This is a genomic window from Nocardia sp. NPDC051833, assembly GCF_040681225.1.
Lineage (GTDB): Bacteria > Actinomycetota > Actinomycetes > Mycobacteriales > Mycobacteriaceae > Nocardia.
Map to the genome: position 1 here is coordinate 2,981,642 of NZ_JBFAYK010000001.1, position 50,403 is coordinate 3,032,044.

Below are 50,403 nucleotides of genomic sequence, written 5' to 3' on the forward strand. Positions count from 1 at the left end.
CAGCCAGGACAGCAAGGACGTCACCACGCTGGGCCGCGGTGGTTCCGACACCACCGCCGTCGCCCTGGCCGCGGCGCTGAAAGCCGATGTCTGCGAGATCTACACCGACGTGGACGGCATCTTCAGCGCCGACCCGCGCATCGTCGGCGACGCGCAGAAGCTCGACAAGATCTCCTACGAGGAGATGCTCGAGATGGCCGCCTGCGGCTCGAAGGTGCTCATGCTGCGCTGCGTGGAGTACGCGCGCCGCTACAACGTTCCCGTTCATGTCCGGTCGTCCTACACCGACAAGATCGGCACCACTGTTTTCGGATCGATGGAGGACATTCCCGTGGAGCAGGCAATCCTGACCGGCGTCGCGCACGACCGCAGCGAGGCCAAGGTGACCGTCGTCGCCCTGCCGGACGAGCCGGGCTACGCGGCCAAGGTGTTCCGCGCGGTCGCCGACGCCGAGATCAACATCGACATGGTGCTGCAGAACATCTCCAAGGTCGACACGGGCAAGACCGACATCACCTTCACCCTGCCCAAGACCGACGGCGCCCGCGCGGTCGAGATGCTCACCAAGCGGCAGGACGAGATCGGCTTCGCGCAGGTCCTCTACGACGACCACATCGGCAAGGTCTCGCTGGTCGGCGCCGGCATGAAGTCGCACCCGGGCGTCACCGCCACCTTCTGTGAGGCGCTGGCCAACGCGGGCGTGAACATCGATCTGATCTCCACCTCGGAGATCCGGATCTCGGTGCTCGTGCGCGACACCGAACTCGACGAGGCCGTGCAGGTCCTGCACAAGGCCTTCGATCTCGGCGGCGAAGAGGCCGCCGTCGTCCACGGCGGAACGGGGCGTTAAGCGATGGGTGTACGGGTAGGAGTCGTCGGCGCGACCGGTCAGGTCGGCGCCGTCATGCGCAAGCTGCTGGAAGAGCGCAACTTCCCGGCCGACGAGGTGCGGTTCTTCGCGTCCGCGCGCTCGGCCGGTAAGACGCTGCCGTGGCGCGGCGGTGAGATCGTCGTCGAGGACACCGAGACCGCCGATCCGTCGGGTCTCGACATCGCGCTGTTCTCGGCCGGTGCCACCATGTCCCGCGTGCAGGCCCCGCGCTTCGCCGCGGCGGGTGTCACCGTGATCGACAACTCCTCGGCCTGGCGCAAGGATCCCGATGTGCCGCTGGTGGTCTCGGAGGTCAACCCCGAGGCCACGCGCAACCTGCCCAAGGGCATCATCGCGAACCCGAACTGCACCACCATGGCCGCGATGCCGGTGCTCAAGCCGCTGCACGACGTGGCGGGCCTGCAGCGCCTGATCGTGTCGAGCTACCAGGCCGTGTCCGGGAGCGGCCTGGCCGGTGTCGAGGAGCTCGCCACGCAGATCCGCGCGGTGGCCGACGACGCCGAGAAGCTGGTGCACGACGGCAGCGCCGTGGAGTTCCCCGCGCCGAACAAGTACGTCGCCCCGATCGCGTTCGACGTGATCCCGCTGGCCGGCGCGCTGGTCGACGACGGCTCCGGCGAGACCGACGAGGACCAGAAGCTGCGCAACGAGAGCCGCAAGATTCTCGGCCTGCCCGACCTGCTGGTCAGCGGCACCTGCGTGCGCGTGCCGGTCTTCACCGGTCACTCGCTGTCGATCAATGCCGAGTTCGCCGAACCGCTTTCGGTGCTGCGGGCGCAGGAATTGCTGGCCAAGGCGCCGGGCGTGCGCCTGGTCGACGTGCCGACCCCGCTGGCCGCCGCGGGCCAGGACGACTCGCTGGTCGGCCGCATCCGCCAGGATCCGGGCGTCCCGAACGGCCGCGGCCTCGCGCTGTTCATCTCCGGCGACAACCTGCGTAAGGGCGCCGCGCTCAACACCATTCAGATCGCGGAAGTCCTGCTGAACAACCGCTGAGCGCCGTCGTCGAACGGGCTGGTCCACCGATACCGGTGGGTCGGCCCGTTTTTCGTGCTCAGGACTCGGTCCGGCGCAGTCCATCCAGGATGACCGCGAAGGTCAGCTGCCGCTGGCGCTCGTCGGCTTCGCGAGTGGCGCCGAATCCGGCCTTCAGGATGAGCATCAGGTCGTCGACATCGATATCGGACCTGATCGCGCCGTGCCGCTGCGCGCGCCGCAGCAGTGTGCCGATGGCGCCGGGCAGGTCGGCCGACGCGCCGACCGTGGCCAGCCGATCCGAGCCGACCGCATCGGCGAGATCGCGCTTCACGCCGTTCTCCCGGCCGAGAAATGCCAGGAATTCGAAGAACGCCGCCCCGGCATCGTCGGCCTCGGACAGTTCCCGCGCATAGGCCGCGGCGCGCTCGACCCGGTCGATGATCGCCGCCGTGAACAGCGCTTCCTTGGTCGGAAAGTGCCGGTACACGGTGCCCGCGCCGACGCCGGCGCGTCGCGCGATCTCGTCGATCGGCACCGAAAGGCCTTCGGCGGCAAAGGCTTCCTGTGCCGCGGTGAGGACCAGCGCGCGATTGCGGCGGGCGTCGGCGCGCAGCGGGCGTGGTTCGTCGGGCACGGTGGCGATTCTAGCGAGGACCGTTGACAACCGGGGCGATGGTTCCGGATGATAAACGGGTCCATCGTTCCGGTTATGAAGGATGCTCCGATGACCGAAAGCCCGGTCCAGCTCGTCGAGCGGTTGATGGCCGTTCTCCCCGCCCGCGATGCGACGGCCTTCACCGCCGAATTCGCCGACGACGCCGTCTTCGAGATGCCGTTCGCGCCGCCCGGCGTGCCCGGCCGCATCGTCGGTCGCACGGCGATCCGCGACGCCCTCCGGCAGGGGTGGGCGGCCACCTCGGCGGTCCAGGTGCACGCCGTCCATCCACGGATCTACGCCACCGACGACCCCGAGGTCGTGGTGGTGGAGACCGAGGTGGAGGTGACCCGCCCCGGTGCAGAACGCGTCCGGGTCCGCTCCGCGATCAACGTGATCCGGGTGCGCGCGGGCGAGGTGGTGCTGTACCGCGACTACCTGGACTCGGCCCGTTTCCGGCATCCCGGCAACAGCGGCGTCGAGGGGGACTCGCGATCCTGACCGGTGCGGCCTAGCGCCGGATCCCGGGGGTGCGCGGATCGTCGCCGAGGCAGACCAGCACCGCGCATCCCGGCGGAATGCTCGCGAACGGCGCGGCCAGCGGCTGGTTCAGGCACTCGAAGACGGTGCAGCCCGGATAGGCGCCGGGACCGATGCCGAAGACCGCGAGCAGGATGTTGGCATCGATCAGCCGCGCCGGATCGAACTCCACCGGCGGCTCGACGTACGGTTCGGCGACCGGCGTCGGCACATCGGTGAACGCCGCGAACAGCCGGCGGAAGAACTCGTGCGGCAGTTCCTCGGGATGCGCGATCACCCCGCTCGCGCCGTAGGCGGTCTCGTTGCCGAACGCGCCGGTCCACATGACCATCAGGTCGAGACCGGGCAGGAAGAAGACGTTCTGCAGTGCGAGCCCCGACATGAAGAAGCCGTCGGCGGGGAGGAAGTCGGGGGACTCGGCACAATTGGCGCCCACCCAGAACAGGTAGCCGTAGCAGTGGTTCCGGGGCGATGGGGTGCGGGCTTTGCGCAGGTAGTCGGCCGAGATCACCCGGTGCGCGCCCCAGCTCCCGTCGTTGGCGACGAGCAGGCCGATCTTGGCGAGGTTGTTGGGCGGCAGCAGCAGGTGGGCGTAGCCGTACGTATGCCCGGAGCGGTCCCGCGCCCAGTAGTAGTCCGAGCGGGCGATGCCGAGCGGGTCGAACAGCTCGCGCTGCGCGAACTGTTGCAGCGGTTCGCCGACGGCCAGCTCGATCACCCACGACAGCAGGTCGACATTGCGCTGGCTGTAGCTGAACGTGGTGCCCGGCGGGTTGGCCAGCTCCACCGCCAGCGCCTGGACCGCGCTGTTCGGGTCGACCGGGATCACCGCGGTGATGCCCTCGGTGAGCACGCCGACCGTCATGCCCGAGGTCTCGGTGAGCAGGTTCTCCACCGTGATCGACCGGTGCAGCGCGTCGCCGAGGCCGGCCGGCAGATAGCGGTCGATCGGAGCGCCGATCTCGAGTTTGCCCTGGTCGGAAGCGATTCCGGCGAGCAGCGACACCACCGACTTGGTGACGCTCCAGATGTTCCACGCCACGTCGCCGGTCTCGTCGTTGCGCGGACCCTCCCCGACGAGGCAATTGTGCCGGAACACCTGGACATTGAGCCGGTTGCGGGTGTCGGCGAACCGCAGGGCCTCGTCGAGCTTGGCCGGGTCGAGTCCGACCTGTTCCGGACGGGCGCGTTCGAGGTCGCGTTCGGAGGTCACCGCGCACGTCTTCGCGGTGGTGGGGGCGGCCACCGCGGGTGGGGCGACCAGTGTCGCCGAAGCCAGTGCAGCCACGATCGTTCCCGCGAAAAATCCCCTGATCAGCCCCATACGGCCGAGACTAGCCCGCGCCGTCGTCCGTAACCTGTATAGCGGGGCCGCCCGATCCCCTAATCACGGGCATGTTCATCTACCCGTAAAGCCCCGAACCAGATAGATCGTCGCGCCGACAGCCAGCACCCCGAGGCCGGCGAGCACCGATCCGATCGGCAGCGCGAACCCGACGACGACGCAGCCCAGCGCCCCGAGCACCGGCACCCAGCGCGGCGGCCTGCCCTCGGCCGTGGTCAGCGTGGCCGCCGACAGATTGGCGACCAGGTAGTAGGTGAGGACCGCGAACGAGGAGAACCCGATCGCCGCCCGCAGGTCCACCGTCGCCGCCAGCACCGCGACGACGGCGCCCACCGCCAGCTCGGCCCGATGCGGCACCGCGTAGCGCGGATGCACCGCGGCGAGCGGGCGCGGCAGATGCCCGTCGCGCGCCATCGCCAGCGTGGTCCGTGAGACACCGAGGATCAGAGCCATCAGCGACCCCGCCGCCGCGAGCACCGCCCCGGCCCGCACCACCGGCACCAGCCACCCCGCCCCAGCCGCCTCGACGACCCGCGCCAGCGGATCACCCGCCGCCGCGAGCCCACCGGACCCGAGGGTGAGCAGCGCGGCCACCGCGACCAGCGCGTACACCACCAGCGCCCCCGCCAGCGCGAGCATGATCGCCCGCGGAATCGTGCGCGCCGGGTCGCGCACCTCCTCGCCGAGCGTGGCGATCCGCGCGTAGCCGGCGAACGCGAAGAACAGCAGACCCGCCGCCTGCAACACGCCGTACGGCCCGATCTCCGCGTCGAGAACCGTTGCCGCCGAATGATCCCCACCGATCCCCACCACGACCACCGCCGCCAGCACCGCCAGCACCAGCCCCACGATCACCCGCGTCGCCAGCGCCGACTTCTGCACGCCCACATAGTTGATCGCGGTCACCACGATCACCACCCCCACCGCCACCCCGTGCGCCTGCGCGGGCCACGCGTAACTCCCCACGGTCAACGCCATCGCCGCGCACGACGCCGTCTTCCCGACCACGAACCCCCACCCCGCCAGATATCCCCAGAACTCGCCGAGCCGCTCCCGCCCGTACACATACGTCCCGCCCGACACCGGATACACCGCAGCCAGCCGCGCAGACGACATCGCATTGCAATACGCCACCACCGCCGCCACCCCCAACGCCACCAGCAACCACGACCCGGCCACCCCCGCCGCGGGCCCCAACGCCGCGAACACCCCGGCCCCCACCATCGCCCCCAGCCCGATCACCACCGAGTCCCGCACACCCAGCTCACGTCGCAACGGCAGATCGGAAGTCATGCGCTCATCGTCGAACATCCCCCGGCATCCCGCGACCGGACGCGGCCGGAGACGACAAACGCCGCCAGGTCGATGAGGGAGACCTGGCGGCGTTCGAGTCGAAGGGCCGCCGCGTGGACGGCCCGTCAAGGTGCCGACGCCCCACAAGCGCCTCTCGGCGGGTGGTCGCTCGTAGCGACAAAGGGGTGAGGCCCGGGGCTGTTCGGGCGCCGACAGTGAGGTCCAACGCGGCGCACCCCGCGCGCATTCCACACCCGTGGTGTGACGGCGGTGACAGTGGATGTCAGCCGTCGCAGAACATGTAGCAGCCCGGCTGATCGGGCTGCGCGGTGGTGGTCGTGACCGGGACGACGGTGGTCGCCGGCGGCCGGTGACTCGGCTGGTCGACGCCGGTGACCTCGATCCCGGTCATCACCGCGAGGGCCAGCCCGATCATCGTGACCAGCCCGTACGCGGCATGGGCCACGCTCGGTGCGCGGCCACGCGGCAGCGCGAACAGCAGCAGGTAGGGATCGATCATCAGTGCGCTCCGTCCAGATCGGTGACCGCGGGCAGGGCCGCGGCCGTGGGGTTGCCGCCTGTGGCGCGCGCGGCCAGCAGCGCCATGACGGTGGTGAGAGTCAGACCGAACTCGGCCGCCCGCAGCTCGGCGATTTCCCGGTCCAGGCCGGTGGTCCGGAAGTCGGTGTCGAGCAGGATCATCTCGGCCAGTACCAGACCCGAGATCGCCTGCGCCTCGGTCAGCGCGACGCCGGGCAGGTACGACAGCGTCCACCGGCCGCGATCCGGGCCGGGCAGGTCGATCCGGAATGCCGCTTCCTGCGCGACACTGCTGGTGACGAGCCATTCCGCCGTCTGGATGATTGCCATCGCAGGCCCCCTTGTCGGGTCGTCGAGCACATCGCTCGAGGTGATGTATCCATGCTGTTCCGGGGCACCGGCGCGGCGGCATCCGTGCGGTCCGGCTACTTTCTCGGCAACCGACAACGCCTTGACCTGCATGAATGTGCCTGGTACCCAGGAAATATCGCGGTGGCGTCCCGAAGTTCTCCGGCACAGGGCTCGTCAGCAGCCGTCGATGGCGCTGTCGATGCCGGGGGAGCACTGTCGGAGGGCGGGGATGGTGGCTGTCGGCGACGGAGAATTCGGTGCGGACGCGGAGGGGCGGCGTCGGCTACGTCAGGTCTATCGCGGTCTCGGCCTGTCGGATCGGGAGCTGGTCGCGCCGATGGCCGCCGAGATGCTCCGGCACGGTCGCAGGCCACGGCAGGCGTGGCGGCTGGCCAACGACCTGACTCAGGAAGCGGTCGCGCACCGCTTCAACGAGCGGGTGCGCGAGCGCGACGCGCCGATGGTCAATTCGCGGATCGCCGCCTACGAATCCTGGCCGAACGGTCGCAGCTCCGCCCGGCCGACGGTGGAGGTACTCGAGATCCTGGCCGAGATCTACGGCACGACCTGGGATCAGCTGGTCGACGCCGAGGACATCGTCCGCCTGTCACCGCACGTGCTGAGCAAGCTGGCCGACGCCGTGTCCGCCCGCGTCGCGGCCGCCGACCCGGCGGGCCGGAGCTCCGGACGCGCGATGCCGAGCGATGTCTCCGATTTCGTCGGCCGGTCGGGCCAGCTGGACGAGATCCATCGCCGCATAGTCGACCATCTCCAGCAGCGCAAGCCCGCCGTGCACGTGATCGCCGGGCCGATGGGCGTCGGCAAGACGGCGCTGGCGCGCCAGGCCAGAACGGCGTTCGCGCGCCGCTACCCGGATCGCAGTTTCTGGGAGGACCTGCACGGACACACGCCCGGCACCGAGCCGCGCGATCCGGCCGACGTGCTGGAGCAGCTCCTGCTGCAGGTCGGCGTCTCGCCCGAATCGATCGAGAGCGATCTGGCCGGGAGAGCGCATCAGTGGCAGGAGGTGATGCGCAACCGGCGCTCGTTCATCGTCTTCGACAACGCGCTGGACAGCAAACAGGTTCGCTACCTACAGCCGCAGTCGCCCGGTTGCTTCGTGCTGATCACCAGCCGCGCCAAACTGACCGGGCTGGCGGGCGCTGTGCCGCTCCCGCTGGAAGTGATGGGTGACGACGAGGCCCGCGAACTCCTGGTGCGGCTGGCCTGCCTCGGACCCGACCACGACGAGGCGGCGGTGTCCCAGATCCTGCGCACCGCGGGCAGATTGCCGTTGGCCATCAAGCTGATCGCCGGGCAGATCGCCAACTACGGTCCCGAGATGCTCGCCGAGTGCGCGGCGGAGTTCGCCGACCACACCGCCGCGCTGCGGTCCGCACCGCCGGACCATCCCGGCGGCGAGTCGGCCGCCGAGCACATTCTCGGCTGGTTCACCGCCGAGGACCAGTCGCTCTACGCGGCGTTCGAACTGTCCTACGACCGGCTCAGCGATCCGTTGCAGCGCCGGGTGCTGCGGCTGATCGGGTGGTTCCCCGGCCCGGAGATCACCGCGGAGGCGGTGGCGTTGATGGCGCGGATCAGTCTCGCGCAGTCGAAGTCGTTGCTGCGCAGTCTGTCCGAGGCCGGCTTCATCGATCGGTCGGTGCGCGTCGGGCACTGCTATCGCGCGCACGACGTGGTGCAGCTGTGTGCCCGCAGACACGCCGAACAGGAAGACCCGCCGAGCGATCACGCCGCGACGATGACCCGGCTGATCGATGGCTACCTGGAGCAGGCGCACGAGCACGGCGTCCCCGCCGGGCGGGCCGAGCACATCCGTCGCCGCACCCGGCTGCCCGAGGTCTTCGAGGCCGCGGAGCCGGACACCAAGGCCGCCTACGAATGGCTGACGGTGGAGCGGGCGAATCTGCTGGCCTGCATCGCCGCGGCGCGGCCGACACCGCGGACCGCCGAGCTGGCAATGCTGCTGACCCAGCCGCTGTGGTACCTGGGGTGCTGGACCGATGCCCGGCGGCTGTGCGGCACCCTGCACCACATCGCCGTGACCGCCGCGGACCGCTCGGCGGAGGTCGGGGCGTTGTTGCAGCTCGGCCGGATCGACCAGCTCGGTGGCTGCTACGACGACTCCGACACCAGTCTGCGCCACGCGCTGGCGATCGCGAACGAGACCGGCGATCGGCAGCGGCGCGCGGAGATCCTGTGCGAATTGGGCCAGACCGCATGGCTCGACGGCGCGCACGCGGAGGCCGAGGAGTACTACACCGAGGCACTGGAGCTCGCTCGCGAGCACGGCTACCGCCCGGCCGAATGCGACGCGCACCGCGGACTCGGCCATGTGCGCAGGCTCGAATGCCGCTACGGCGAGGCGACCGCGCACCTGGTGACCGCGGCCCGGATCGCGACAGCCCTCGACGACCCGTGGCGAATGGCCTCGGTCCGCTGGGGACACGGTGAGGTGGCGCGCAGGCTCGGTGACAATGCCACCGCGACCGCCGACTACACCGCCGCGTTGCGCACCGCCAGGCCACTCGGCGACGAGATCACCGTCGGCGACGCGCTGCGCGGGCTCGGGCATCTCACCCGGCTGGTCGGTGATCCGATCGCGGCGACGTATTTCGCCGAATCACTGGAGATCTCGACCCGCCTCTACGACCGGTACGGCAAGACCTGGTCGCTGTGGGGCCTGGGCAATCTCGACCGGGACGCGGGCCGATGGGAGGCGGCGCGCCGCTGCTACGCGGAGGGCCTCGAGATCGCCGAGGCGATCAAGGTGTCGCTGGCCCGGGTCGACCACCATCGTGGACTCGGTCATATCGAACGCGAATGCGGTGATCACGCCGCCGCCAACGCGCACTACCGAGCGTCGCTGCGGATCGCCGAACAGGTCAACGACCCCAACGGTCAAGGCGACGCCCTACGGGCGCTCGGCAGCGTGATGCGGCTGCAGGGCCGCACCGCCGAGGCCTGCGAACTGCTGCGCGCCGCACTGCGCTGTTACGAACCCCTCGGCGTCCCGGCCGCGGAACGCACCAGAAAGGTGCTGCGGGACTACGGATGTGAATAACCCTCAGGCGCACCGCTGCCATGCCAGGACCGCCAGCGTGCGCGCGCACGCCCGCATCTCGCTCACGAGCACGTGGTGTTCGGTATCGCCCGCCGCGCCACGCGGCCCGAACAGGCAGCAGTCGATCCCGGCCCGGCTCAGATGGGTCGTGTCGTTCCCGCAGTACGAGAAAGGCAGGGCCAGACCGGTTTCGGTGACGGCGAACTCGCTCACCAGGGGGAGCAGCGACACGATGTCGGTCACGATGGGAGAGTCGGGAGGCACGTCCATCGGCGGCATGGCGCTGCCACCGATGCGGAATCCCGGCTCGGGCGGACTGTCGATGGTGATCCGGGCCGCCGGGAACAGCGCGCGGATATCCGCGACCGCGCTGTCGATCGCGGCGACGACATCGGCGGGTTCGTACGGTGGCGGGTAGCGGATGTCGATCAGCGCGGTGGCCTTGTCGGCCAGGTAGCTGATGCCGGAGAGCTCGTGATTCTCCCCGCGCCCCGCGATGATCCCGCTGACCTGCAGTCGCGGCAACGGCGGGAAATCGGGATTGCGCAGCCCGAGGTCGGCGTCGTCGAGGTGATCGAGGGCCCGGCGGAGAATCGCGACGGCGTCGACGCCCTCGGTATGCCTGCTGGTGTGCGCGGTGCGCCCACGCACGACGAGCCCGAACTTGTGCACGCCCGCCGTTCTGGTGATCACCCGGCGGACCGAATACGGTTCGGGCACGACCGCCGCGTCGGCGGTGAGACCGGACCGCAGGGCGAACCTGGTGCCGACCCCGCCCTGGAGTTCCCCGGCGACGAACTCGAGCAGCAACGGGCGGACCAGCGGTAAACCGCTGCGCCGCACGGCGAGTGCCGCGCCGAGGATCGCGGCCAGGCCGCTCTTCATGTTGTGCAGGCCTGCCCCGTAGAGCTTGTCGCCGTCTCGGCAGGCGACGAACGGGTCGGCGGGATGGTCACGGCCGAGTGGGTCCATATCGAGATGACCGTTGTACAACAGCGCGGGGCGGGCTCCGGCGGGACCGAGCAGCCCGATCGCCTGCTCCCGGCCGGGCGAAACCTCCTGGGTGTAGGCGTCGAACCCGTTGCGCAGCAGCAAGTCCCGGATGAACTGTGCCAGCTCGGTTTCCTCGCCGGTGAACGACGGGATGGCGGTCAGGTCTGTCGCGAGGCGAATCAGTTCGTCGTCGGGCAGCAGGTCGTCGAGCCGGTCGACGAACTGATTCGTCGTCGGTGTCACGCGGTGCGGAATCCGATCAGCAGAGCGTCACGGAAGCCCGGCACGCCCGCGTCCTCGGCCGCGATCGGTTCGGTGAAATGCAGGACCTCGCTGTCGTGGAAGACGAACGAGTCCATCGGTTCGGCCAGCACGCACCGGCCTGCTTCCCGGCCGGTGGTGTCGTAGAGGATGGACTCGCCACCGGTGATGTTGTTGCGCCGCACCAGATGTGCCGATCCGGCGAGCAGGCCGTCGCGGTGGGGGCCCTCCGGGCACGGGTCGCCCGGCGCGTCGATCCGGATGTAGTGGGCGTCCACCCAGCACCGCGGATGCGCTGACGGGTCGAGAATGTCCGCGTCGATCAGGAGGCGGGCGAGGCGCGAAGCCACGCGGACGGTGATCGACGTGGCCGGGTGCTCGACCGGAATCGCCGCGAACCGGCGTTCGATGCCGCCCGCCAGCGGGTTGACATCCGCGGACTGCAGGTAGGGCGGGGGCGCGGCGATCGGCGTGCACCGCAGTTCGGGCAGCGACAGGTCGAAGCACTGGTAGGCCCTGGACCGGTAGCGCTGGCCCGCCGGTAGCCATCGGTCGGGTTCGAGGTCGCGCTGGAAGAGGTTCGATAGCACATCGATGTCGGCCTCGGTGAGGTCGAAATCGTCCCGAGTCATGATGGCGAACGCGGACTTCCGCAGGCTGCGCTGGAGGTGATCCGCGCTGGTCGGGGTGCTGTCATGAACGAGAATGGTGAACTCCTTCCCGATGGAATGCAGAGCACAGATTGGCTCACATTACCGCCGGGGAGCCGGGCGCGACGGGTGGGCGGCGCCCGCCGCCGGACGGTCCGCGCCCCGGCCGGTGACCCCCGTCATATGGAATTAATCGTTTTCTTGACTTATTCCAGAAACCGGGCAGAGTGGATGCTGTGCACACCGAGGAGATGGACGCTTGCCGACTGTTGCGCGAGGCCGGGTTGCGGGTGACCGCGCCCCGGATCGCGGTGCTGGACGCTGTTGCCGCGCTGCCGCATTCGGACGCGGAGACGATCGCGACGGCCGCCAGGGCGCGGCTGGGCGCGGTGTCTACGCAGGCCGTGTACGACGTGCTCAGCGCCTGCGTGCGAGTGGGAATCCTGCGGCGGATCGAGCCGGCGGGCTCGCCTGCCCGGTTCGAGACCAGGACCGGGGATAATCATCATCACCTGGTGTGCCGAAGTTGTGGGCTGGTCGTCGACACCGATTGTGTGACCGGCGCCCCGCCCTGTCTGCAGCCCGCGGACGATCACGGTTTCGCGATCGATGAGGCCGAGGTCGTCTTCTGGGGGTTGTGCCCCGACTGTCGAAACCAGGAGGCCGCGAAATGACCAAGCCGACCACGACGAACACCGGCAGTGCCGTCGAGAGCGACGACGAATCGCTGACCGCCGGAACCCAGGGACCGGTGCTGCTGCACGACCACTACCTGATCGAGAAGCTGGCCCAGTTCAACCGCGAGCGGGTGCCGGAGCGCATCGTGCACGCGAAGGGGTCCGGTGCCTACGGTGAGCTGGTGGTGACCGGCGATGTCAGCCGCTACACCAAGGCCAAGTTGTTCCAGCCGGGCGCGCGCACCGAATCGCTGGTGCGGTTCTCGACCGTGGCCGGTGAGCAGGGCAGCCCGGACACCTGGCGCGACCCGCGCGGGTTCGCGGTGAAGTTCTACACCGAGGACGGCAACTACGACCTCGTCGGCAACAACACCCCGATCTTCTTCATCAAGGACGCGATGAAGTTCCCCGACTTCATCCGCTCGCAGAAGCGGCTGCCGGGCAGTGGCCTGCGCGACCACAACATGCAGTGGGACTTCTGGACGCTGCGCCCGGAGTCGGCGCACCAGGTGACCTGGCTGATGGGTGACCGCGGCCTGCCCAAGACCTATCGCCACATGGACGGCTTCGGCTCGCACACCTACCAGTGGATCAACGCCGAGGGTGAGCGGTTCTGGGTGAAGTACCACTTCAAGACCGATCAGGGCATCGAGTTCCTCACCCAGGCCGAGGCCGACACCCTCGCCGGTTCCGATCCGGACTACCACCGCCAGGACCTCTGGGAGGCGATCGAGCGCGGCGAGTTCCCGAGCTGGACGCTGAAGGTGCAGATCATGCCGGTCGCCGAGGCCGAGGGCTACCGGTTCAACCCGTTCGACCTGACCAAGGTGTGGTCGCAGCGGGACTACCCGCTGATCGAGGTCGGCACCTGGACGCTGAACCGCAATCCGGGCAACTTCTTCGTCGACATCGAGCAGGCCGCCTTCGAGCCGTCCAACATCGTCCCCGGCATCGGTTTCTCGCCGGACAAGATGCTGCTCGGCCGGGTCTTCGCCTACGCCGACGCGCACCGCTACCGCATCGGCACCAACTACGCGCAGCTGCCGCCGAACCAGGCCAAGGCCGCCGAGGTGAACTCCTACTCGAAGGAGGGCGCCATGCGGTACCAGTACAACCCGGCCGACGTGCCGGTCTACGCGCCGAACTCGTTCGGCGGGCCGCACGCCGACCCGGCCGCGGCGGGCGACGGCGGGCTGTGGGAATTCGATCCGTCGATGGTGCGGGCAGGCTATGTCGAGCACGCCGAGGACGGCGACTTCACCCAGGCGGGCACGCTGGTGCGCGAGGTCCTCGACGAGGCGGCGCGTGAGCGCTTGGCCGACAATATCGTCGGGCACGTGCTGGCCGGCGTCAGCGAACCGGTACTGAGTCGAGTATTCGAGTACTGGCGCAATGTCGACGCCGATCTGGGCAAGCGCGTCGAGGAAGGGGTGCGGGCAGGCCGGGAGGGCTGATCCACCACATCGAAGCTGACGCGGGGCAGGTACGCCGAAAGGCTGCCTGCCTCGCGTCGTGTCCGCAGGAAATGGGTTGGCGCGGAGCGGATTTCGTTCCGCGCCGTCGATGTTTTTTCGGTCAGAAGTTGCTGAACCAGTACAGCAGGCTCGCCAGCAACCAGACGATCACGGTCTCCATCGTCGCTCTCCATCTTGTCGGTACTTCCATCATCGCCGAAGAATCGGCCGATGCTGACAAGTTGTTCTTAAGAACCTCTCGAGACGGGCATCGCATCCTTTCTCCAGACACCGGAACAACCGGGTCCGACCGGTCTCGAGGGGTGATCAGTCGGACCCGGCGGTGCAGACCAGAAGGTGGCTCTTCCAGACGCTGAAGACGCACTGCCGACGGTAACCACACCGAAGGACTGGGCCGGAGCTGTTCCGCGGGTGTCGCGGGGTACGCCGACCGGGCCGGTCTGTTCGCGGGGTGACCGGCCCGGTCGTTTGCGTTCGACGGCATTCGCCGTCAGGGTTGAGGGGTGGTCGAAATCGCCGAGCACCGAGACGCGCTGGATCGTGCCGAGGTACGGCTGCGCGAAGAGTTCGCGACGATGTTCGAGCCGGCGACGATCCATCGTTTCCTGCACACCTCCTACGACGACTTCGCCGCCAGGGCGACGGTGACTTTGTATCTCCCGTTGCTGGCGGAACGTTTCGGCAGGCAGCGGCTCCAGGCGCTGGCCAAGGTCGAGGGCAAGGTCGCGACGCCGCGTCCGACGGTGCTGTTCCTGTGTACGCACAACGCGGGCCGGTCGCAGATGGCGCTGGGGTTCTTCGAGGAGCTGGCGCTGGGCCGCGCGGTCGCCTGGTCGGGCGGGTCGGTGCCCGGCGAGCAGCTCAATCCGGCCGCGGTGGCGGCGATGGCGGAGGTGGATGTCGACATCTCGCGCGAGTATCCGAAGCCGTGGACCGACGAGATCGTCCGGGCCGCCGACGTGATCGTCACGATGGGCTGTGGCGACACCTGTCCGCTGGTGCCCGGCGTGCGCTACGAGGAATGGATCATCGAGGACCCGGCCGGTCTGGAACTGGAGCTGGTGCGGCCCATCCGCGACGACATCGGCCGCCGCGTGACGGGCCTGCTCACCGAGCTGGGGATCGACGTCAGCGAGCCCGCAGGTACGCCACCCAGCCCCCGTAGCCGGTGATGTCGGTGGCGGTGGCGGCGGCGTCGTAGCTGCACGCGAATCCGATCACCGAGCGGCCGTCGGACAGCTCGATGCTGGTCAGCGCCATCGGTGCGGGCAGCTCGGCCAGGAAGCGGCCCAGACCGCCGGGGGAGACCAGGAACAGCTCGCCCAGGATCGGCGCGCCGAGGCCGTCGCCGTGGCGGACCAGGCCGGGCTTGGGCGGGGTGGTGTCGAGCGCGGTGAGCCGGTAGGCGTCGCTGGTCGTGATCTCGCCCGCGAATCGGGCGCCGAGCTGTTCGAGCTGCCAGTGCAGCGGCTGGCCGCGCAGGTGCGCGCCGAACACCGCCAGCGGCACACCGGTTTCCACCAGCAGCGGCGGTGGGGTGCCGGTCAGGCGGGCGGCCAGGTCGACGGCGAGCTGGTCGGCGAAGGCGGGCACGACCACCATCACGCCGAACGGCAATCCGGCGGCGGTGGGCGCGCCAGGCACCGCGACGGCGGCGAGATCGAGCAGGTTGCAGAAGTTGGTGTACGTGCCGAGCCTGCGGTTGATCGCCACCGGGTCGGCGGCCACCTCGGCGATCGACGGATGCTCGGTGGTGGTCGGCAGCAGCAAGCCGTCGTAGCCGGTCAGCAGCGCGGTGGCCGCCGCCCTGGCGCGGGCGAGGGTGTCGAGATCGGTGGCGAAGGCGTGCGCGTCCAGTTCCCGTGCCGCGCCGATGATTCCGGCGACGGTGGGGTCGAGCCCGGCCGCTCCCTTGTCGACGAACGCGCCGACGGCCGCGTACCGCTCGGCGACGATCGCGCCGTCGTAGAGCAGCCGGGCCGCGTCGAGCAGCGGGGAGATGTCGATCTCGTGCACCGCGACGCCCTGATCGCGCAGGGTGGCGACGGTGTCGGTGAAGGCCTGCCGGTAGGCGGGGCTCAGGGGCGTGAGGTCTGCGGGGCGGGGGATCGCCACCTTCGGCCGGGGTGCGGCGGCCAGGCGCACGTCGGCGGGCCAGGCGCGGCTGCGCGGATCGCGGGCGTCGGGGCCCGCCATGGTCTTGGCCGCGGTAACGGCCAGGTCGAGGTCGGCGGCGAAGACGGTGACCGCGTCGTAGTCGGCGCAGGCCGGGACGACGCCGTGCCCGGGGATCACCCCGAGGCTGGCCTTGATGCCGACGATGCCGTGCAGCGCGGCGGGCACGCGGCCCGATCCGGCGGTGTCGGTGCCGATCGCCAGGTCGGCGATGCCGAGGGCGACCGCCGCCGCCGAGCCGGAACTCGAACCGCCGGAGATCAATTCGGGATACAGGGCATTGCGGACCGCGCCGTACGGGCTCCGGGTGCCGACCAGGCCGGTGGCGAACTGGTCCAGATTGGTCTTGCCGAGCACCAGCGCGCCCGCCGCGACCAAGCGCGCGACGGCCGTGGCGGTTTCGGTTGCCGGATAGGCGAATTCGGGGCAGGCGGCGGTGGTCGGCAGGCCCGCGACATCGACATTGTCCTTCACGGCGACGAGCAGCCCGGCCAGCGGCAGTTCCTCGCCCGCGGCGATCCGGCGCTCCAGTTCCGCTGCCTCCGTGGCCAGTTCGGATTCCGGGCGCAGCGTGATCCAGACCTCGGGACGGTCCACCTCGGCGATCCGCGCGTAGGCCGCGGCGACCCTCGCGGTCGCGGTGTCGAGTAGTCCTGCTGACATGGCGGGGTCTCCTTAATCGCTCATGGACATGGCGGCGACGGCGCGCGAGATGCGGTCGAGCACGACATCGAGTGAGTCGCCGATGTGGGTGTGCAGGAGCCGCTGCGCCAGCTCGAGCTCGCCGGCGAGTACGGCGTCGAGAATGCCGAGGTGCTCGCTGATCGTGGTCTCGATGCGGTTGTTGATCATGAAGTCGTACATGCGCACGTGCCGGATGCGGGAGTTCACCGCGATCAGCGCGCGCACCATCTCGGCATTGCCCGCGGCGGTCAGCAGGGCGACGTGGAACTCCTCGTCGACCACGACGAACCCCGGCTCCTGGGCGGGCGGGTCGGCCTGCAGGGCCAGCCAGCGCTGCTGTTCGGCGCGCAGCAGGCGTTCGTCGTGGGTGAGGGTGGGGTCGGTGCGCACCCTGGTCATCCCGCCCAGTTCGAGCGTCAGCCGGAGTTCGTACAGGTCGCGGATGCGGGCCACGCTCGGCCGGACCGGGCTGAACCCGAATTCCTCGCGTTCCAGCAGGCCGTCCGAGCAGAGCATGGTCAGCGCCTCGCGCACCGGCGTGCGGGAGATGCCGAATCTGGTCGACAGCTTCGGCTCGGTCAGGCGCTCGCCGAAGCGGATGTCGCCGTTCATCAACTCCGCGCGCAACGTCGAGTACACGACGTCTCGCAGCGGTCTGCCAGCGCCGTCATCCGGTGCATCCACCCTTGTCGACATGGGTGTATACGCTATCGACCGGGAATTTCTATCAAGTGACAGAAAGTAAGCGTCAGGTTATCGGGTCCTCACACCGCCGCATCTCACCAAGGCCGCGTTCGCGTGGAGAGCACTTCTCAACCACCTTCGAACACGCAGGGAACCTCGGGTGACACAGTCCGCGCGCAGTCTTTGCACGAGCCCACCGCCGCGCTCCCACTCCGCTCACCCGGAAGGGCGAACCATGAACGCATCCGCCGCAATCGTGGCCCTCATCCTCGGCCTGTTCTCGGTCATCGCCATCACCGTCTGGTGGCCCAACCCCCTCGACCGCGAAACGCCCCCACCCTACGAAGAACCCCTGCTCCGCGGCGCGTCCGTCCCTCGCCCGACCCGTCGCGATCACCACTGATCCGGCCGGCGCGCCGGATAGCCGGGTGCGAGTGCCGCGGCGGCTGTAGCATCGCTCGGTTGCGACCACAACGGCATATGAGGGAACGTGAGAACCGACGCGAGACGGGCCACTCCGGCAGACAGCGATCTTGACCCCGGATTTTTCGACGCCGACGCCCAGCAGTCCCTGGCCTGGCTCGCGTGGAGCGACCCGGCCGCGATCGACGCCCGCATCGAGCGGTTGTTCGCCGAGACGCTGCCCCGGCTGGAAGCGGTACGGGGTACCGAGGGCCGCCCCTCGCTCGATGACCGATTCAGCGTCGCCGCGTTCGACTGGATCACTGCCCTGATCGAAGTCGCCGTCCGTGGCGAGGACGGACGGTACGCGCCCGAAAACGATCATCTCGCGGACCAATTCGTCACCTATATCGGCGAGTGGATGGTGCGACGCGTCGAGGGCGTCTGGTTCAACTCTCCCGGGAACGGCGCACCGATCTTCGACCAGTACGGTCCAGCGGTCGGCTACCGATGGTCGCCGGAGTCGACGAACGACCTGGTGGCGTTGCTGTTCATGATGGCCGTGAACAGCGACGACAGTCCCTACGCGTACTTCGTCGACCTGCTGTGCGAGCGCGGACTGGTGTTCGCGGAGGAGCGGGACAGGCCGGATCTGAAGGCGGAAATCTTGGCGTGACCCCGAAAATACGAGGAGCCCCTGACCAGTGAACTGATCAGGGGCTCTTCTGTGTCTCAACCAACACGTCGGGGTGACAGGATTTGAACCTGCGACCTCTTCGTCCCGAACGAAGCGCGCTACCAAGCTGCGCCACACCCCGTGAGGCGAACCTGAAGTAGCTTACAACGAGGTGGTCGGGATTGTTAAACCGGCTGGTCAGGGAGCTAGTTGAGGGCTCGCACCGAGCTGAAGATGCGCTTGGCGGTGGCGGCGTCGATGGCGTCGGGGACGCCGGTGTCGGCGATCATGACCATCACGAAGCTGCCGTCCTTCGCGCCCTTGAACGCGTAGGTGTAGATGGAGAAGGTCGACGCGCAGCCGGGCTTGGGGTTGGGGACGGTGCCGGTGGTCTCGGTGAACATGCCGTCGGTCTTGCCGTCGATCGACTTCAGCGGCTGGGCCGGGCCGGGGGTGCCGGTGGCACCCGTGTAGGCCAGGGGCGCGGCCTTGGTGCCGAGCTCGGCGCCCGCCGCGGCGTGGTCGGCCTGCTTGGAGCCGGTGAGCAGCGACATGGTGCGGGTGGAGCCGGGGCAGTAGTCGCGGCCGTCGGAGGCGTAGCCCTTGCCGATGACGGTGTCGCCCGGCGGTTCGCCGACGCCGCCGATGGTGGTCTCGGTGGCGACCTTCCAGCTCGGCGGGACGTCGTAGGCGGCGCCGCGATCGGGCGAGGCGACCACCTGATAGCCCGAGATGAGCGGGGTGCGGTTGCCCGCGGCGCCGGACGGCGACGGCGTGCTGGAGCTGGGCTGCGGCTTGCTGCTCGACGGCGGCGGCGCGCCGGTGGTGGTGAGGGCGCTGACCATCGACGGGGTGGTGCTCCCGCTCGCGGTGGTGGTCGGGTCGTCGTCACCCCGGGTCAGCGCGAACGCCGTGATGGCACCGCCGGCCAGCAGCAGGGCGGCGACACCGGCCGCCACCCAGACCACGGCCTTGCTCCCGGACTTCTGTCCGGGCGGGCCGTACGGCGGCTGTCCGTAGGGCTGGTTGCCGTACTGCTCCAACGGCGGCACCTCGCCGTACTGCGGCTGCCCCCACTGCTGCGCGGGATTCGGCTGCTCCGCAGGCGGTTGCGCGCCCCACTGCGGCTGGCCTGCGGGTGCGCCCCAGGGCTGCCCCGGCTGCCCAGCGGGCGGATTCGTCCCCGGCCACCCCGCGTTGGGGGTGCGCAGCTGGGTCGCGTCGGCCTGACCGGGCTGCGGCGACCCCGGCAGTCCGGCAGGGGGGTTCGCGCCGGGCCACGGGGCGGGGTCCGCGGGGCCGCGCAGCTGAGTCGCGTCGGCCTGGCCGGGCTGCCAAGGTTGCGGCGAACCCGTTTGTGCCGCAGCGGGATTTGCGCTCGGCCAGGGTGTAGCCGGATTGCCCAATTGGGTCGGGTCGGTCTGCCCAACAGGCGGAATCCCGCCGGGCCGAGGCGCGGGCTCGGCCGGAGTACGCAGTTGGGTGGCGTCGGCCTGCCCTGGCTGGGCTGAGCCGAGCGGTCCGGCTGGGGGGTTCGCGCCGGGCCACGGGGTGGGGTCCGCGGGGCCGCGCAGCTGAGTGGCGTCGGCCTGGCCAGGCTGCCACGGTTGCGGCGAACCAGGCTGTGCTGCTGGGGGATTCGCCCCTTGCCACAGTGCCGCGGGATTCCCCAGCTGGGTCGGGTCGGTCTGCCCTGGCGGCGCGGCAGGCGGATTCGCGCCGGGCCACGGGGCGGGTTCGGCGGGGTTGCGCAGCTGTGTGGCATCGGCCTGGCTGCCGGGCTGCCATGGCTGGAGTGAACCGGGTTGTCCAGCAGGGGGATTCGCGCCAGGCCAGGGCGTCGCGGGATTCCCCAGCTGGGTCGGGGCGGCCTGGTCGGGGGACGCGGCAGGTGGATTGCCGCCTGGCCACGGGGCGGGGTCCGAGGGGCCGCGCAGCTGAGTGGCGTCGGCCTGGCTGGATGTCGGAAAGCCTGGCTGTCCGGTCTGGGCGTTCGCGCCGGGCCAAGGCGGCGGTTCGGCAGGGTTACGCAGCTGGGTGGCGTCAGCCTGGCCTGGCTGCCACGGCTGCGGTGAGCCGGGCTGTCCGGCAGAGGGATTCGTGCCAGGCCATGGGGCAGGGGCCGAGGGGCCGCGCAGTTGGGTGGCGTCGGCCTGGCCGGGCTGCGGCTGTCCGGGAGGCGGGTTGTCCCATTGTTGGGGGCCCGCCGGCGTCCACTGGGTCGGCTCGGGGAGGCCGGGGGGTGGGCCGGATCGGTCCCAGCGCAGGGTGGGTGGGAGACCGGTGCTGCCGGGCGTCCACACCGCGGTGGGATCGGGATTCGGCTGTCCCGGAGCGGGATCCGCCGGTGCGGGAGCGCCCGGGGGTGGGGTCACCGCACCGGGGCGCTGCCACTGCGCGTCGGATGGGTCGGAAGCGCCGGAACCGCCGAATACGGTCGGGTCGTTGCGCCGGTCGTCGGATCCACTGCTCACTGTCATCCCCTACTGACAAACGTCGTTCGGGGCGCAACCCTAGCGGGCGACGGCCTCCGATGCCGAGATGCCGTGGCCGGTGTCGGCCGACGGCCGCTTCGGCGGGGCGCCGACCAGCGTCAGCAGGGTCGCCTCCGGGCGGCAGCAGAATCGGTAGGGCGCCCACGGCGAGGTGCCGATGCCCGCCGAGACGTGCAGCTGGGTGTGCTCGCCCCACTGCGAGGCGCCCTTCACCCGCGACTTGTCGATGCCGCAGTTGGTCACCAGCGCGCCGTAACCGGGCACCACCAGCTGCCCACCGTGCGTGTGACCGGCGAGCACGAGGTCGTAGCCGTCCTCGGCGAAGCGGTCGAGCACCCGGGGCTCGGGCGAGTGGGTGACGCCGATGCTCAGCTGCGCGAGCTGGTTGGGCGCGCCCGCGACGGTGTCGTAGCGATCGCGCTGCAGGTGCGGGTCGTCGACGCCCGCGCTGGCGATGCGGATGCCCGCCACCTCGAGGTCGCGACGGGTGTGGGTCAGATCCAGCCAGCCGCGTTCGGTGAACGCCGCGCGCAGATCCTGCCAGGGCAGCGGGTCACCGTAAACGCGGCGATGATCCTTCTTGAAATACTTCAGCGGATTCTTCGGCACCGGCGCGAAATAGTCGTTCGAACCGAACACGAACAGACCGGGACGGGCCAGCAGCGCACCGAGTGATTGCACGACAGCGGGCACGGCCTTGGGGTGCGAAAGATTGTCGCCGGTATTCACGACCAGGTCGGGTTCGAGCCGGTCGAGTTCGCGCAGCCACTGCTGTTTGAGCTGCTGGCCCGGCATCATGTGCAGGTCGCTGACATGCAGAATCCGCAGCGTCGGTGAGCCGGGCGCGAGGACCGGCATGGTGGCTTCACGCAGGACGAACGCGTTCCGTTCGATCAGCGTGGCGTAGCCGATTCCGGCGACGGCGGCCCCGGCGGCTCCCAACGCGGTTCGGCGGACAGCGGACGTCGAGATAACGGGCATTTGCCCAGCATAGGCGACCCCCTCCCGGAACGGCGCGTGTGTTTCCGCACAAACGGTCGGAAATTCGGTTGCGATGAAAATGTGATGGGACTCCGCCGGGTGAACAGCTAGCGTGAGGCGCATGTCGGAACTGAAATCGCAACTGCGCGCGGATATGACCGCCGCGATGAAAGCCAAGGACACTCTGCGTCTGTCGACCCTGCGGATGCTCCTCGCCGCGATCCAGAACGCCGAGGTCTCGGGAGCGCAGGCGAGGGAACTCTCCGATGCCGAGGTCGTCTCCGTGTTGCAGAAGGAAGCCAAGAAGCGCAACGAGTCGGCGGTGATCTACGAGCAGAACGGGCGTGGCGAGCTGGCCGCCAACGAGCGCGCCGAGGAAGAGATCATCGAGGAGTACCTGCCGACGCAGCTGACCGAGGCCGAGGTGGCCCAGGTGGCCGACACCGCGATCGCCCAGGTCGCCGAGGAGATCGGCGAGCGGCCGGGGATGAAGCAGATGGGTCAGGTCATGAAGGCGGCCACCGCGCTCGCCGAGGGCAAGGCCGACGGTTCGCGGCTGTCCGCGGCGGTCAAAGCCCGCCTCTGAGGGGCCTGGACAACGAAAAGGGCCGCCGTCCTTCGAGGACGGCGGCCCTTTTCGCGTTTCTAACGCGGCACCGGGATCGGGATCGGTGGCAGGCGCGGGATCTGCGGGAGACCAGGCAGCGCGGGCGCGGGCGCGGCCGGCGGCGGCGTGGTCGGCACCGGCACGCGGACCGAGCCGTCGCTGATGTAGATCGTGACGACCGAGCCGGGGATGGCCATGCCGTTCGGCGAACTGCCCATCACGGTGCCCTTGGCCTGCGAGCCGGGGCTGGTCACCGCCGACACCTGGAATCCGGCGCCGGACAGGATCGAGGTGGCCTCGCCCTGCGACTTGCCCGCCACATCGGGGACCTGGGAGTTGTTCGCGCCGCGGACGTACTTGTCGTCCACCGGCGGCAGGCCGGGCGGCGGGAACCGGTCGAGGACCGGCTTGATGGCGTTGAACCAGGTGCGCGCGGGTTCGTTACCGCCGAACAGGCCCGCGGCGTTGCTGGCGCCACAGTTGCGCAGCGGGAACGAGCAGATCTCGCCGGGGGTCGGGCTGTCGCCGTAGACGTAGACCGCCGAGGCCAGCGAGTTGGTGAAGCCGAGGAACGCCGAGGAACGGTGGCTTTCGGTGGTGCCCGTCTTGCCCGACATCGGCGCGGCCCAGCCCGCGGCCCGCGCGGCGCCCGCCGCGGTACCGCTGACGTCGTCCTTACTCATCGCGTTGGCGAGGGTGTTGGCCAGACCGGGGTCGACCACCTGCTCGCACGCCTGCTGGGTGAGCGGAACGGCCTTGCCGCTGCGGTCGACGACCTCCTTGATCGGCGAGGGCGGGCACCACTTGCCACCCGAGCCGATCGTGGCGGCCACGTTCGACAGCTCGAGCGGGTTCAGCGCGAACGGGCCGAGGGTGAACGAACCCATGTTGTTGTTCTTGATGTGGTCGGCCAGGCTGGTGTTGCCGTGTCCGGAGGTCCCCGGCTCGGTGTAGGTCCGCATGCCGAGGCGCACGGCCATGTCCACCGCGGCGGCCACGCCGACGTCCTGGATCATCTTCACGAACGTGGTGTTGGGCGAGGTCGCGAGCGCGTCGGTCACCGACATCGACCCCGGGTAGTTGCCCGCGTTCTTGACGCACCACGAGTCGGCCGGGCAGCCCGGCGAGTTCGAGTAACCCATGCCCTTGGCGGCGTAGGTTCCCGGCACGTCCACCTGGGCGGCGATGCCGAGGCCCTTCTCCATCGCGGCGGCGGTGGTGAAGAGCTTGAAGATCGAGCCGGCGCCGTCACCGGCCATCGAGTACGGCTGGCCGAGCAGCGTCTGGTTGGCGTCGCGGTCGAGGCCGTAGGTGCGGCTCGACGCCATCGCGAGGACGGGGTGCGAGTCCTGGCCGGGCGCGATCACCGACATGACCTCGGCGATGTTGTCGAGGTTGGGGTCGGCCTGCTCGTTCACCGAGCGCTTCACCGACTCCTGCAGGACCGGATCGAGCGAGGTCTTGATCAGGTAGCCGCCCTTGTCCACCTGCTCGCGGCTGATGCCCGACTCGGCGAGGTACTGCAGCGCGTAGTCGCAGAAGAAGCCCTTGTCGTTGGCGGCGATACAGCCGCGCGGCAGGCCCTTCGGCTCCGGCAGCACACCGAGCGGCTCGGACTTGGCCTTGCGGAACTCCTCCGCGCGGTTGGGAATGTTCTGGATCAGCGTGTCGAGCACCGTGTTGCGGCGATCGGTGACGCCCTGGACGTTGGTGTACGGGTTCAGCTTGGAGCTGGACTGCACCATGCCAGCCAGCATCGCCGACTGGGTGACGTTCAGGTCGGCGGCGTCGACGCCGAAGTAGGTCTGCGCGGCGTCCTGGATGCCGTAGGAGCCGTTGCCGAAGGGCACCAGGTTCAGGTAGCGGGTGAGGATCTCGTCCTTGCTCAGCTCGCGGTCGAGGGTGAGCGCCATCCGGATCTCGCGCAGCTTGCGCGCGGGGGTGGTCTCGATCGCGGCCCGGCGTTCGACGTCGGTCTTCGCGACGACGAGCAGGTTGAAGTTCTTCACGTACTGCTGGTCGAGCGTGGACGCGCCCTGCTGCACCTCACCGGAGGAGGTGTTGGTGAGGAACGCGCGCAGCGTGCCCTGCCAGTCGACGCCCTTGTGGTCGGCGAAGCGCTTGTCCTCGATGGACACGATCGCCAGCTTCATGTTGTTGGAGATGCGATCGCTCGGCACCTCGAACCGTCGCTGCTCGTAGAGCCAGGCGATGGGCGCGCCGTTCGCGTCGACCATGGTCGAGACGGCCGGGACCGTGCCTTCGACCAGTTCGGCTGACACGTTGTCGACGGCATCGGCGGCTCGGTTGGAGATGAACCCGAATCCACCGGCCAAGGGGAACAACAGCCCGGCGACTAGCACGGAGGCCAGCGCGCAGCTGCCGGCCAGCCTCGCGAGCGTTTGAGTGATCGGCACCCGCCCAGCCTAAAGGGTGGGGTGGCGGTGTTCACGGCTGTGCTGCTCGACAGGTGATGTCCGGTCGGTGCCAGGGGGGTTGCTCGGGCGTGTCAACAAAATGATCACATCGGCGTGTCGCGCCCGGCCACGCCGGTGAACAGCAGGACTGCCCGGTCGGATCGCTGATTTGAATGGACGGCCGTACCAAAAAATCGGGGGGTGGTCTTGCGCAAGCGCCATACCTTTACCTAGATTGAGAACCCAGTGTGATAGAGCTAACACTCAAAGTGGAATGTGGTGCGGACCGCAGCGGTAGTTGGGTTGCTGTGATCCGCGCTCGCGATTCTGGAGCGCCGCACAACGGTGTTCGGACTGCAAAGGGGCACATCAAAATGCACATCACAACCCCCATCGCTCGACTGGATGTAGAGCAGGCCGAGGCAAGGATCGCTTGGGTTGCCCAGGCGCGATGCAAGGAAGTGGACCCTGATCAGCTGTTCGTTCGTGGTGCGGCGCAGCGCAAGGCGGCGACGATCTGCCGCCATTGCCCGGTGTTGATGCAGTGTGGCGCCGACGCGCTGGACAACCGGGTGGAGTTCGGAGTGTGGGGCGGGATGACGGAGCGGCAGCGGCGCGCGCTGCTCAAGCAGCATCCCGATGTGACGTCGTGGGCCGACTTCTTCCAGGCCCAGCGCCAGCACCAGGTGGCGATCTAGCAGGCGAGACCGCAGCGTTATCACAAACGGCGCCGAGACCGCGGGGTTTGCGGAATCGGCGCCGTTGGCGAGTGTTACGAAATTGTGAGCTATAGCTGAAATGTCTGAATCGAGCTCTGGATTCGGACCGGACAGCTCAGACCGCGGCGGGTTTGCCCGCCAACTGGTCACCGACCGCACGCAACGCCTCCAGGTCGGAGACCTCGAACGGCAGCGCGGTGACCGAAACGATCGGGACCCGCGGATGGGCGCCGGTGAAGCGATGCAGCAACCGCTGTTCCCGCTTCGCCGTCGCCACCCGCTCGGCGTGGATGCGCAGCACCGACGCGGCGAGCGGGTCCGTCCCATCGAGCTGATCGGCGGCGGTCAGCGCGTGATCGGCGGACAGTCCCGACAGCGCGGGGTGGGTCCGGTTCAGCACCAGGCCGGCCAGCGGCATCTGCTCGGTGGACAGCCGGTCGACGAAGAAAGACGCTTCCCGCAGCGCGTCGGGTTCGGGCGCGGCGACCACCAGGAAGTGCGTGCCCGGCTTCGACAGCATCGCGAAGGTGCGCTCGGCCCGGTCCTGGAAACCGCCGAACAGCGACTCCAGCGACTGCAGGAACGTCGAGGCGTCCTTGAGCATCTGGCCGCCGACGATCGTCGAGACACCGCGCATCGCCAGGCTCATCGCCCCGGTGACGAACCGGCCGACCCCGCGACCCGGCGCCATGATCAGCCGGATCATCTTGCCGTTGAGGAAGTTGCCGAGCCGCTTGGGCGCGTCGAGGAAGTCCAGCGCGTTGCGCGAGGGCGGAGTGTCGACCACGATCAGGTCCCACTCCTTGTGCCCGGCCAGCTGACCGAGCTTCTCCATCGCCATGTACTCCTGCGTGCCGCCGAAGGACGAGGCCACCGTCTGATAGATCGGGTTGGCGAAGATCTGCTCGGCCTTCTCGGCGCTGGTGTGCTCGAGCACCATGTCGTCGAAGGTGCGGCGCATGTTCAGCATCATCGCGTGCAGCTCGCCGGGCACCTCGGGACCGAGATCGACGCGCTGCGGGGTGTTGTCCAGCTCGGCGACGCCGAGCGACTGGGCCAGCCTGCGCGCCGGATCGATGGTGAGCACCACGACCTTGCGGCCCGCCTCCGCGGCCCGCAGCGCGATCGAGGCCGCGGTCGTGGTCTTGCCGACGCCGCCGGAACCGCAGCAGACGATCACGCGGGCGGTCGGATCGGCGATGATCCGGGAGACATCCAGCGGGGGCGTGGTGGTCACTTGCTCGCTCATCGCACTCCCTGCGCGGATAGCTGTTCTGCCAGTTCGTAGAGTCCGCCCAGGTCCATGCCTTCGCCGAGGGCGGGCAGGTGCAGCTGGGGCACGTCGACCCGCGCCAGTTCGGCGGCGCTCTCGTCCTGCGCGGTCAGCATGACGGCGTGGTCGACGGTCTCGGTGAGCAGACCCGCGAAATCCTCGTCGGGCAGCGTGATTCCGGCCTTCGCCAGACTGGCGGCGACGGCGGTGCTGTCGAGCTCGCCGCGCACGGCCAGCGCGCGATCGACATCGGTGAGCCGGGATTCGGCCGCCCGGTTGACGATCACCGTGCCGATCCGCAGGTCGTTGGCCGCCAGCTCGGCGACCGCGTCGGCGGTCTCCTGCACCGGCAGCGCCTCGAGCAGGGTGACCAGGTGGATCATCGTCTGGTCCGAATGCAGCAGCTTGGACACGCCCTCGGCCTGCGAGGCGATCGGGCCGCCCTTGGCGATCTCGGCCATGGCCTGGGTGACGTCGAGGAAGCTCGCGATCCGGCCGGTCGGCGGCGCGTCGACGACGATGTCGTCGTAGGCGGGCTTGCCGTTCTTGTCGGCGCGCACCACGCATTCCTTGATCTTGCCGGTGAGGATCACGTCGCGCAGACCGGGCGCGATGGTGGTGACGAACTCGATCGCGCCCATCCGGCGCATCGCCCGGCCCGCGAAGCCGAGGTTGTAGAACATGTCGAGGTATTCCAGGAACGCGTGCTCGATGTCGAGGGCGAGCGCGAACACCTCACCACCGCCGTCGGCACTGGCGATCTGGGTCTCGGTGGGTGGCAGCGGCGGCCGGTCGAACAGCTGCGCGATGGACTGACGGCTCTCCACCTCGACCAACAGCACTTTGCGTCCCCCCGCGGCCAGGGCGAGCGCGAGTGCGGCCGAAACGGTCGACTTGCCGGTGCCTCCCTTGCCGGTGACGTAGTGCAAGCGGGCGGTGGCCGCGCGCTGTGGCCATCCGGTCGACGGTTCGGGAACCGACGAAACCGGCTCTGCTGTTGGTGCTCCCACGTGGCCGAGCCTATAACCCGTTTCTCGGCGGCGGTCGGGGTGCGCCCTAAACTCACACCATGAGTGAAGTCACCCTGTGGGAGTACGCCACCGTGCCGCTGCTGACGCACGCGACCAAGCAGATCCTCGACCAGTGGGGCGCCGACGGCTGGGAGCTGGTCACGGTGCTGCCCGGCCCGACCGGCGAGCAGCACGTCGCCTACCTGAAGCGGCAGAAGTAGCCGTGGCCACCGCGTGGAAGGACGCGCTCGATCGGCTCGGGGTCACCCTGCCGCCGGTCGCCGCTCCCGTCGCGGCCTACATCCCGGCCGTGCGCACCGGTTCGCTGGTGTACACCTCCGGCCAGCTGCCCTTCGTCGACGGTGAACTGTCGGCGGTCGGCAAGGTCGGCGCGGACGTCGATGTGGAGCAGGCCAAGGAGGCCGCGCGGCTGTGCGCGCTGAACGCGCTGGCCGCCGTGCACGATCTGGTCGGGCTCGACCAGGTCGTGCGGATCGTCAAGGTCGTCGGGTTCGTCAACTCCGCACCGGGATTCACCGATCAGCCGATCGTGATCAACGGCGCCTCGGAGTTCCTCGGCGAGGTCTTCGGCGAGGCGGGCGTGCACGCGCGCTCCGCGGTGGGTGTCTCGGAACTGCCGAAGAACACTCCCGTCGAGGTGGAATTGATCGTCGAGGTCGGATAGGCAGCCGTCATGGCACTGGAACATCCCGCGTACGGCCAGGTCAGGGCGGTCACGCCGTCGGCATCGGTCCTGCTGGCGGACAACCCGTCGCAGATGACGCTCGACGGCACCAACACCTGGCTGCTGCGCGCTCCCGGCAGCGACGACTACGTGGTCGTCGATCCGGGGCCGAAGGACAAGAAGCACACGGCCGCGATCGTCGCGGCCACCGGCGGCCGGGTGGCGCTGACCCTGATCACCCATCACCACCCCGATCACACCGGCGGCATCGATCACCTGGTGAAGGCCACCGGGACGCCGGTGCGTTCGGTGGATCCGAGCTACCTGCGCGGCGAGGTGAGCGCGCTGGTGGCCGGCGAGGTCGTCGAGGCGGCGGGCCTGCGGATCACCGTGCTCGCCACCCCGGGCCACACCGCCGACTCGGTGAGCTTCCTGCTCGACGACGCGATCATCACCGGTGACACGGTGCTCGGCCAGGGCACGACCGTCCTGGCCTCGTCACCGGGCGCGCTCGCCGACTTCCTCGGCTCGCTGGAGCTGCTGCTCGAGCGCGGCGCGGGCAAGGCACTGCTGCCCGCGCACGGTCCCGATCATCCCGACGCGGCCCCGGTGGTGCGGTACTACCTGAACCACCGGCGCGAACGGCTCGATCAGATCCGCGCGGCGCTGGTCGAATTGGGCCAGGACGCGGGTGCTTTCGAGGTCGTCCGCAAGGTGTACGCCGATGTGGACAAACGGCTGTGGCCCGCCGCGCGTAGCTCGGTGAAGGCACAGCTGGAATATCTGCGGGCCGAACGGGCCTGAGCCCGGCCCGACGGCCGACGTGTGGTGATCTGCACGTCGGCCGTCGGCATGCGCGGCAGACCTGCTGAAACGACGACGGCACGCCGGAACCACAGTGGTGCGGACGAGGCCCTCTTCCTGCGGAGCCGCACCGGTGGTCCCGGCGTGCCGAGACGTCGACGAACTACTCGCCTCAGCGAGCGCGACGCGCGAGCCGCTCGGAATCCGAGATCAGCACGCTCTTGCCCTCGAGTCGCAGCCAGCCGCGATGCGCGAAGTCGGCCAGCGCCTTGTTCACGGTTTCACGGGAGGCGCCGACCAGCTGGGCGATCTCTTCCTGGGTGAGGTCGTGGGTCACGCGCAGCGCGCCCGCTTCCTGGGTGCCGAAGCGCTGAGCGAGCTGCAGCAGCGCCTTGGCGACGCGACCCGGCACGTCGGTGAAGATCAGGTCGGCGAGATTGTTGTTGGTGCGGCGAAGACGTCGGGCCAACACGCGCAGCAGCTGCTCGGCGATCTCGGGGCGCTGATCGATCCACGCCTTGAGCGCGTCCCGGTCCATCGTCACCGCGCGGACCTCGGTGACCGTGGTGGCGGTCGAGGTACGCGGGCCCGGGTCGAAGATCGACAGTTCACCGAACATGTCGGACGGACCCATGATGGTCAGCAGGTTTTCCCTGCCGTCCGGGGACCGACGGCCGATCTTCACCTTGCCCGAGGTGATGATGTACAGCCGGTCGCCGGGTTCGCCCTCGTTGAAGATGACGTGGCCGCGCGGAAAATCTACGGGCTGCAGCTGCTTGGCGAGCGCGGCCACCGCGGTGGGCTCGACGCCTTGGAAGATGCCTGCTCTGGCGAGGGCCTCGTCCACGAATGTGCTCCTTATGGGAAATGGCTAGCGAACCTGGTCGAGCGAATCGACCAACAGCGCAGTCTACGCGGCATCACAGCAGCACAGTGACAGACACCACGTAAAGAGTGGATTGCGCACTGTGCGCGGAGTGTGAACGGGCGGTTGTGCCCAGGGTGGAACGATGATCAGCTGGCCCGAGCGACGTCCATTTCGGCGGTCCGTGAGCGGCGCTTGCGCATCCGCGCGACCGCGGCGGGGAGGCCGAGCTTCGTCAGCTCTTTCACTTCGGCGTTGCTGGCGTTGTCCAGGTACTGCTGAACCTCTTCGTCGGGTTCGAGAAGCTTTCGGAGCCGATTCTCGACCCGCTCCATCCCCAGCGCGAACAGCATCAACAGCACTGGGAAGAGCACCACAGCGAGTCCTTGCATGACAGGCAGTAAACACGGTCCAGGTCTCAGATGGAACACAGGCGGCAAACTGGCCACCCGATGTTGTCGTAGCGGTTCCGTATGGTGGACAGGTGCCCGTTTCCCCCTCCACCGCGGCCGCAGGCGACGCCGAAACGGCCGCGGCGCCCACCGGTATCTCCGCGGCGCGCAAGCGCAAGAACCGTGCGATAGCTGCGGAAACGCGGATCGGATTGGTTCGGCGGGCACGCCGGATGAACCGTACCCTCGCCGCGGCCTTCCCCGACGCGCACTGCGAGCTGGATTTCACCACGCCGCTGGAGCTGGCCGTGGCGACGATCCTGTCGGCCCAGTGCACCGACGTCCGCGTGAACCTCACCACTCCCGCGCTGTTCGCCAAGTACCGCAGCACGCGCGACTACGCCGAGGCCAACCGGGCCGAGCTGGAGGAATACATCCGGCCGACGGGGTTCTACCGGAACAAGACCAGTTCGCTCATCGGGCTCGGCCAGGCGCTGGTCACCGAATTCGACGGTGAGTTGCCTCACACCATGCCGGAACTGGTCAAGTTGCCCGGCATCGGACGCAAGACTGCGAACGTCATCCTCGGTAACGCCTTCGATGTGCCGGGAATCACGGTCGACACTCATTTCGGCAGGCTGGTGCGCCGCTGGAAGTGGACCGAGGACGAGGATCCGGTCAAGGTCGAACACGCGGTCGGCGAGCTGATCGAGCGCAAGGAGTGGACGATGCTCTCGCATCGGGTGATCTTTCACGGTCGCCGGGTGTGTCATGCGCGCAAGCCGGCGTGCGGCGCCTGCGTACTCGCCAACGATTGCCCGTCGTTCGGGATCGGGCCGACCGATCCGGTGGCCGCCGCCGATCTGGTCAAGGGGCCTGAGCGCGAGCACCTGCTCGATCTGGTCGGCCTGTGAGTGATCCCGCCGGGCCGTCGCCGGTGCGACGGCCCGCGGTCCGCTGGGCGCTGGCCGCGCTGATCCTGGTCGTCGCCGCGGCGGTGGCGCTGTGGCCGCGTGGTGGTTCCGAGAACGCTGGCCCGTCCGCGCCGCGGGCCGAGCAACCGGCGACCGCGTCGGCCGAGCAGCGGGCCGCGGCGGGTCTGGCGCCGTGCCCGGCCCCGGCCCAGCCGACCGGATCGGGTCCGCTGGCCGGGATCACCCTGAACTGCCTCGCCGACGGCGCGCCCGTCGACCTCGCCGCCGCGCTCGGCGGCAAGCCCGCGCTGCTCAACCTGTGGGCGTACTGGTGTGGTCCGTGCGCCGTCGAGCTGCCCCACCTGCAGGAATTCGCGCAGCGCGCGGGCTCGCAGCTCACCGTGCTCACCGTGCACAGCGATCCCGACGAGGTGAAGGCGCTGTCGCGGCTGGACGGCCTCGGCATCACGCTGCCCGGAATCGAGGACCCGCGGGCGAGCGTGCGCACCGCCGTCGGCGCGCCCGCGGTACTCCCGGTGTCGGTGCTCGTGCGCGCGGACGGCACGATTGCCAGTGTCGAGGTTCGCACGTTCGCCGATGTCGCCGACATCGCCGACACGGTGGCCGAGGAGCTCGGCGTTCGGATCGCGGTATGACGAAGGACGTTGTGATGAACGGTGTACTACGGCTGGACGAGTCCGGCCTCCCGTCCTGGCTGACCGCCGCGATCCGGCACGGTGGCCCCGATGCCGACGACACCCTCGCCACCTCCCGCGCGCTGCGCCGGGCCATGTCGATCACCGGCAAGCCGCGCCAGGCCGCCGTGCTCGTGCTGTTCGGCGGCTCGCCGGAGGCCGACTCCGCCGCCCCGGGCGGGCTGCCCGCCGACGCCGACGTGCTGCTCACCCAGCGCGCGTCCACCATGCGGCAGCATCGCGGCCAGGTCGCGTTCCCCGGTGGCGCCGAGGACCCGGGCGACGACGGCCCGATCGGCACCGCGCTGCGTGAGGCCGCCGAGGAGACCGGCCTCGACCCGGCGGGCGTGCAGCCCTTCGCGATGCTGCCGAAACTGTTCGTACCGCCGTCGAAGTTCGACGTGACCCCGGTCCTCGGCTACTGGCGAGCACCGAGCGCGGTCGGCGTCGTCGATCAGGCGGAAACCGAGCGTGTCGTCCGTATTCCGCTGACCGAATTGCTCGATCCGGCACACAGATTCATGGTGCGTGGCAGTCTCGGCTACCAGAGTCCCGCGTTCCAGGTCGACGGCATGCTGGTCTGGGGGCTCACCGGCGGTATCCTCGCCGGAATCATCAAAACGGCTGGGTGGGAAAGAGACTGGGATCGGGGCGACGTGCGTGACTTGGAGAGCTCGTTGGCTGCGGTCGGAATGACCCTGTGAGCCCGTCGGTATGGCTCGATATCGCGGTGGTGCTGATCGCGTTGGTCGCGGCGTCCACCGGCTGGCGGCAGGGCGCGGTGGCCTCGGCGCTGGCGTTCTTCGGCGTCGCGCTCGGCGCGGTCGCCGGCATTCTGATCGCGCCACACATCCTCAAACACCTCAGTGAGGGGCGCAGCCGGTTGCTCGGCGGCATCCTGCTGATCGTGCTGCTGGTGATCGTCGGTGAGGTCGCGGGCATGGTGCTCGGCCGGGCCGCGCGCACCGGCATCCGGCATCCGGCCGCGCGCAGCGTGGACAGTGTGGTCGGTGCCGTCCTACAGGCGGCGACCGTGCTGGTCGCGGCGTGGCTGCTCGCGCTGCCGCTGGCCACCGCGTCCCAACCGGGGGTCGCGGCCGCCATCAACGGGTCGCGAGTGCTCGCCGACGTCAACTCGGTGGCGCCGCAGTGGCTGCGCAAGCTGCCCAACGAATTCTCCAAGCTGCTCGACACGTCCGGGCTGCCGGATGTCATCGGGCCGTTCGGCCGGGCGCCGATCGCCGCGGTCGAACCGCCGGACGCGAGCGTGCTCGCCAGTCCGGTCGCGGCTTCGCTCCAGCAGAGCGTGTTGCGCATCCGCGGTGTCGCGCCCAGTTGCCAGCGGGCGCTCGAGGGCTCCGGCTTCGTCGTCGCGCCGGAACGGGTGATGACCAACGCGCACGTCGTCGCGGGCACCACGAGCGTGTCGGTCGACACCGCGCGCGGGCCGATGGAGGCCAGCGTGGTGCTGTTCGACCCGTCCAAGGACATCGCGGTCCTCGCCGTGCCGGGTCTGACCGCGCCGGTCGTGCCGCAGGCGCCGGAGGCGGCGAGCTCGGGGGAGAGCGCGATCGTGCTCGGCTACCCCGGTGGCGGCCCGTACACCGCCAGCGCCGCCCGTGTCCGCGAGACCCTCGACCTCACCGGCCCGACGATCCACCGGGACGGCACCGTCGAGCGCGAGGTGTACACCGTGCGCGGTCAGGTCAGGGCCGGCAACTCGGGCGGACCGCTGGTCGACACCGAGGGCCAGGTGCTCGGCGTGGTCTTCGGCGCCGCCGTCACCGACGACGACACCGGCTACGTGCTGACCCTGCGCGAGATCGCCCCCGAACTGGCGGCCGCGCAGACCAGCGGGAGCCCGGTTCCCACCGGTGCGTGCGTCCTGAGCTGAGCGCGGATCGTCCCGGGCGGCCACCGGCTGCCCGGGACGAACTCGGTCAGGGCGAGACCAGGCCGTCCTTGGGCGAGCCGTTGACGCCGTTCTGTTCGCGCCAGCGGGTGGTCAGCACCTCGTTGACCTTGCCGGGGTTCTCCTGGTGGGCGTAGTGCCCGGCCCGCGGGATCGACACCAGCGTCCGATCCGGCGACAGCCGCGCCCCACGGTGGAACGTGGTCGGCAGCAGGTAGGGATCGTGTTCGCCGCGCAGCCCGAGGACCGGGATGTCGATCGGCGTGCGCATGGTGGCCATGAACCGCTTGCCGTCGGGCCGCCACTGACTGCGGAAGGCCCAGCGCTGGTATTCCAGCGCGCTGTGCGCGGCGCCGGGAATGCGGATGGCGGTGCGCATCCGCGCCGCGGTCTCGGCGAATTCGGCCGTGCGTGACCAGGATTCACCGACCCGCTCGCGGAGCAGCCGCTCCACCTCGGCGCCGTCGCGGCGGGTGAGCAGGTGCTCCGGATAGCGCGGCAGCTGGTAGCGCAGGAAATCCGGCAGCCAGGTGCGGCGCTGCGCCGGATCGCGCAGGACCGCGCTCTTCAACGCCGCCGGGTGCGGCGAACTCACCAGGGCGATCGAGCGGACCAGCCGGGGATGCAGCACGGCGGTGGCCCAGCAGACCAGGCCGCCCTCGGCGTGCCCGACGAGCGTGGCCTCGGTGTGGCCGAGCGCCCGGATCAGGCCGGCGATGTCACCGGCGAGGGTCCAGCCGTCGTAACCGCGCGGTGGTTTGTCGGTGTCGCCGTAGCCACGCAGGTCGACGGCGACGGGGCGGTACCCGTGCTCGGTGAGCCCGGTCAGCTGGTGCCGCCACGACCACCAGAAGTCGGCGAAGCCGTGCAGCAGCAGCACCAGCGGGGCATCGGCGCGGTCCGTTCCGTCGGCTTCGACGACGTGGAAGCGGATCCCGTTGGCGTGCACGTCCCGGTGGGTCCACGGTCCGTCGTAACGGACGCTGGACGGATCCGGGAATGAGTTGGACGACACGCCGATCGAGCCTAGTAGGCGGGTCCGGCCGTCGCGACCGGGCCCGCCCGGCGCGTCATCGACGGGTCGACTTCTCCAGCGCGGGAGCGGGCTCGCTGTGGGTGAGCGCCGCGGGCAGCACCTCGGCCGTCTGCTTGAGCGAGTTGATCGTCTTCTCCGGCGCCCGCAGCTTGCGGACCTTGAGCCAGCCGAGCAACGCGAGCAAGGCCGTCGTGATCACCATCAGCACGAACACGATCAGGAACGCGGCCCAGCGGTACAGCCACACGTCCAGCAGTTCGGCGAGGAAGAAGAAAAAGAAGAACGAGCTGAACAGCAGCACGGTCAGCGCGAGAATGAAGAACACGCTGCCGGTGAGTCCCTTACGGACCTCGGCGGTGACCTCGGCCTTGGCCAGCGCGACCTCGGCGCGGACCAGTGTGGACATCTGTTCGGTCGCATCGCGGACGAGGCTGCCGAAACTCGCCGATCCGGGCGGGTTGGCGTCGGTCAACGGGATGGAAGTGACCGTGCGACCGTCATTTCCGCCTTGGGTGTAACTCACTTCGTCGACCCTTCTCCCTGTCCTGGCACTACTAGGCCTCACTGTCCGGTTGTAGCTCGTCCGCTTCGCGGCGCGCCTGGTGCACACGTCCTCGGCGCAACAGTAGCGCCGATCCGAGCAGCGATGCTGCCATGGAGGTCACCAGGACGGCGGCCTTCGCCAGATCGATGGCGTCGTCACCGACATCGGCCAGGGCGAGTTCCGCCACCAGCAGGCTAACGGTGAACCCGATCGCGCCCAGTACCGACAGGGCGAACATGTCGCGATATTCCAGCCCCACCGGTCGTTTCGCCACGCCGAACCGGATCGCGAGCCAGCTGATCCCGAAGATGCCGATCGTCTTGCCGAGCAGCAGTCCGAGGATGATCGCCAGCGACAACCGATCGGTGAACAGCGAGCCGAACACCGCGGCGTCGAGCGGAACGCCGGAGGCGAACAGCGCGAACAGCGGCACGCAGATGCCCGCCGAGATCGGCTGCACGACATGCTCGAGATGGGTGGCGGGCGCCATCTTCTCGCCCGGGTCCTTGCGCACTCTGGTGAGCAGTCCGAGTGCCACACCGGCCAGCGTGGGATGGATGCCCGCCTCGTGCAGCGCGTACCAGCAGACCAGCGCGACCGGCACATAGAACAGCGGTGTGTGCAGCCGCTGCCGCTGCGCCAGCGCCCAGGCCGCGCAGCAGGCCAGCGCGACCCCGAGCCACAGCATCGACAGCGACGCGGTGAACAGCACCGCGATGAGGATGATCGCGAGCAGATCGTCGACCACGGCCAGGCTCAGCAGGAACACCCGCGCGCTGGCGGGAATGCGCGAGCCGGTCATGGCGAGGACCGCGAGCGCGAAGGCGATGTCGGTGGCGACCGGGATCGCCCAGCCGTTGTCCATACCGGGCACACCGTGGCCGACCGTGATCGCGATCAGCGCGGGGGTGACGACGCCGCCGACGGCGGCGATGATCGGCAGCGCGGCCCGCTTCGGGTCGGCCAGCTCGCCGACGACGAACTCGCGTTTGAGCTCCAGCCCGGCGACGAAGAAGAAGATCGCGAGCAGCCCGTCCTTGGTCCAGTCGGCCAGGGTGAGATCCAGGTGCAGCGCGGGGATGCTGAGCCGGGTGTCGACCATCGTCTGATAGCTCGCGCCCCAGGGCGAATTGACCCAGATCAGCGCGACGGCGGCGGCGATGAGCAGCAGCGCGCCACCGACGGTCTCGGTGCGGAGATAGCGGGTGAGCTCGGAACGAACACGGGTGATCACAGGGGGCCTTTCGGCGGGGTCGACGGCGCTGCGGGCGCTCATCCACCCGGCGGTACCTGGAGATTCACGACCGCATGCCGACCAGTCTTCCCGGCACACCTGAACGCAATTCTAACGGACACGGCCGGTGACATCCGATGCCACCGGCCGTATCCTGCGCGTTCGCGGCGCGCCCCGCCTCAGTTGCCGCCGGCCCGAATCGCCTCGAAAACGCCCGGATCGACCAGGGTCGAGGTGTCGCCGAGTTCGCGGCCCTCGGCCACATCGCGCAGCAGCCGTCGCATGATCTTGCCGCTGCGGGTCTTGGGCAGCTCGGGCACGATGTGGATCTCGCGCGGCTTGGCGATCGGGCTGATCTCCTTGGCCACCTCGGCCTTCAGCTCGTCGACCAGGCCGTCGCCCGCCCGGCCCGCCGAGTCACCGGTGAGGATGACGAAGGCGACGATCCCCTGCCCGGTGGTCGCGTCGCTGGCGCCGACGACGGCGGCCTCGGCCACGGCCGGGTGCCCGACGAGGGCGGACTCGACCTCGGCGGTGGAGATGCGGTGGCCGGACACGTTCATCACGTCGTCGACCCGGCCGAGCACCCAGAGGTCGCCGTCGGCGTCGAGCTTGGCGCCGTCGCCCGCGAAGTACCAGCCCTGCTCGGCGTAGCGCTCCCAGTAGGTGGCCCTGTACCGCTCCATGTCGCCCCAGATGCCGCGCAGCATCGACGGCCACGGCTTGTCCAGCACCAGGTAGCCGTTGGCCTCGGTCTCGCCGAGCTGGACCGGCTTGCCCTCCTCGTCGACCACCGTCGCCGAGATACCGGGCAGCGCGCGCATGGCCGCGCCGGGCTTGGCCGCGGTGACGCCGGGCAGTGGGGAGATCATGATGGCGCCGGTTTCGGTCTGCCACCAGGTGTCGACGATGGGGGTTTTGTTGGCGCCGATGACGTCGCGGTACCAGCGCCAGGCTTCGGGGTTGATCGGTTCACCGACGGAGCCGAGCAGGCGCAGGGTGGACAGATTGTGGGCGTCGGGGATCTCGCGTCCCCATTTCATGAAGGTGCGGATGAGGGTGGGGGCGGTGTAGTAGATGGTGACGCCGTACTTCTCGATGATGTCGAAGTGGCGGTGTTCGTTGGGGGAGTTGGGGGTGCCTTCGTAGACGACCTGGGTGGCGCGGTTGGCCAGTGGTCCGTAGACGATGTAGCTGTGTCCGGTGACCCAGCCGATGTCGGCGGTGCACCAGTAGACGTCCTGGCCTGCTTTGTGGTCGAAGACGTTGTGGTGGGTGTAGGCGGCTTGGGTGAGGTAGCCGCCGGTGGTGTGCAGGATGCCTTTGGGTTTTCCGGTGGTGCCGGAGGTGTAGAGGATGAAGAGGGGGTGTTCGGCGGGGAAGGGCTGTGCCTCATGGGACGGCGAAGCGTTGCCGACGGTTTCGTGCCACCACAGATCGCGGCCATCGGTCCACGGCACCTCGGTGCCGACCCGGCGCACGACGAGCACGTGCTCCACCGAGGACGGCACATCGCCCTTGGCCGCGAGCGCCTCGTCGACGGCCTCCTTGAGCGGGGCGGGCTTACCACGCCGCCACTGCCCGTCGGTGGTGATGATCAGCCGGGCCTCGGCGTCGTCGACGCGCTGCCGCAGGGCCGTCGGCGAGAACCCGGCGAAGACGACCGAATGGGTGAGCCCCAGCCGCGCGCAGGCCAGCATCGACACGATCGCCTCGGGCACCATCGGCATGTAGATCGCCACGCGATCACCCGCCTCGAGGCCGAGCTCGGTCAGGTAGTTCGCGGCGCGGGAGACCTCTTCGAGCAGTTCGCGATAGGTGATGTCGCGTGAGTCGCCGGGTTCGCCTTCCCAGTGGATGGCGACCTGGTCGCCGTGTCCGTCGATGACGTGGCGGTCGACGCAGTTGTAGGCGACGTTGAGCTCGCCGTCGGCGAACCAGCGCGCGACCGGGGCGTCGCTCCAGTCCAGTACCTGGGTGAAGGGCGTGTGCCAGTGCAGCCGGTTCGCCTGCTCGGCCCAGAAGCCGTCACGGTCGGTCTCGCCGCGCTCGTAGAGGTCGGCGCCCGCGTTGGCGGAGGCGGCGAACTCCGCGCTCGGGGGATACGAATCCTGGTGTCCTGCAGCGGTTTCGGTCATGTCGAATCAGCCTCACATGCCTGGTGCGGTCGGGTCGGTCGCGCGGGGCTCACCCCTGCTCCCCCGAGCGTAGTCAACCCGGCCGCGCTGTCGTCGGCGTTGTGTCGGCCAGGTTTCGGCATGGTCAATCGGGGCCGGTTCATCCGATGACTTCGCGGACAGACCGGCCGGTCGCGGGCTATCGTTTTAAATCAACCGTTCAGCTGATGGTTCCGAGAATTGTTCATTTTTTTCTGCCGAGCATGAGGGGCTCGGCATTTTTTCCTGCGTTTCCGTCGAGTAACCGTACTGATACATGTGAAGCGAAAAAGGCTCGGTTCACTGAAAAACCGGGCCGAAGTGGCTAACCTCCGAGCGTTATGCCACGGGAATCGAACCGGGAGAGAGCGTTGAGATTCATCAGAGCGACCGCGCTGATCGCAGCGGGCCTGGCGGCCACCAGCCTCGGCCTGACCGCGTGCTCGTCCGACGACAGTGCCGACGCGAGCATTGTCACCACCAACGCGGGGGAACCGCAGAATCCGTTGGTACCGACCAACACCAACGAGAACATGGGCGGTCGCGTCGTCGACCGTTTGTTCGCCGGGCTGAAGTACTACGACGCCACCGGTGAGGCGCACGACGAGATGGCGGAGAAGATCGAGACCGCCGATCGCAAGTCGTACCGGATCACCATCAAGCCGAACTGGAAGTTCACCGACGGCACCACGGTGACCGCCAAGTCCTTCGTCGACGCGTGGAACTACGGCGCGCTCGCCTCCAATGCCCAGCTGCAGAGTTACGTGTTCACCCCCATTGTCGGATTCGACGAGGTGAATGCCGAACAGCCCAAGGCGCAGACGATGGCGGGCCTGAAGGTGGTCGACGACCGCACTTTCACCGTCGAACTCAAATCCCCCTCGATCGATTTCGAGAGCGCGCTCGGCTACGCGCCGTTCTATCCGCTGCCCGACGCCGCCTTCAAGGACATGAAGGCCTTCGGCGAGAAGCCGATCGGCAACGGCCCCTACGCCTTCGGTTCGTGGGAGCACAACGTCAAGATCGACTTGACCCCCAACCCGGAGTACCCCGGCGGCCGCCCGGCCAAGAACAAGGGCCTGCGGTTCGTCATGTACCAGTCCTTCGACACCGCCTACGCCGATCTCCAGGCGGGCAATCTCGATACCCTCGACACCATTCCCGACAGCGCGCTGACCTCCTACAAGAGCGACCTGGGCGACCGCGCGATCACCAAGCCGACCGCGCAGAACCAGCACATCGGCATCCAGACCAGCGTGCCGCATTTCGGTGGCGAGGAAGGCGTGCTGCGCCGCAAGGCGATCTCGATGGCGATCAACCGCCCGCAGATCATCGACAAGATCTTCAACGGATTGCGCATTCCCGCGCGCGATTTCACCGCATCGACGCTGCCCGGCTTCGACGGCAACCTGCCGGGCTCGGAAGTGTTCGACTACAACCCCGACCAGGCCAAGAAGCTGTGGGCGCAGGCCGACGCGATCTCGCCGTGGTCGGGCAAGTACACGATCACCTACAACTCCGACGGCGGTCACCAGGCCTGGATCGAGGCCGTGGCCAACAGCGTGAAGAACACCCTCGGGATCGACGCGGTGGCCAACCCGGTACCCACGTTCAAGAATGTGCGTGACGCGGTGAACGCCAAGACCATCGGCACCGCCTTCCGCTACGGCTGGCAGGGCGACTACCCGACGATGATGCAGTTCCTGTCCTCGCAGTACTACAGCTACTCCGACACCAACAATGTCGACTACAACAACCCGGAGGTGGACCGCCTCTTCGACGCCGCCATGGCCGCGCCGACCCAGCAGGAGTCCTACAAGCTGATCGCCCAAGCGCAGACGATCATGATCAAGGACATGGCCGACATCCCGGTGTTCGACTATGTCGCCGCCGCGGGCCGATCCGACCGGGTGACCAAGGCCGAGCTGGCCTGGAACGGTCTGTTCGACTTCGAGAACATCGAGAAATAACACTCGGAACTGGGCCGGGCCACGGTAAGTGGCTCGGCCCCAGTCGTTTTCGGAGGAAAGATGGCTTGGTACATACTTCGGCGCCTGCTCCAGATGATCCCGGTGTTCCTCGGCGCGACGCTGCTGATCTACGCGATGGTGTTCCTGATCCCCGGTGACCCGATCAAGGCGCTGGCCGGGGAGAAACCGCTGACCCCGGCGGCCGAGGCGGCACTGCGCGCCCGGTATCACCTCGATCAGCCGTTCATCGTGCAATACCTGCACTATCTGAAGGGGATTCTCACCCTCGATTTCGGTACCTCGTTCTCGGGCAGGCCGGTGCGCGAGGAACTCCAGCGCGCCTTCCCGATCACGATCAAACTCGCGTTTCTCGCTGTCCTCATCGAGGGCCTGTTCGGTATCGTGTTCGGCCTGATCGCGGGCCTGCGCAAGGGCAAGCTCTTCGATTCGACCATGCTGATCGCCAGCCTGGTGATCATCGCGGTGCCGGTGTTCGTCGTCGGCTATCTGGCGCAGTTCTTCCTCGGGGTGAAATGGGGGATCGCGCCGGTCACCGTCACCGGCAACGCGAGCCTGGGGGAATTGCTCGTCCCGGCATTCGTGCTCGGGTCGCTGTCGTTCGCCTACGTGCTGCGGTTGACCCGTAACTCGGTGGCGGAGAACAAGACCGCCGACTACGTGCGCACTGCGACGGCGAAGGGGCTGGGTCGCAGGCGGGTGGTCACCGTGCACATCCTGCGGAATTCGATGATCCCGGTGGTCACGTTTCTCGGCGCCGATTTCGGCGCGCTGATGGCGGGCGCCATCGTCACCGAGGGCATCTTCAACATTCCCGGTGTCGGCGGCACCATGTACCAGGCGATCACCCGCGGCGAGCCGCCGACGGTGGTGTCGTTCGTGACGGTGCTCGTCGTGGTGTTCCTGCTGACCAACCTGTTCATCGACCTGCTCTACGCCGCGCTGGACCCGAGGATCCGTTATGCATGAGAGCCAACAGCATTACGTGGCCCCCGCCGACGAGGTGGAAGTGCTGGCCACCGACCGGGTGGTCGACACGGGCACGCCGACCAGCATCTGGGGTGACGCGTGGCGGCGGTTGCGCCGTAATCCGGTGTTCCTGGTCGCGGTCGTGCTGATCGTGCTGGTGCTGCTGGTCGTGGTGTGGCCGTCGCTGTTCACCAGCCAGGACCCGAAGCTGTGCCTCGGCGAGTTCGGCATGGACGGCCCCCGTCCCGGTCACCCGTTCGGGTTCGACAAGCAGGGCTGCGACGTCTACGCGCGCACGATCTACGGCGCGCGGGCATCGGTCAGCGTCGGGATCGGAGCGGCGATGCTGTTCCTGCTGGTCGGCGGGATTCTCGGCGCGCTGTCGGGATTCTTCGGCGGCTTCCTCGACACCGTGGTCTCGCGGATCGCCGAGGTCTTCTACGCCATCCCGATGGTGCTGGCGGCGATCGTGCTGCTGCAGCTGCTGCGGCCGACGACGGTGCTGACGGTGATCCTGATCCTCGTCGCGTTCACCTGGCCGCAGGCGGCGCGCATCGCCCGCGGCGCGGTGATCGAGGCCAAGAACAGCGAGTACGTCACCGCGGCCAAGGCGCTGGGCGTGTCGCGGCTGGGGACCCTGATGCGGCACGTGCTGCCGAACGCGGCGGGTCCGCTGATCGTGGTCGCCACGCTGTGGCTCGGCGTCTTCATCGTCACCGAGGCCACCCTGTCGTTCCTCGGTGTCGGCCTGCCGCCCGACATCGTGGCCTGGGGCGCCGATATCGCCCGCGCGAAGTACGAGATCCGTACCTCGCCGATCCTGTTCTACCCGGCGGCCGCGCTGGCCATCACGGTGCTGAGCTTCATCCTGCTCGGTGACGCGGTGCGCGACGCGCTCGATCCGAAGGAGCGCACCCGATGAGCGAGGCCACCCCACTGCTCGAGATCCGCGATCTCGACGTGTGTTTCACCACCGACGGCAAGCAGGTACCCGTCGTTCGCGGCGTGAATCTCACCGTCTTCCCAGGTCAGACCGTCGCCATCGTCGGTGAGTCGGGCTCGGGCAAATCGACGACCGCGCACGCGATCATCGACCTGCTGCCCGGCACCGGCAAGGTCACCGGCGGGCAGATCCTGTTCGACGGCACCGACCTCACCCAGGCGTCGGAGAAGGAGATCGTCGCGATCCGCGGCAACGGCATCGGCCTGGTCCCGCAGGACCCGATGTCGAACCTGAACCCGGTGTGGAAGATCGGCTTCCAGATCCGGGAGACGCTGGCGGCCAACGGCATCGCCACCGGCGACGCCGCCCGCAAGCGCGCGGTGGAACTGCTCGCCGAGGCGGGGATGTCGGACGCCGAGCGGCGGGTGAACCAGTATCCGCACGAGTTCTCCGGCGGTATGCGCCAGCGCGCGCTGATCGCGATCGGGCTGTCCTGCCGGCCCAAGCTGCTCATCGCCGACGAGCCGACCTCGGCGCTGGACGTCACCGTGCAGCGGCAGATCCTCGGTCATCTCGAACAGCTGACCGCCGAGCTCGGCACCGCGGTCCTGCTGATCACCCACGACCTCGGCCTGGCCGCGGAACGGGCCGAGCACCTGGTGGTGATGTATCGCGGCCGGGTCGTGGAATCCGGTCCGGCGCTGCAGATCCTGCGCGATCCGCAGCACGCGTACACCAGGAAACTGGTCAACTCGGCGCCGTCGCTGGCGGCGCAGCGGATGTCGTCGTCGCGGCAGCGGGCCGCCGTGCGGGCGCAGGCCGTCGAGGTGGCCGAGGCCGGGGACAATGTCGGCGACACTGTGCTCGAGGTGCGGAATCTGTCCAAGGCGTTCAAGATCCGTGGCAAGCGGCCGTGGCAGTCCACGGATTTCGTGGCGGTCGACGACGTGAGCTTCAGCGTCGACCGGGGGACGACCACCGCGATCGTCGGCGAGTCCGGTTCCGGCAAGTCGACTATCGCCCAGATGGTGCTCGGCCTGCTCGAACCGACCGCGGGCAGCGTGTCCTTCGACGGCAAGGACGTCGCCACGTTGGACCCCAAGGGCGCGTTCGCCTTCCGGCGTCGCGTGCAGCCGATCTTCCAGAACCCCTACGGCTCGCTCGACCCGATGTACTCCATCTTCCGCACCATCGAGGAGCCGCTGCGGGTGCACAAGATCGGCACCCCGGCCGAGCGGGAGGCGGTGGTGCGCGATCTGCTCGACAAGGTGTCGCTGCCGTCGTCGGTGCTGCGCCGGTATCCGAACGAGCTCTCGGGTGGGCAGCGTCAGCGGGTGGCGATCGCGCGGGCGCTGGCGCTCTCGCCCGAGCTGGTGGTCTGCGACGAGGCGGTCTCGGCGCTCGACGTGCTGGTCCAGGCCCAGATCCTCACCCTGCTCAACGATCTGCAGGCCGAGCTCGGCCTGACCTATCTGTTCATCACGCACGACCTGGCCGTCGTCCGGCAGATCGCCGACCACGTCCTGGTCATGCGGGCGGGCAAGGTCGTCGAGTCCGCGACCACCGACGAAGTGTTCGCGGCGCCGGAACAGGACTACACGCGGGCGCTGCTCGACGCGATCCCGGGCCGGGAGCTGCTCGCCGGGTGACGCGCGCCGACCCGGCTCCGCCGCGCGAAACGCCTCGTCCGCGCAGCTCACCGGCGTACCGTGAGCCAGGTCCGAGGTGGTGCGTGGTGGATCGCAGGGGTAGGAGACGCCGATGGATCGCATTCAGGCCGAACGGCAGGCCGAGCTGGAAGCGCGCAGGCGCCGGGCGCTGACCCCGGCCGCCAAGCGGTTGGCCGAGGAGCTGTGGCCGGACCGCACCTGGCCGGGGGTGCGCGGTCTGCACGTGGTCGTCGGGGGCGCGGTGGTCGGACGGTAGCCTCGTATGCCGTGACTGATCCGCTGCAGCCCCTGGTCGACCTGCCCGGCGTGCGTGAAGCCGCCGACAAGGCCCGCGACGCGCTCGCCGCGGTGCATCGGCACAAGTCGAACCGGCGTGGCTGGGCGACAACCGCCGCAGAGGCGGCCGTGCGCGCCGCGCGGTCCTCGGCCGCCATCGAGGGTGCGAGCACCGACCTGCCCGCCGACGGCAAGGTCAGCGATCCGGTGCTGGCCGGCGCGCTGCGGGTCGGGCAGGCGCTCGACGGTGACGCGCTGACGAATCTGGTCGGCACCTGGCAGCGCGCGCCGCTGCAGGCGCTGGCCCGGCTGCACCTGCTCGCCGCCGCCGACCTGGTCGCCGATGAGCAGGAACTCGGCAGGCCGCGCTCGACCCCCGGCGTCGCCGAGCGGCTGGATCTGCTGGTGCAGACCGTCCAGGCGAGCAAGGCGCCCGCGCCCGTGCTCGCGGCGGTCGTGCACGGTGAGCTGTTGTCGCTGCGACCCTTCGGCAGCGCCGACGGTGTCGTCGCGCGGGCGGCGTCGCGCCTGGTCACGGTGTCGAGCGGGCTCGACCCGCGCAGCCTCGGCGTGCCGGAGGTGTTCTGGCTGCGCCGCCGCCAGGCCTACTTCGACGCGGCCGCCGGGTTCGGGATGGGCACCCCGGAGGGGGTCGGCGGCTGGGTGCTGTTCTGCGCGGGCGCGCTCGAAGACGGTGCCAGAGAGGCGAACTCGATCGCCGACGCGGCCGCGGGCTGAGACCCACCCCCGGACATCGAAACGGGCGGCGTGCCGATTACTCGGCCTCACCGCCCGCTAGCACGGACAACCCGGTTACCAAGCGTGCTCGGTGGGTTGTGTTCGGTGGCCTCGGCGATCATCCGAACCCCGCCGGTTCATCCCCGCAACCTGTGCGAGGCGTTCGCCGACGACTGCCCGAATTTCGCAGGCCCACAACTCTGCTGCCCTTGTCGCGGCGCGCTCCGCGTGGGTGCCTGGCGTCCGTGCTGGGAAGGGTGGGATGGGAGGCGAAACCTTCTCTTCCGGCTCCGTCTTGGCCTTCCGTCCTTCCGTGACTCCATTCTTACACTGTGATGGCACTCACAGCAAGCGTATCGATGGCATCACCGGATACGACTATTTTCGGCGTGTCGCCGGGCGATTCGTGCTGGGGCGTCGCAGGTCAGCGACGTTTCCGCAGCAGTCGGTAACTGATCGCGCCGGCGATGATCGCGCTCACTCCGAGGGCCGCGGTGGCCGCCACGGTGGTGCTCGACGGCGCCTGGAAGCGCGACCACAGCGACACCGGATTGGAGAAGGTGAGCACCGGCCAGCCCCGGGCGACCGCCTCCTTGCGCAGCGCCCGGTCGGGGTTCACCGCCGTCGGGTGGCCGACCGCGCTCAGCATCGGCAGGTCGGTCACCGAATCGGAGTAGGCGTAGCACCGGGACAGGTCGTAACCCTCTGTCGCCGCCAGCTTTTCGATCGCCGCGACCTTGCCCTCGCCGTAGCAGTAGAACTCGATGTCGCCGGTGTACTTGCCGTCCTCGACGACCATCCTGGTCGCCTCGGTGTGCGAGGCGCCGAGCACCTCGGCTATCGGCGTGACGATCTCCTCGCCGGAGGCCGAGACGATCACCACGTCGTGTCCGCGGATCTTGTGATCGGCGATCAGATCGGCCGCCTCGGCGTAGATCAGTGGGTCGACCAGATCGTGAAGCGTTTCGGCCACAATCGATTTCACCTGCTCGACATCCCAGCCCGCGCACATGTTGGCGAGGTTTGCCCGCATTCGTTCCATCTGGTCGTGATCGGCACCGGAAAGCAGGAACAAAAAGTGCGCGTAGCTGCTCTCCAGCACGGCTCGGCGATTGAGCAGACCCTGTGCGTAGAACGGTTTGCTGAACACGAACGCGCTCGACTTCGCGATCACTGTTTTGTCGAGATCGAAGAAGGCAGCGACGCGTCCGCCCGGCACCGGCGCTCGGCCCGAAGGGGCGAGTCTTGTGTCCGGAAGCGGAGTCTGGTCGCGTTCGGCCGTCACGACAACAGAATAGGCACGCCGCGCGCGGCGCGCAGGAACCGCCCTTCCGGGGCGCCGCGAGAGTTTGCCCCGGGGACGCCGGAGGCCGCGAATCGCCGAAAGATGGTGGCGAACGCTACTTGCGCCTGCGCCGGGGGATAGGTGTAGTATTGCTGGCACCTGGACATGGTCCAGGCGCGTTCAGCCCGACCCCCCGGGGCTGAACCCGACGGCCCCAGCCTCCTCCCCCCCGGCTGGGGCCGTCCTCTATTTCCGGGTAGGTCGAATAAGTTCTCCACACCCCCGAGTTATCCACAATCGCGCGCTGACCGCTGTTGAGAAATTCCCGGCTCGGCCACGCTGAGCTGCATGAACCTCCTCGCCGCACCCTCCGCCACCGGACTCGCCCCCGCCCTGGTGCTCGTGCGCGATCCCCGGTTGCGCGCCGAAGTGCGCCGGGTCGCGGCGGCCGCCGAACGCGTCACCGACGAACGCGGCCTGCCCGTCGGGCGGCACGCGTGGTCGGGCGCGGGGCTGGTGATCCTCGACACCGCCGCCGCCACCGCGGCCGCCGCGGCGGGGTACCCGCGCCGGCCGGGGATCGTCCTCGTCACCGAGGGCGAACCCGCGGTACCCGACTGGCAGGCCGCCACCGCGGTCGGCGCGGAGCGGGTCGTCGCGCTGCCCTCGGGCGCGGTCACGCTGGTCGAGCAGTTCGCCGAGCACGCCGAGTCGAGGACCGGGGAAGGCGTGGTCGTCGCGGTCGCCGGGGCCGGCGGTGGCGCGGGCGCGTCGACGCTCGCGGCCGCCATCGCCCTGCGCGCCGCCGCGCGGAAGTTACGCCCGGACACGGTGCTGATCGACGGCGCTCCACTCGACGGCGGCATCGACCTGGTGCTGGGGATGGAGAACGTCGCGGGCTTGCGCTGGCCGGATCTGGTCATCGAGGACGGCCGGGTTTCCGCGGCCGCGCTGCACAGTGCGCTGCCTGCCGCGTCCGCCGGGCTGGCGGTGCTGTCGTGCGGGCGGCACGGTGCCGGGCGGCCACCGACCGAGCTCACCCCGGCCGCCGTGCGCGCGGTGATCGAATCCGGCAGGGCAGCAGGGGATCTGGTCGTCTGCGATGTGTCCGGTGAGCGTGGCCCGGCGGCGGACACGATGGTCGATGCCGCCGACCTGGTGGTCCTCGTCGTCCCCGCGCGGCTGCGCGCTGTCGCCGCCGCCGAAGTGGTGGCGGCCTACCTGGGCGCGCGAAATCCCAATCGGGGCTTGGTCGTTCGTGGTCCCGCGCCGGGTGGACTGCGTGGCGCCGAAGTCGCCGAGGTGCTCGGCCTGCCGCTGCTGGCCGCGGTGCGCGGGCAGGCGGGCCTTGCCGCGCGCCTGGAACGGGGTGGGCTCAGCGTGCGCAGGCGCGGTCCGCTGCGCGACGCCGCCGATTCCGTGCTGTCGATGGTGGGTGCGGCGCGATGACCACCTTCGTCACCGTCGAGCTGCTCGAGCGGGTGCGCGAACGGCTCGCCGAGCACCCGGGTGTCCCCGACGCGGCGCAGCTGGCCGCCGCGATCCGCGCCGAAGCGGGCGGCGTGCTCGCCGACACCGACCTGCTGCGGGCGCTGCGCCTGCTGCAGACCGAGATGACCGGGGCGGGCCTGCTCGAGCCGCTGCTGCACGATCCCCGAGTCGCCGATGTGCTCGTCACCGGACCCGACTCGGTATGGATCGACCGTGGTCACGGACTCGAGCGAACCGACGTCCAGTTCGCCGACGAGGCCGCGGTGCGCCGTCTCGCCCAGCGGCTCGCCCTCGCCGCGGGCCGCAGGCTCGACGACGCGCAACCCTGGGTCGACGGCAAGCTCACCGGCACCGAGGCGACCCTCGGCGACGCGTTCGGTGTCCGCCTGCACGCCGTCCTCGCACCCGTCGCGCACGACGGCACGTGCCTGTCCCTGCGCGTCCTGCGTCCCGCCACCCAGGGACTGCGCGCCCTGTCCGCCGCCGGCTCGGTGCCACCGGCCGCGCTCCAGCTGCTGACCGACATCGTTCGCGCCCGGCTGGCCTTCCTCGTCGTCGGCGGTACCGGCGCGGGCAAGACCACCCTGCTCTCGGCACTCCTGGCCGCGGTCGATCCGGCCGAGCGGATCATCTGCGTCGAGGACGCCGCCGAGCTGGCCCCCGTCCATCCGCACGTGGTGCGGCTGGTCGCCCGTACCGCCAATGTCGAGGGCGTCGGCGCGGTGACGGTGCGTGACCTGGTCCGCCAGTCGCTGCGCATGCGCCCCGACCGAATCGTCGTCGGCGAGGTGCGCGGCGCCGAGGTCGTCGACCTGCTCACCGCCCTCAATACCGGCCACGACGGCGGCGCGGGCACCGTCCACGCCAACTCGCCGCAGGAAGTCCCCGCCCGCCTGGAAGCGCTCGCCGCCCTCGGCGGCATGGACCGCGCGGCTCTGCACAGCCAGCTCGCCGCCGCCGTCCAGGTCGTCCTGCACGTCCACCGCCGCGCCGACGGCACCCGCGGCCTCCGCGAAATCGGCGTCCTCGAACGAACCGGCACCGGCATCCGCATCACCCCCGCCTGGCGCTCCGACGACGCCCCCACCCCCGCCGCCACCGAACTCGCCCGCCTGATCGAGGGGAGGCTCGGATGAGAACCACGGGGGCAGGGGCTTGGCCGGTCCGCCGCAACGGCGGTTCATCGCACGCACGTGGCTCGGGATCGGCTCGCAGTCAGCGCGAGTGTGCGTCCGAGGGGGCGCGGGCCGATAGTCGGCCGACTCGTGGGAAGGGCACGCCCCCGCAGGTCGGCGATGATTCGGGCCGGGATCGTGGTGGTGCGTTGATGCCGAGTACCGGTGTCGGCATGTGGCCGGTCCGCATCGACGCGGGGTCTTCGTGGGAAGTGGACACAAGCTCGGTGAACAGCGACCGGGGTGATGAGTCTGCTGCCGTGCGGTCCGGGATTCGGCAGGACTGCGAGAACGACGCGCGTCTGAATGCCGATGAACCTCCTGCTCAGGACTGTGATCCTGAGCAGGAGCGCGGCGCGCCCGAGACGTCGAATGGGAGTGCCTGCTTGTGGACGACCTGCGACAACACTGCGATCGCGCATTTTAGCGATCGGGTTGCGCTGCGTACCAGCGCGATTGGTGAACCCGCTGGCACGAGCACCGACGGCCGGTCGGATCGCGAGGGGGACGTATCGCCGATGCCCGGTGGCGCGTGGCACGGTTCGGGTGCCGGAGCGGGCCTGCTCTCGACGCGAACCCGAAGGGGCGGCGGAGCTGCTTGTACGGGTGCCGGCGTGTGGCCGGTCCGCGAGATAGACGCGTTCTCGCAGGTCGGAGATCATCCCTTCCGGGATCGGGATCGGGATCGGGATCGGGATCGGGATCGGGATCGGGATCGGGATCGGGATCGGGATCGGGATCGGGATCGGGATCGGGATCGGGATCGGGATCGT

The 50,403-nt window shown here is 69.4% G+C and carries 46 protein-coding genes and 1 tRNA gene (1 of these 47 running past the window's edge); 25 read left to right on the top strand and 22 right to left on the bottom strand.

What is annotated here, in order from left to right; translation table 11 throughout:
* Together AB0L91_RS13485 and AB0L91_RS13490 are read left to right on the top strand one after the other, a co-directional pair.
* Positions 1-850, top strand: the 3' portion of a protein-coding gene (locus tag AB0L91_RS13485) for an aspartate kinase (RefSeq protein ID WP_218716967.1). 416 nt of this gene lie to the left of the window's left edge; 850 of the gene's 1,266 nt are visible here — the last part of the coding sequence; its start codon lies off the left edge, out of view; the stop codon is at positions 848-850.
* Between the two features lie 3 nt (positions 851-853).
* Positions 854-1,888: an aspartate-semialdehyde dehydrogenase gene (locus AB0L91_RS13490; RefSeq protein ID WP_365009790.1), complete on the top strand. Its 1,035-nt coding sequence runs from the start codon at positions 854-856 to the stop codon at positions 1,886-1,888.
* Between the two features lie 58 nt (positions 1,889-1,946).
* Here AB0L91_RS13490 and AB0L91_RS13495 read toward each other — a convergent pair whose 3' ends face one another.
* The gene (locus tag AB0L91_RS13495) at positions 1,947-2,534 is read right to left on the bottom strand and encodes a helix-turn-helix domain-containing protein (protein WP_365009791.1); all 588 of its coding nucleotides are present in this window, start codon (positions 2,532-2,534) and stop codon (positions 1,947-1,949) included.
* A 60-nt stretch (positions 2,535-2,594) separates the two neighbouring features.
* Between AB0L91_RS13495 and AB0L91_RS13500 the strand changes: the two genes are divergently transcribed.
* Positions 2,595-3,026, top strand: a complete 432-nt coding sequence (locus AB0L91_RS13500; protein ID WP_365009793.1) for a nuclear transport factor 2 family protein — start codon at positions 2,595-2,597, stop codon at positions 3,024-3,026.
* A gap of 10 nt (positions 3,027-3,036) precedes the next feature.
* On the opposite strand, the gene AB0L91_RS13505 is transcribed toward AB0L91_RS13500, so the two are convergent.
* The 4 genes from AB0L91_RS13505 to AB0L91_RS13520 all read right to left on the bottom strand — a co-directional run bounded on the left by AB0L91_RS13505 (position 3,037) and on the right by AB0L91_RS13520 (position 6,573).
* Positions 3,037-4,353 carry a serine hydrolase gene (locus AB0L91_RS13505; RefSeq protein ID WP_365009795.1) on the bottom strand — a complete coding sequence of 439 codons (1,317 nt, stop codon included), beginning with the start codon at positions 4,351-4,353 and terminating at the stop codon, positions 3,037-3,039.
* Between the two features lie 111 nt (positions 4,354-4,464).
* Entirely contained in the window at positions 4,465-5,703 is a 1,239-nt protein-coding gene (locus AB0L91_RS13510) for an amino acid permease (RefSeq protein ID WP_365009798.1), read from the bottom strand.
* 283 nt (positions 5,704-5,986) lie between these two features.
* Complete coding sequence (locus tag AB0L91_RS13515; protein WP_365009800.1) at positions 5,987-6,223, bottom strand: hypothetical protein; 237 nt, start codon at positions 6,221-6,223, stop codon at positions 5,987-5,989.
* The gene (locus tag AB0L91_RS13520) at positions 6,223-6,573 is read right to left on the bottom strand and encodes a hypothetical protein (protein WP_365009801.1); all 351 of its coding nucleotides are present in this window, start codon (positions 6,571-6,573) and stop codon (positions 6,223-6,225) included. The genes AB0L91_RS13515 and AB0L91_RS13520 overlap by 1 nt, the downstream gene beginning before the upstream one ends.
* 250 nt (positions 6,574-6,823) lie before the next feature.
* Between AB0L91_RS13520 and AB0L91_RS13525 the strand changes: the two genes are divergently transcribed.
* A complete protein-coding gene (locus AB0L91_RS13525) occupies positions 6,824-9,679 on the top strand; it encodes a tetratricopeptide repeat protein (RefSeq protein WP_365009804.1) in 2,856 nt (951 codons plus the stop codon).
* A 3-nt stretch (positions 9,680-9,682) separates the two neighbouring features.
* Here the strand turns inward: AB0L91_RS13525 and AB0L91_RS13530 are convergent, their stop codons facing one another.
* Together AB0L91_RS13530 and AB0L91_RS13535 are read right to left on the bottom strand one after the other, a co-directional pair.
* Entirely contained in the window at positions 9,683-10,915 is a 1,233-nt protein-coding gene (locus AB0L91_RS13530) for a M20/M25/M40 family metallo-hydrolase (RefSeq protein WP_365009807.1), read from the bottom strand.
* Positions 10,912-11,565 carry a 2OG-Fe dioxygenase family protein gene (locus tag AB0L91_RS13535; RefSeq protein WP_365009810.1) on the bottom strand — a complete coding sequence of 218 codons (654 nt, stop codon included), beginning with the start codon at positions 11,563-11,565 and terminating at the stop codon, positions 10,912-10,914. Before AB0L91_RS13535 ends, AB0L91_RS13530 begins: the two co-directional genes overlap by 4 nt.
* A gap of 269 nt (positions 11,566-11,834) precedes the next feature.
* Here AB0L91_RS13535 and AB0L91_RS13540 point away from each other — a divergent pair, with 269 nt between their 5' ends.
* The 3 genes from AB0L91_RS13540 (at position 11,835) to AB0L91_RS13550 (ending at position 14,907) form a co-directional block, all read left to right on the top strand.
* Positions 11,835-12,257: a Fur family transcriptional regulator gene (locus AB0L91_RS13540; RefSeq protein WP_357346603.1), complete on the top strand. Its 423-nt coding sequence runs from the start codon at positions 11,835-11,837 to the stop codon at positions 12,255-12,257.
* Positions 12,254-13,714, top strand: coding sequence for a catalase (locus tag AB0L91_RS13545; RefSeq protein ID WP_365009813.1), 1,461 nt, complete (start codon positions 12,254-12,256; stop codon positions 13,712-13,714). Before AB0L91_RS13540 ends, AB0L91_RS13545 begins: the two co-directional genes overlap by 4 nt.
* A gap of 554 nt (positions 13,715-14,268) precedes the next feature.
* Entirely contained in the window at positions 14,269-14,907 is a 639-nt protein-coding gene (locus AB0L91_RS13550) for an arsenate reductase ArsC (protein ID WP_365011292.1), read from the top strand.
* On the opposite strand, the gene atzF is transcribed toward AB0L91_RS13550, so the two are convergent.
* Positions 14,864-16,573, bottom strand: a complete 1,710-nt coding sequence (gene atzF, locus AB0L91_RS13555) for an allophanate hydrolase (RefSeq protein ID WP_365009816.1) — start codon at positions 16,571-16,573, stop codon at positions 14,864-14,866. The two genes, AB0L91_RS13550 and atzF, sit on opposite strands and share 44 nt — an antisense overlap.
* Positions 16,574-16,585: 12 nt before the next feature.
* Positions 16,586-17,290: a GntR family transcriptional regulator gene (locus tag AB0L91_RS13560; protein ID WP_357345993.1), complete on the bottom strand. Its 705-nt coding sequence runs from the start codon at positions 17,288-17,290 to the stop codon at positions 16,586-16,588.
* Between the two features lie 478 nt (positions 17,291-17,768).
* Here AB0L91_RS13560 and AB0L91_RS13565 point away from each other — a divergent pair, with 478 nt between their 5' ends.
* Positions 17,769-18,356 carry a hypothetical protein gene (locus AB0L91_RS13565; protein WP_365009819.1) on the top strand — a complete coding sequence of 196 codons (588 nt, stop codon included), beginning with the start codon at positions 17,769-17,771 and terminating at the stop codon, positions 18,354-18,356.
* 68 nt (positions 18,357-18,424) lie between these two features.
* Here the strand turns inward: AB0L91_RS13565 and AB0L91_RS13570 are convergent.
* The 3 genes from AB0L91_RS13570 to AB0L91_RS13580 form a co-directional block, all read right to left on the bottom strand.
* Positions 18,425-18,498 (bottom strand) — tRNA-Pro (locus AB0L91_RS13570).
* A gap of 64 nt (positions 18,499-18,562) precedes the next feature.
* Positions 18,563-19,762: a hypothetical protein gene (locus AB0L91_RS13575; protein ID WP_365009820.1), complete on the bottom strand. Its 1,200-nt coding sequence runs from the start codon at positions 19,760-19,762 to the stop codon at positions 18,563-18,565.
* Positions 19,763-20,869: 1,107 nt separating this feature from the next.
* Complete coding sequence (locus AB0L91_RS13580; RefSeq protein ID WP_355280928.1) at positions 20,870-21,832, bottom strand: metallophosphoesterase; 963 nt, start codon at positions 21,830-21,832, stop codon at positions 20,870-20,872.
* Positions 21,833-21,953: 121 nt separating this feature from the next.
* On the opposite strand from AB0L91_RS13580, the gene AB0L91_RS13585 reads away from it, so the two are divergent.
* On the top strand, positions 21,954-22,418 hold the full coding sequence (locus AB0L91_RS13585) for a GatB/YqeY domain-containing protein (RefSeq protein ID WP_365009822.1): 465 nt from the start codon (positions 21,954-21,956) through the stop codon (positions 22,416-22,418).
* Positions 22,419-22,477: 59 nt separating this feature from the next.
* Here AB0L91_RS13585 and AB0L91_RS13590 read toward each other — a convergent pair whose 3' ends face one another.
* On the bottom strand, positions 22,478-24,856 hold the full coding sequence (locus tag AB0L91_RS13590) for a transglycosylase domain-containing protein (RefSeq protein WP_355280924.1): 2,379 nt from the start codon (positions 24,854-24,856) through the stop codon (positions 22,478-22,480).
* Between the two features lie 374 nt (positions 24,857-25,230).
* Between AB0L91_RS13590 and AB0L91_RS13595 the strand changes: the two genes are divergently transcribed.
* Complete coding sequence (locus AB0L91_RS13595; protein WP_019044565.1) at positions 25,231-25,554, top strand: WhiB family transcriptional regulator; 324 nt, start codon at positions 25,231-25,233, stop codon at positions 25,552-25,554.
* Positions 25,555-25,690: 136 nt separating this feature from the next.
* Here AB0L91_RS13595 and AB0L91_RS13600 read toward each other — a convergent pair whose 3' ends face one another.
* The gene (locus tag AB0L91_RS13600) at positions 25,691-26,824 is read right to left on the bottom strand and encodes an ArsA family ATPase (RefSeq protein ID WP_355280922.1); all 1,134 of its coding nucleotides are present in this window, start codon (positions 26,822-26,824) and stop codon (positions 25,691-25,693) included.
* Positions 26,821-27,858, bottom strand: coding sequence for an ArsA-related P-loop ATPase (locus tag AB0L91_RS13605; protein ID WP_365009826.1), 1,038 nt, complete (start codon positions 27,856-27,858; stop codon positions 26,821-26,823). Before AB0L91_RS13605 ends, AB0L91_RS13600 begins: the two co-directional genes overlap by 4 nt.
* Positions 27,859-27,917: 59 nt before the next feature.
* Between AB0L91_RS13605 and AB0L91_RS13610 the strand changes: the two genes are divergently transcribed.
* From AB0L91_RS13610 to AB0L91_RS13620, 3 genes are read left to right on the top strand one after another with little or no spacing between them, the layout of a single operon-like run.
* Positions 27,918-28,079 (top strand): DUF4177 domain-containing protein, encoded by a 162-nt coding sequence (locus AB0L91_RS13610; RefSeq protein WP_019044568.1) that lies wholly within the window; start codon positions 27,918-27,920, stop codon positions 28,077-28,079.
* A 2-nt stretch (positions 28,080-28,081) separates the two neighbouring features.
* Positions 28,082-28,543 (top strand): RidA family protein, encoded by a 462-nt coding sequence (locus AB0L91_RS13615; RefSeq protein WP_357346006.1) that lies wholly within the window; start codon positions 28,082-28,084, stop codon positions 28,541-28,543.
* A gap of 9 nt (positions 28,544-28,552) precedes the next feature.
* Positions 28,553-29,347 (top strand): MBL fold metallo-hydrolase, encoded by a 795-nt coding sequence (locus tag AB0L91_RS13620; RefSeq protein ID WP_365009829.1) that lies wholly within the window; start codon positions 28,553-28,555, stop codon positions 29,345-29,347.
* A 172-nt stretch (positions 29,348-29,519) separates the two neighbouring features.
* On the opposite strand, the gene AB0L91_RS13625 is transcribed toward AB0L91_RS13620, so the two are convergent.
* Together AB0L91_RS13625 and AB0L91_RS13630 are read right to left on the bottom strand one after the other, a co-directional pair.
* On the bottom strand, positions 29,520-30,194 hold the full coding sequence (locus tag AB0L91_RS13625; RefSeq protein WP_019044571.1) for a Crp/Fnr family transcriptional regulator: 675 nt from the start codon (positions 30,192-30,194) through the stop codon (positions 29,520-29,522).
* A 167-nt stretch (positions 30,195-30,361) separates the two neighbouring features.
* Positions 30,362-30,604 (bottom strand): hypothetical protein, encoded by a 243-nt coding sequence (locus AB0L91_RS13630; RefSeq protein ID WP_255587266.1) that lies wholly within the window; start codon positions 30,602-30,604, stop codon positions 30,362-30,364.
* Positions 30,605-30,759: 155 nt separating this feature from the next.
* On the opposite strand from AB0L91_RS13630, the gene nth reads away from it, so the two are divergent.
* Genes nth through AB0L91_RS13650 form a run of 4 tightly spaced genes read left to right on the top strand, consistent with a single transcriptional unit; the run spans position 30,760 to position 34,107 of the window.
* The gene (gene nth / locus AB0L91_RS13635) at positions 30,760-31,518 is read left to right on the top strand and encodes an endonuclease III (RefSeq protein WP_365011293.1); all 759 of its coding nucleotides are present in this window, start codon (positions 30,760-30,762) and stop codon (positions 31,516-31,518) included.
* Complete coding sequence (locus tag AB0L91_RS13640) at positions 31,515-32,174, top strand: TlpA disulfide reductase family protein (protein WP_365009832.1); 660 nt, start codon at positions 31,515-31,517, stop codon at positions 32,172-32,174. Before nth ends, AB0L91_RS13640 begins: the two co-directional genes overlap by 4 nt.
* A complete protein-coding gene (locus AB0L91_RS13645) occupies positions 32,171-32,917 on the top strand; it encodes a CoA pyrophosphatase (protein WP_365009835.1) in 747 nt (248 codons plus the stop codon). The genes AB0L91_RS13640 and AB0L91_RS13645 overlap by 4 nt, the downstream gene beginning before the upstream one ends.
* Positions 32,914-34,107 carry a MarP family serine protease gene (locus AB0L91_RS13650; RefSeq protein WP_365009838.1) on the top strand — a complete coding sequence of 398 codons (1,194 nt, stop codon included), beginning with the start codon at positions 32,914-32,916 and terminating at the stop codon, positions 34,105-34,107. The genes AB0L91_RS13645 and AB0L91_RS13650 overlap by 4 nt, the downstream gene beginning before the upstream one ends.
* Before the next feature lie 46 nt (positions 34,108-34,153).
* On the opposite strand, the gene AB0L91_RS13655 is transcribed toward AB0L91_RS13650, so the two are convergent.
* From AB0L91_RS13655 to acs, 4 genes are all read right to left on the bottom strand, one after another.
* Positions 34,154-35,140, bottom strand: a complete 987-nt coding sequence (locus AB0L91_RS13655; RefSeq protein WP_365009842.1) for an alpha/beta hydrolase — start codon at positions 35,138-35,140, stop codon at positions 34,154-34,156.
* A 55-nt stretch (positions 35,141-35,195) separates the two neighbouring features.
* Complete coding sequence (locus AB0L91_RS13660; protein ID WP_355280906.1) at positions 35,196-35,684, bottom strand: phage holin family protein; 489 nt, start codon at positions 35,682-35,684, stop codon at positions 35,196-35,198.
* A gap of 31 nt (positions 35,685-35,715) precedes the next feature.
* On the bottom strand, positions 35,716-36,981 hold the full coding sequence (gene nhaA / locus AB0L91_RS13665) for a Na+/H+ antiporter NhaA (protein WP_365009844.1): 1,266 nt from the start codon (positions 36,979-36,981) through the stop codon (positions 35,716-35,718).
* A gap of 137 nt (positions 36,982-37,118) precedes the next feature.
* Positions 37,119-39,077 (bottom strand): acetate--CoA ligase, encoded by a 1,959-nt coding sequence (gene acs, locus AB0L91_RS13670; protein WP_365009847.1) that lies wholly within the window; start codon positions 39,075-39,077, stop codon positions 37,119-37,121.
* A gap of 359 nt (positions 39,078-39,436) precedes the next feature.
* On the opposite strand from acs, the gene AB0L91_RS13675 reads away from it, so the two are divergent.
* From AB0L91_RS13675 to AB0L91_RS13700, 6 genes are all read left to right on the top strand, one after another.
* Positions 39,437-41,065: an ABC transporter substrate-binding protein gene (locus AB0L91_RS13675; protein WP_365009848.1), complete on the top strand. Its 1,629-nt coding sequence runs from the start codon at positions 39,437-39,439 to the stop codon at positions 41,063-41,065.
* Positions 41,066-41,125: 60 nt separating this feature from the next.
* Entirely contained in the window at positions 41,126-42,052 is a 927-nt protein-coding gene (locus tag AB0L91_RS13680; RefSeq protein ID WP_355280901.1) for an ABC transporter permease, read from the top strand.
* The gene (locus tag AB0L91_RS13685; RefSeq protein WP_355280900.1) at positions 42,045-42,974 is read left to right on the top strand and encodes an ABC transporter permease; all 930 of its coding nucleotides are present in this window, start codon (positions 42,045-42,047) and stop codon (positions 42,972-42,974) included. The genes AB0L91_RS13680 and AB0L91_RS13685 overlap by 8 nt, the downstream gene beginning before the upstream one ends.
* Complete coding sequence (locus AB0L91_RS13690; protein ID WP_365009852.1) at positions 42,971-44,644, top strand: ABC transporter ATP-binding protein; 1,674 nt, start codon at positions 42,971-42,973, stop codon at positions 44,642-44,644. The genes AB0L91_RS13685 and AB0L91_RS13690 overlap by 4 nt, the downstream gene beginning before the upstream one ends.
* A 112-nt stretch (positions 44,645-44,756) precedes the next feature.
* Positions 44,757-44,921, top strand: a complete 165-nt coding sequence (locus tag AB0L91_RS13695) for a hypothetical protein (RefSeq protein WP_355280897.1) — start codon at positions 44,757-44,759, stop codon at positions 44,919-44,921.
* A gap of 11 nt (positions 44,922-44,932) precedes the next feature.
* The gene (locus AB0L91_RS13700; protein WP_357346023.1) at positions 44,933-45,679 is read left to right on the top strand and encodes an oxidoreductase; all 747 of its coding nucleotides are present in this window, start codon (positions 44,933-44,935) and stop codon (positions 45,677-45,679) included.
* Positions 45,680-46,103: 424 nt separating this feature from the next.
* Here the strand turns inward: AB0L91_RS13700 and AB0L91_RS13705 are convergent, their stop codons facing one another.
* Positions 46,104-46,898 (bottom strand): HAD-IB family hydrolase, encoded by a 795-nt coding sequence (locus tag AB0L91_RS13705; RefSeq protein WP_355281017.1) that lies wholly within the window; start codon positions 46,896-46,898, stop codon positions 46,104-46,106.
* A 414-nt stretch (positions 46,899-47,312) separates the two neighbouring features.
* Here AB0L91_RS13705 and ssd point away from each other — a divergent pair, with 414 nt between their 5' ends.
* Both ssd and AB0L91_RS13715 read left to right on the top strand, forming a co-directional pair.
* Complete coding sequence (ssd, locus tag AB0L91_RS13710; protein WP_365009855.1) at positions 47,313-48,413, top strand: septum site-determining protein Ssd; 1,101 nt, start codon at positions 47,313-47,315, stop codon at positions 48,411-48,413.
* A complete protein-coding gene (locus tag AB0L91_RS13715; protein ID WP_365009856.1) occupies positions 48,410-49,591 on the top strand; it encodes a TadA family conjugal transfer-associated ATPase in 1,182 nt (393 codons plus the stop codon). Before ssd ends, AB0L91_RS13715 begins: the two co-directional genes overlap by 4 nt.
* Positions 49,592-50,403 lie beyond the last annotated feature (812 nt).

Coding starts and splice junctions, on each gene's coding strand:
- AB0L91_RS13560 (WP_357345993.1), bottom strand. CDS start 17,290: ATGTCGACAAGGGTGGATGCACCGGATGACGGCGCTGGCAGACCGCTG.
- AB0L91_RS13515 (WP_365009800.1), bottom strand. CDS start 6,223: ATGATCGATCCCTACCTGCTGCTGTTCGCGCTGCCGCGTGGCCGCGCA.
- AB0L91_RS13630 (WP_255587266.1), bottom strand. CDS start 30,604: ATGCAAGGACTCGCTGTGGTGCTCTTCCCAGTGCTGTTGATGCTGTTC.
- AB0L91_RS13645 (WP_365009835.1), top strand. CDS start 32,171: ATGACGAAGGACGTTGTGATGAACGGTGTACTACGGCTGGACGAGTCC.
- ssd (WP_365009855.1), top strand. CDS start 47,313: ATGAACCTCCTCGCCGCACCCTCCGCCACCGGACTCGCCCCCGCCCTG.
- AB0L91_RS13610 (WP_019044568.1), top strand. CDS start 27,918: ATGAGTGAAGTCACCCTGTGGGAGTACGCCACCGTGCCGCTGCTGACG.
- AB0L91_RS13580 (WP_355280928.1), bottom strand. CDS start 21,832: ATGCCCGTTATCTCGACGTCCGCTGTCCGCCGAACCGCGTTGGGAGCC.
- AB0L91_RS13600 (WP_355280922.1), bottom strand. CDS start 26,824: ATGAGCGAGCAAGTGACCACCACGCCCCCGCTGGATGTCTCCCGGATC.
- AB0L91_RS13595 (WP_019044565.1), top strand. CDS start 25,231: ATGCACATCACAACCCCCATCGCTCGACTGGATGTAGAGCAGGCCGAG.
- AB0L91_RS13520 (WP_365009801.1), bottom strand. CDS start 6,573: ATGGCAATCATCCAGACGGCGGAATGGCTCGTCACCAGCAGTGTCGCG.
- AB0L91_RS13540 (WP_357346603.1), top strand. CDS start 11,835: ATGGACGCTTGCCGACTGTTGCGCGAGGCCGGGTTGCGGGTGACCGCG.
- AB0L91_RS13545 (WP_365009813.1), top strand. CDS start 12,254: ATGACCAAGCCGACCACGACGAACACCGGCAGTGCCGTCGAGAGCGAC.
- AB0L91_RS13675 (WP_365009848.1), top strand. CDS start 39,437: ATGCCACGGGAATCGAACCGGGAGAGAGCGTTGAGATTCATCAGAGCG.
- AB0L91_RS13685 (WP_355280900.1), top strand. CDS start 42,045: ATGCATGAGAGCCAACAGCATTACGTGGCCCCCGCCGACGAGGTGGAA.
- AB0L91_RS13500 (WP_365009793.1), top strand. CDS start 2,595: ATGACCGAAAGCCCGGTCCAGCTCGTCGAGCGGTTGATGGCCGTTCTC.
- nhaA (WP_365009844.1), bottom strand. CDS start 36,981: ATGAGCGCCCGCAGCGCCGTCGACCCCGCCGAAAGGCCCCCTGTGATC.
- AB0L91_RS13695 (WP_355280897.1), top strand. CDS start 44,757: ATGGATCGCATTCAGGCCGAACGGCAGGCCGAGCTGGAAGCGCGCAGG.
- AB0L91_RS13490 (WP_365009790.1), top strand. CDS start 854: ATGGGTGTACGGGTAGGAGTCGTCGGCGCGACCGGTCAGGTCGGCGCC.
- AB0L91_RS13510 (WP_365009798.1), bottom strand. CDS start 5,703: ATGACTTCCGATCTGCCGTTGCGACGTGAGCTGGGTGTGCGGGACTCG.
- AB0L91_RS13585 (WP_365009822.1), top strand. CDS start 21,954: ATGTCGGAACTGAAATCGCAACTGCGCGCGGATATGACCGCCGCGATG.
- AB0L91_RS13525 (WP_365009804.1), top strand. CDS start 6,824: ATGGTGGCTGTCGGCGACGGAGAATTCGGTGCGGACGCGGAGGGGCGG.
- atzF (WP_365009816.1), bottom strand. CDS start 16,573: ATGTCAGCAGGACTACTCGACACCGCGACCGCGAGGGTCGCCGCGGCC.
- acs (WP_365009847.1), bottom strand. CDS start 39,077: ATGACCGAAACCGCTGCAGGACACCAGGATTCGTATCCCCCGAGCGCG.
- AB0L91_RS13620 (WP_365009829.1), top strand. CDS start 28,553: ATGGCACTGGAACATCCCGCGTACGGCCAGGTCAGGGCGGTCACGCCG.
- AB0L91_RS13535 (WP_365009810.1), bottom strand. CDS start 11,565: ATGACTCGGGACGATTTCGACCTCACCGAGGCCGACATCGATGTGCTA.
- AB0L91_RS13680 (WP_355280901.1), top strand. CDS start 41,126: ATGGCTTGGTACATACTTCGGCGCCTGCTCCAGATGATCCCGGTGTTC.
- AB0L91_RS13715 (WP_365009856.1), top strand. CDS start 48,410: ATGACCACCTTCGTCACCGTCGAGCTGCTCGAGCGGGTGCGCGAACGG.
- AB0L91_RS13690 (WP_365009852.1), top strand. CDS start 42,971: ATGAGCGAGGCCACCCCACTGCTCGAGATCCGCGATCTCGACGTGTGT.